The 57,671-nt window shown below is 44.5% G+C and carries 51 protein-coding genes, 1 tRNA gene and 1 riboswitch (1 of these 53 running past the window's edge); of the genes, 23 read left to right on the top strand and 29 right to left on the bottom strand.

All coding sequences use genetic code 11. From position 1 onward, the window contains the following. A protein-coding gene (locus R7041_RS09490) for a low molecular weight protein-tyrosine-phosphatase (RefSeq protein ID WP_064368645.1) crosses the window boundary here: on the bottom strand, nucleotides 1-5 show its beginning. Its footprint begins 445 nt before the window's first position; 5 of the gene's 450 nt are visible here — the first part of the coding sequence; it begins with the start codon at nucleotides 3-5; its stop codon lies off the left edge, out of view. Between the two features lie 117 nt (nucleotides 6-122). On the opposite strand from R7041_RS09490, the gene cobO reads away from it, so the two are divergent. Continuing rightward, entirely contained in the window at nucleotides 123-728 is a 606-nt protein-coding gene (gene cobO, locus R7041_RS09485; protein ID WP_005380837.1) for a cob(I)yrinic acid a,c-diamide adenosyltransferase, read from the top strand. Nucleotides 729-790: 62 nt separating this feature from the next. Here cobO and R7041_RS09480 read toward each other — a convergent pair whose 3' ends face one another. The 3 genes from R7041_RS09480 to apbC form a co-directional block, all read right to left on the bottom strand. Beyond that, complete coding sequence (locus R7041_RS09480) at nucleotides 791-2,878, bottom strand: AsmA family protein (RefSeq protein ID WP_064368646.1); 2,088 nt, start codon at nucleotides 2,876-2,878, stop codon at nucleotides 791-793. Nucleotides 2,879-3,066: 188 nt separating this feature from the next. Next, entirely contained in the window at nucleotides 3,067-3,708 is a 642-nt protein-coding gene (gene udk / locus R7041_RS09475) for a uridine kinase (RefSeq protein WP_005380833.1), read from the bottom strand. A gap of 180 nt (nucleotides 3,709-3,888) precedes the next feature. After that, complete coding sequence (gene apbC, locus R7041_RS09470; RefSeq protein ID WP_053349618.1) at nucleotides 3,889-4,965, bottom strand: iron-sulfur cluster carrier protein ApbC; 1,077 nt, start codon at nucleotides 4,963-4,965, stop codon at nucleotides 3,889-3,891. Nucleotides 4,966-5,127: 162 nt separating this feature from the next. Here apbC and metG point away from each other — a divergent pair, with 162 nt between their 5' ends. Both metG and R7041_RS09460 read left to right on the top strand, forming a co-directional pair. After that, nucleotides 5,128-7,203 (top strand): methionine--tRNA ligase, encoded by a 2,076-nt coding sequence (gene metG / locus R7041_RS09465; protein WP_005387290.1) that lies wholly within the window; start codon nucleotides 5,128-5,130, stop codon nucleotides 7,201-7,203. 209 nt (nucleotides 7,204-7,412) lie between these two features. Next, the gene (locus tag R7041_RS09460) at nucleotides 7,413-8,222 is read left to right on the top strand and encodes a hypothetical protein (protein WP_064368647.1); all 810 of its coding nucleotides are present in this window, start codon (nucleotides 7,413-7,415) and stop codon (nucleotides 8,220-8,222) included. 110 nt (nucleotides 8,223-8,332) lie between these two features. Here R7041_RS09460 and fadR read toward each other — a convergent pair whose 3' ends face one another. Next, entirely contained in the window at nucleotides 8,333-9,172 is an 840-nt protein-coding gene (fadR, locus tag R7041_RS09455) for a fatty acid metabolism transcriptional regulator FadR (RefSeq protein WP_005380824.1), read from the bottom strand. A 639-nt stretch (nucleotides 9,173-9,811) separates the two neighbouring features. On the opposite strand from fadR, the gene nhaB reads away from it, so the two are divergent. Beyond that, on the top strand, nucleotides 9,812-11,398 hold the full coding sequence (gene nhaB, locus R7041_RS09450) for a Na(+)/H(+) antiporter NhaB (protein WP_005380822.1): 1,587 nt from the start codon (nucleotides 9,812-9,814) through the stop codon (nucleotides 11,396-11,398). A gap of 83 nt (nucleotides 11,399-11,481) precedes the next feature. After that, nucleotides 11,482-12,018 carry a disulfide bond formation protein DsbB gene (gene dsbB / locus R7041_RS09445; RefSeq protein WP_017821379.1) on the top strand — a complete coding sequence of 179 codons (537 nt, stop codon included), beginning with the start codon at nucleotides 11,482-11,484 and terminating at the stop codon, nucleotides 12,016-12,018. A gap of 79 nt (nucleotides 12,019-12,097) precedes the next feature. On the opposite strand, the gene R7041_RS09440 is transcribed toward dsbB, so the two are convergent. Next, entirely contained in the window at nucleotides 12,098-12,715 is a 618-nt protein-coding gene (locus R7041_RS09440) for a YecA family protein (protein ID WP_064354183.1), read from the bottom strand. Nucleotides 12,716-12,885: 170 nt separating this feature from the next. Between R7041_RS09440 and dusC the strand changes: the two genes are divergently transcribed. Continuing rightward, complete coding sequence (dusC, locus tag R7041_RS09435; RefSeq protein WP_054576222.1) at nucleotides 12,886-13,845, top strand: tRNA dihydrouridine(16) synthase DusC; 960 nt, start codon at nucleotides 12,886-12,888, stop codon at nucleotides 13,843-13,845. A gap of 50 nt (nucleotides 13,846-13,895) precedes the next feature. Here dusC and R7041_RS09430 read toward each other — a convergent pair whose 3' ends face one another. From R7041_RS09430 to yfbV, 6 genes are all read right to left on the bottom strand, one after another. Then, the gene (locus tag R7041_RS09430; RefSeq protein WP_005387278.1) at nucleotides 13,896-15,356 is read right to left on the bottom strand and encodes a sensor domain-containing diguanylate cyclase; all 1,461 of its coding nucleotides are present in this window, start codon (nucleotides 15,354-15,356) and stop codon (nucleotides 13,896-13,898) included. Nucleotides 15,357-15,530: 174 nt separating this feature from the next. After that, nucleotides 15,531-17,357, bottom strand: coding sequence for a maltodextrin glucosidase (malZ, locus tag R7041_RS09425; protein ID WP_206949254.1), 1,827 nt, complete (start codon nucleotides 17,355-17,357; stop codon nucleotides 15,531-15,533). A gap of 141 nt (nucleotides 17,358-17,498) precedes the next feature. Then, the gene (locus tag R7041_RS09420; protein ID WP_005387275.1) at nucleotides 17,499-18,293 is read right to left on the bottom strand and encodes an ABC transporter ATP-binding protein; all 795 of its coding nucleotides are present in this window, start codon (nucleotides 18,291-18,293) and stop codon (nucleotides 17,499-17,501) included. Next, on the bottom strand, nucleotides 18,290-19,225 hold the full coding sequence (locus R7041_RS09415) for an ABC transporter permease (protein ID WP_206949255.1): 936 nt from the start codon (nucleotides 19,223-19,225) through the stop codon (nucleotides 18,290-18,292). Before R7041_RS09415 ends, R7041_RS09420 begins: the two co-directional genes overlap by 4 nt. Nucleotides 19,226-19,400: 175 nt before the next feature. Continuing rightward, on the bottom strand, nucleotides 19,401-20,366 hold the full coding sequence (locus R7041_RS09410) for an ABC transporter substrate-binding protein (RefSeq protein ID WP_017633858.1): 966 nt from the start codon (nucleotides 20,364-20,366) through the stop codon (nucleotides 19,401-19,403). 320 nt (nucleotides 20,367-20,686) lie between these two features. After that, on the bottom strand, nucleotides 20,687-21,139 hold the full coding sequence (gene yfbV / locus R7041_RS09405) for a terminus macrodomain insulation protein YfbV (RefSeq protein ID WP_005380809.1): 453 nt from the start codon (nucleotides 21,137-21,139) through the stop codon (nucleotides 20,687-20,689). A 346-nt stretch (nucleotides 21,140-21,485) separates the two neighbouring features. Here yfbV and R7041_RS09400 point away from each other — a divergent pair, with 346 nt between their 5' ends. The 3 genes from R7041_RS09400 (at nucleotide 21,486) to R7041_RS09390 (ending at nucleotide 25,727) form a co-directional block, all read left to right on the top strand. Beyond that, the gene (locus R7041_RS09400) at nucleotides 21,486-22,682 is read left to right on the top strand and encodes an acetate kinase (protein ID WP_005380807.1); all 1,197 of its coding nucleotides are present in this window, start codon (nucleotides 21,486-21,488) and stop codon (nucleotides 22,680-22,682) included. Between the two features lie 136 nt (nucleotides 22,683-22,818). Continuing rightward, nucleotides 22,819-24,963, top strand: a complete 2,145-nt coding sequence (gene pta, locus R7041_RS09395; RefSeq protein WP_005380805.1) for a phosphate acetyltransferase — start codon at nucleotides 22,819-22,821, stop codon at nucleotides 24,961-24,963. Nucleotides 24,964-25,304: 341 nt separating this feature from the next. Then, on the top strand, nucleotides 25,305-25,727 hold the full coding sequence (locus tag R7041_RS09390) for a hypothetical protein (RefSeq protein ID WP_005380804.1): 423 nt from the start codon (nucleotides 25,305-25,307) through the stop codon (nucleotides 25,725-25,727). 114 nt (nucleotides 25,728-25,841) lie between these two features. Here the strand turns inward: R7041_RS09390 and R7041_RS09385 are convergent, their stop codons facing one another. From R7041_RS09385 to moaA, 11 genes are all read right to left on the bottom strand, one after another. Beyond that, on the bottom strand, nucleotides 25,842-26,789 hold the full coding sequence (locus R7041_RS09385) for a glutathione S-transferase family protein (RefSeq protein WP_158156739.1): 948 nt from the start codon (nucleotides 26,787-26,789) through the stop codon (nucleotides 25,842-25,844). 167 nt (nucleotides 26,790-26,956) lie between these two features. Next, nucleotides 26,957-27,970 (bottom strand): murein tripeptide/oligopeptide ABC transporter ATP binding protein OppF, encoded by a 1,014-nt coding sequence (gene oppF / locus R7041_RS09380; protein ID WP_005387265.1) that lies wholly within the window; start codon nucleotides 27,968-27,970, stop codon nucleotides 26,957-26,959. Beyond that, nucleotides 27,949-28,920 (bottom strand): ABC transporter ATP-binding protein, encoded by a 972-nt coding sequence (locus R7041_RS09375; protein WP_005380792.1) that lies wholly within the window; start codon nucleotides 28,918-28,920, stop codon nucleotides 27,949-27,951. Before R7041_RS09375 ends, oppF begins: the two co-directional genes overlap by 22 nt. Nucleotides 28,921-28,947: 27 nt before the next feature. Beyond that, nucleotides 28,948-29,850, bottom strand: coding sequence for an oligopeptide ABC transporter permease OppC (oppC, locus tag R7041_RS09370; protein WP_017633861.1), 903 nt, complete (start codon nucleotides 29,848-29,850; stop codon nucleotides 28,948-28,950). A 15-nt stretch (nucleotides 29,851-29,865) separates the two neighbouring features. Beyond that, complete coding sequence (gene oppB / locus R7041_RS09365) at nucleotides 29,866-30,786, bottom strand: oligopeptide ABC transporter permease OppB (protein ID WP_005380786.1); 921 nt, start codon at nucleotides 30,784-30,786, stop codon at nucleotides 29,866-29,868. 128 nt (nucleotides 30,787-30,914) lie between these two features. Beyond that, complete coding sequence (locus R7041_RS09360) at nucleotides 30,915-32,591, bottom strand: ABC transporter substrate-binding protein (RefSeq protein WP_017633862.1); 1,677 nt, start codon at nucleotides 32,589-32,591, stop codon at nucleotides 30,915-30,917. Nucleotides 32,592-33,122: 531 nt separating this feature from the next. Continuing rightward, the gene (gene moaE, locus R7041_RS09355; RefSeq protein WP_017821374.1) at nucleotides 33,123-33,578 is read right to left on the bottom strand and encodes a molybdopterin synthase catalytic subunit MoaE; all 456 of its coding nucleotides are present in this window, start codon (nucleotides 33,576-33,578) and stop codon (nucleotides 33,123-33,125) included. A gap of 1 nt (nucleotide 33,579) precedes the next feature. Next, nucleotides 33,580-33,837, bottom strand: a complete 258-nt coding sequence (gene moaD, locus R7041_RS09350; protein WP_005380780.1) for a molybdopterin synthase sulfur carrier subunit — start codon at nucleotides 33,835-33,837, stop codon at nucleotides 33,580-33,582. Continuing rightward, nucleotides 33,834-34,313 (bottom strand): cyclic pyranopterin monophosphate synthase MoaC, encoded by a 480-nt coding sequence (moaC, locus tag R7041_RS09345; protein ID WP_005380779.1) that lies wholly within the window; start codon nucleotides 34,311-34,313, stop codon nucleotides 33,834-33,836. Before moaC ends, moaD begins: the two co-directional genes overlap by 4 nt. A gap of 26 nt (nucleotides 34,314-34,339) precedes the next feature. After that, a complete protein-coding gene (moaB, locus tag R7041_RS09340) occupies nucleotides 34,340-34,852 on the bottom strand; it encodes a molybdenum cofactor biosynthesis protein B (RefSeq protein WP_005388935.1) in 513 nt (170 codons plus the stop codon). A 101-nt stretch (nucleotides 34,853-34,953) separates the two neighbouring features. Then, nucleotides 34,954-35,943: a GTP 3',8-cyclase MoaA gene (gene moaA, locus R7041_RS09335; protein WP_005380776.1), complete on the bottom strand. Its 990-nt coding sequence runs from the start codon at nucleotides 35,941-35,943 to the stop codon at nucleotides 34,954-34,956. Beyond that, a riboswitch (molybdenum cofactor riboswitch) is annotated at nucleotides 35,932-36,066 on the bottom strand. Its footprint overlaps the gene before it by 12 nt. Nucleotides 36,067-36,241: 175 nt before the next feature. On the opposite strand from moaA, the gene R7041_RS09330 reads away from it, so the two are divergent. Further along, nucleotides 36,242-37,138: a YvcK family protein gene (locus R7041_RS09330; RefSeq protein ID WP_017821373.1), complete on the top strand. Its 897-nt coding sequence runs from the start codon at nucleotides 36,242-36,244 to the stop codon at nucleotides 37,136-37,138. Nucleotides 37,139-37,275: 137 nt separating this feature from the next. Here R7041_RS09330 and luxU read toward each other — a convergent pair whose 3' ends face one another. From luxU to uvrB, 3 genes are all read right to left on the bottom strand, one after another. Next, the gene (luxU, locus tag R7041_RS09325) at nucleotides 37,276-37,620 is read right to left on the bottom strand and encodes a quorum-sensing phosphorelay protein LuxU (protein ID WP_005380770.1); all 345 of its coding nucleotides are present in this window, start codon (nucleotides 37,618-37,620) and stop codon (nucleotides 37,276-37,278) included. Beyond that, complete coding sequence (gene luxO, locus R7041_RS09320) at nucleotides 37,617-39,023, bottom strand: quorum-sensing sigma-54 dependent transcriptional regulator LuxO (RefSeq protein WP_064368650.1); 1,407 nt, start codon at nucleotides 39,021-39,023, stop codon at nucleotides 37,617-37,619. Before luxO ends, luxU begins: the two co-directional genes overlap by 4 nt. Nucleotides 39,024-39,314: 291 nt before the next feature. Further along, nucleotides 39,315-41,345, bottom strand: a complete 2,031-nt coding sequence (gene uvrB / locus R7041_RS09315) for an excinuclease ABC subunit UvrB (protein WP_017636056.1) — start codon at nucleotides 41,343-41,345, stop codon at nucleotides 39,315-39,317. A 559-nt stretch (nucleotides 41,346-41,904) separates the two neighbouring features. On the opposite strand from uvrB, the gene R7041_RS09310 reads away from it, so the two are divergent. From R7041_RS09310 to R7041_RS09260, 11 genes are all read left to right on the top strand, one after another. Then, nucleotides 41,905-41,980 (top strand) — tRNA-Asn (locus R7041_RS09310). Nucleotides 41,981-42,331: 351 nt separating this feature from the next. Then, on the top strand, nucleotides 42,332-44,629 hold the full coding sequence (gene pflB, locus R7041_RS09305) for a formate C-acetyltransferase (RefSeq protein WP_054576231.1): 2,298 nt from the start codon (nucleotides 42,332-42,334) through the stop codon (nucleotides 44,627-44,629). 305 nt (nucleotides 44,630-44,934) lie between these two features. After that, nucleotides 44,935-45,513 carry an electron transport complex subunit RsxA gene (gene rsxA, locus R7041_RS09300; protein WP_005380762.1) on the top strand — a complete coding sequence of 193 codons (579 nt, stop codon included), beginning with the start codon at nucleotides 44,935-44,937 and terminating at the stop codon, nucleotides 45,511-45,513. Between the two features lie 3 nt (nucleotides 45,514-45,516). Then, a complete protein-coding gene (gene rsxB / locus R7041_RS09295; RefSeq protein WP_005380760.1) occupies nucleotides 45,517-46,113 on the top strand; it encodes an electron transport complex subunit RsxB in 597 nt (198 codons plus the stop codon). 8 nt (nucleotides 46,114-46,121) lie between these two features. Then, nucleotides 46,122-48,872, top strand: a complete 2,751-nt coding sequence (gene rsxC / locus R7041_RS09290) for an electron transport complex subunit RsxC (protein ID WP_064368651.1) — start codon at nucleotides 46,122-46,124, stop codon at nucleotides 48,870-48,872. Then, nucleotides 48,872-49,918, top strand: coding sequence for an electron transport complex subunit RsxD (gene rsxD, locus R7041_RS09285; RefSeq protein WP_005380749.1), 1,047 nt, complete (start codon nucleotides 48,872-48,874; stop codon nucleotides 49,916-49,918). Before rsxC ends, rsxD begins: the two co-directional genes overlap by 1 nt. 7 nt (nucleotides 49,919-49,925) lie before the next feature. Then, complete coding sequence (gene rsxG / locus R7041_RS09280) at nucleotides 49,926-50,558, top strand: electron transport complex subunit RsxG (RefSeq protein ID WP_047103464.1); 633 nt, start codon at nucleotides 49,926-49,928, stop codon at nucleotides 50,556-50,558. Next, nucleotides 50,558-51,250 (top strand): electron transport complex subunit E, encoded by a 693-nt coding sequence (locus R7041_RS09275; protein ID WP_054867993.1) that lies wholly within the window; start codon nucleotides 50,558-50,560, stop codon nucleotides 51,248-51,250. The genes rsxG and R7041_RS09275 overlap by 1 nt, the downstream gene beginning before the upstream one ends. Nucleotides 51,251-51,314: 64 nt before the next feature. Continuing rightward, nucleotides 51,315-51,956, top strand: a complete 642-nt coding sequence (gene nth / locus R7041_RS09270; RefSeq protein ID WP_005380743.1) for an endonuclease III — start codon at nucleotides 51,315-51,317, stop codon at nucleotides 51,954-51,956. Nucleotides 51,957-51,988: 32 nt separating this feature from the next. Further along, nucleotides 51,989-52,405, top strand: a complete 417-nt coding sequence (gene gloA / locus R7041_RS09265) for a lactoylglutathione lyase (protein WP_005380739.1) — start codon at nucleotides 51,989-51,991, stop codon at nucleotides 52,403-52,405. Between the two features lie 150 nt (nucleotides 52,406-52,555). Beyond that, nucleotides 52,556-52,990 carry a DUF2753 domain-containing protein gene (locus tag R7041_RS09260; protein ID WP_005384886.1) on the top strand — a complete coding sequence of 145 codons (435 nt, stop codon included), beginning with the start codon at nucleotides 52,556-52,558 and terminating at the stop codon, nucleotides 52,988-52,990. A 120-nt stretch (nucleotides 52,991-53,110) separates the two neighbouring features. On the opposite strand, the gene motY is transcribed toward R7041_RS09260, so the two are convergent. Further along, nucleotides 53,111-53,992, bottom strand: a complete 882-nt coding sequence (gene motY, locus R7041_RS09255; protein ID WP_005384887.1) for a flagellar protein MotY — start codon at nucleotides 53,990-53,992, stop codon at nucleotides 53,111-53,113. A 341-nt stretch (nucleotides 53,993-54,333) separates the two neighbouring features. Between motY and rnt the strand changes: the two genes are divergently transcribed. Both rnt and R7041_RS09245 read left to right on the top strand, forming a co-directional pair. Beyond that, the gene (rnt, locus tag R7041_RS09250) at nucleotides 54,334-54,978 is read left to right on the top strand and encodes a ribonuclease T (protein ID WP_005384888.1); all 645 of its coding nucleotides are present in this window, start codon (nucleotides 54,334-54,336) and stop codon (nucleotides 54,976-54,978) included. A 28-nt stretch (nucleotides 54,979-55,006) separates the two neighbouring features. Further along, on the top strand, nucleotides 55,007-56,332 hold the full coding sequence (locus tag R7041_RS09245) for a Na+/H+ antiporter family protein (RefSeq protein WP_206949257.1): 1,326 nt from the start codon (nucleotides 55,007-55,009) through the stop codon (nucleotides 56,330-56,332). Between the two features lie 78 nt (nucleotides 56,333-56,410). Here R7041_RS09245 and R7041_RS09240 read toward each other — a convergent pair whose 3' ends face one another. After that, nucleotides 56,411-57,040, bottom strand: a complete 630-nt coding sequence (locus R7041_RS09240; RefSeq protein WP_213915943.1) for a DsbA family protein — start codon at nucleotides 57,038-57,040, stop codon at nucleotides 56,411-56,413. A 74-nt stretch (nucleotides 57,041-57,114) separates the two neighbouring features. Next, nucleotides 57,115-57,450, bottom strand: a complete 336-nt coding sequence (locus tag R7041_RS09235) for a Grx4 family monothiol glutaredoxin (protein WP_017635833.1) — start codon at nucleotides 57,448-57,450, stop codon at nucleotides 57,115-57,117. Nucleotides 57,451-57,671: the final 221 nt, after the last annotated feature.

The raw sequence follows: 57,671 nt of genomic DNA, 5'->3' as shown, positions 1-57,671 counted from the left end.
TTCATTTTATTCCCTGAATTATCGGTGGTTTTTCTTCACGATATGTTGATCTATCATAGCGAGATAAATCAATGAACCCAAATTAGCTTGGGCACAGCACGAAAAGGAATTGAGGAAGTATTATGTCTATCGAAGAAAATAAAGAAGCACGCCATAAAGCTCGCCAACAAAAAGTCAAAGAACAGGTAGACGCAAAAATCGCTGCTGCTCAAGAGGAAAAAGGTCTGCTACTGATCATTACCGGAAATGGTAAAGGTAAATCGACATCAGGATTCGGTACGATCGCACGCGCAGTGGGTCATGGTTTGAATTGTGCTGTCGCGCAGTTTATTAAAGGTACTTGGGACAACGGTGAGCGCAACCTACTTGAGAAACTCGGCGTTGAATTCCAAGTAATGGCAACCGGCTTTACGTGGGAAACTCAAAACAAAGCCGCTGATACCGAAGCAGCGCAAGGCGTATGGCAAGAATGTAAGCGCATGCTGCAAGACGACTCTATCGATGTCATCTTGTTTGACGAGCTAACTTATATGGTGAGCTACGGCTACATCGACTTAGACGAAGTGGTCGAAGCGCTGAGCAACCGACCTAAAATGCAGTCGGTTATTATTACTGGGCGTGGCGCACATCGAACCCTGATTGAAATGGCCGATACCGTTTCTGAAGTGAAAAATGTAAAGCACGCATTTGAATCTGGCGTAAAAGCCCTCAAAGGCGTCGATTGGTAACACTCACAGAGTAATTTAAAAAGGGTTGGCAAAATGCCAACCCTTTTGGTTTTCACGCACGGTTAGTTGAAAAGATTCTTCAATAAACCATCGACCGCATCTTTGGTTTTCTCGTCTTTGATTTTGTCCGTTAGCTTCTCTACGCCACGATCGATTTCTTTCTGAGCTTTCTGCTTCAGAACATCATCGAATACGAGCTTGAATTTAGGATCTGCCCACTTACCAGACACATTGATTGGAATCGTGATGTCTTTCAGCTCATCTATATCTTTACCGCCCTGGCCTTCTAAGCTGCCTACAACTGACGTGCTGATAGTAAAGTCGACTGTTTCATTGATGTAGTTTGCGGTACCTTTACCGCGAACACGTAACAATGGAGACTGAGCTTGCATATTATCCGTTGATACAACACCTTTGTTGAGTTTCAATGTCGCCGTCATCGCACTGAAGTCTGTTTTCTTAGCTTCATTGGTGCCTTCAACTTTTTGCCCTTTAAATTTCGCATAGTTTTCACGAATCAACTGAGCAACGTTGATGCCATTCACCGCACCGTCAGCAAAATTGATAACAACCGTACCAGATAGATTCTTCTTGATACCGGTAGGCGTGAGACTCTTACCTGTAACATTCACATCAATGTTACCTGTCCCTTCAAGTTTGTCGTTTTCAGCAACGTCTATAAGTAGCGGTTGAACTTTCACGCCTTTGATTGACTTTTTAACACTGTAAGTCGCTGGTGATTGGCGTGCATCTAACTTCGCTGTCGCTGAGATTGAGCCTTGGTACAACTTCGAACTAAAAGATGTAAGCTCAAACACGCCACGATTTACAGTGAAGCTCGTTTTTACCGCTTCCATCTTCGCATTTGCCGCTTTGAATTTGTCGATGGTAATGTCACCCTTTACATCTAACGTTTTCAACGCAGACAAATCAGGCTCAACCTCAGGTCCGGCAGGAGCACTCTCGCCACCAGAAGCAGGCTTATTACCTTCGGCAGCTTGCTTATCTAACCCTAAGAACTCATCAAGATCGATATTGGGGCTATGGAGAGCAAAGCGTACTTTAGGAATATCACCGAGTGTCACATCTGCCTTACCATCTAGGGCGATAGCATTCGCTGTTAACTTCTCTAGAACAAAACTCAGATGGTTTTTCGTTAGGTCGAAAGACAGATCAGACACCATGTCGACTTTCATCGGGGACTGAGGTAAGGCATCACCCTCAAAAGTCGATTTAAGAGTTAACTTATCCAACTGTACTTTGCTGATAGCCTTGTCCACGCTAAGTTGACCAGCACCCTGCATATCTAACTTCATACCACCAGCGTCACCCTTAATGGCATAAGTCAGGTTATTTACTTTATCGAATTCAAACGTGTCTAAACCGATCGTTGCCGATTCAATTTTATTGGCAGGGTCAGAGTATGTCGCATCAAAGTTGATGTTCTTTAGCGCGTAGTTTGCCAAACCTTTTTCTAGCTTAAAGTCTGCCTGACCTTTCGCGGTGAACTTTTGGTCGTTCATTTCGCCCTTCACGCCAAAATCAGCCGTTGTCCAGTTGTCAAAAGCGAATTCGGAAAGGTTTAATGAAATATCATAAAGTTTGGTGTAACTACCGGCTTGCTTATCCTGCATTTCTAATGAACCGTTAGAAACCGTAACGCCAGCAAGATTAATACTCCACTCAGAACCAGAAGTTTGCGTTTCACCATTTTGCGTAGGCGCAGCATTGCTCTCTTGTTCTGCTTGTTGTGTTTGGGCTTTCGTCAATGCATCAATATTCTTGCTGCCATCTTTCTTGGTTTCAATGTAGAACTCAGCACCATCAAGCGTGACGTTTCCAATTTCAAGCTGTTGACTAAAAAGTGGCATAACAGAGATGTCTACACCAACGGTATCAACTTTGAATAAATTGGGTTTACTAAAGCCTTGTGGGTTTCGCAATTCTGTATGTCCCAACTCAAAGCCAATCGATGGGAAAAATTGCCAACTGATATCCCCTTCAATCACCAACTCTAATCCCGTTTGCTTTTGTGCTTGCTCAACAATAAGGGGTTTAAACTGATTCGGATTGACGAAGATGGTTAACGCTAAAATTGCGACCAAAATGACCACAATCGGTATTGCTAGAATTAAGAGCAGTTTCTTCATTTGTTTTTCCTTGCTCGAGTGTTTTTACAATTATAAGCGCAGACTCCATTTACCGCTGACAGTTCCACAAAAGCGTGAAAAGTGTCTGGTTTTAACCTGCAACTGACTAATTTAAAAACAAAAAAAGAAGTGGCACTTAAGGTGCCACTTCTTCTCCTAAAAATAAAGCGATATAGCCGTCTATAGGCTTAAGCTTTCAAAAGTCTTGCAATGTGAGCTTTTAATACATCAATTGCGATACGGTTTTTACCACCGCGAGGAACAATAATGTCCGCATATTGCTTAGAAGGTTCGATAAACTGCATGAACATCGGACGTACTGTTTGTTGGTATTGCTTAAGAACAGACTCCATAGTTCGGCCTCGTTCTTCCACATCACGCTTAACACGGCGAAGCAAGCAAATATCTAACGGTGTGTCCATAAATACTGTCGCATGCATCAAATCACGAAGACGAGGGTCTGTAAGAAGAAGGATACCTTCTAGAATGATCACCTTTTTAGGTGTCATTGTGGTGGTGTTAATTGTTCTTGTGTGCTCAGTGTAGCTGTACTCAGGCACTTCTACTGCTTCACCACGTACCAGTTTTTCTAGGTGCTCACACAGTAGGTCGTGGTCCAACGCACTCGGGTGATCGTAGTTCGTCTTTACTCGCTCTTCCATGCTTAGGTGGCTTTGGTCGTTGTAGTAGCAATCTTCCGTGATGACACCGATTTGATGATCGCCTACTTTCGCGCGAAGCTCATTATAAATAGTGCTCGCGATCAGACTTTTTCCAGAAGCAGAAGCGCCAGCAATACCTACGATGACGCATTGATTATTATCAGACATTAGTTTGCACCCGATGATGATTTCTAGTCACATAAAAAGATAAACTGTCTGATTATAGGGAGTTCACCCCATAGTTACTAGTTGGAATTAGGGTTTAGTCATAAGTTTCTGCCTGCTCAGAGGATTAACCTCCGAGCAAACGTTAAAATGTGCAATTATCAACCAACAGGCATAGTAAACTTAGTTCACCATTGTAAAGCTAATCGCATCTGGTTTTGCTTTGCCTTGCCAAAACATCGTGCTACATACGCGATCGGCAAGTTGCTTATAATACCCTGCATGCTCACTTTCTGGGCGTCTTGCTACCGTTGGCACGCCAGCGTCAATATCTTCTCGCATAGAGATATGAAGCGGAATTTGTCCTAACAATGCTAAGCCAAATTCTTGCGACATTTTTTCAGCTCCGCCCATACCAAAAATATGCTCTTTCGCGCCACATTGACTACAAATGTGATAACTCATGTTTTCCACAACACCAATAACCGGGACATGGACTTTGTTAAACATTGCCGCTCCCTTCCTTGCATCGGCAAGGGCTAAATCTTGCGGTGTTGTGACTAGCACGCTACCTGTTACCGGAATTTGTTGTGACAGAGTCAATTGAATATCCCCCGTACCTGGCGGCATATCAATCACCAAATAATCCAAATCTGGCCAATCTGTTTCAGTTAATAACTGCGACAACGCTTTTGAAGCCATTGGACCGCGCCATATCGCCGCTTCTGATTTATCCACCAAATAACCGATAGAATGAGTATAGATGCCGTGAGCAAAAATGGGTTCCATCCACTTGCCATCACGAACTTCTGGTTTAGAATCTTCTTGCCCCAACATCATAGGTACAGACGGACCATAGATATCTGCATCCAACAATCCCACTTTCGCCCCAGATTGAGCAATCGCCAACGCTAAGTTAACTGCGGTAGTAGATTTACCAACGCCACCTTTCGCAGAACTGACGGCAACGATGTTCTTAACACCCTTAACCGAGTTAGCCACTTGAGTTTCTAAAGCTTTAACTCCAAGGCGAATATTAAATGGGAATTCAGCCACTTTACCCGAGGCTTGCTGCTGTTTGATCCAGTCATGCAGTACGGTTTGAAGCTCATTACTTGCGAATGGCAACGTTATATCAATAGAACCCTGTGTCGTAATCGAAATTGCGCCATGAATATCTGCCCAGTTTTCCACCAACTGTGGATGTTGGAATTGGTTAAACCAGTGACAAAAATCTTGTTTTGAAGTGAACTGATGCATAAGCCCTCCTTTTAGATGTCATGCTACCACCGTCCAGGCTCAACCAGAACCCCAAAAAAACTAAGGCATTCCGCAGTTTGACACCTTGGAGTTAGTCAGTTCATGGGGTAGTATTATCCATCAAAATTTATTTATACCTATCAAGAAAAGCGAATATTAAGTATGGCAAACGATCCAAAAAACTTTCCGTCAAGGAAAATGCTGGTAACTTGTGCCCTTCCGTACGCTAACGGTTCGATCCACCTTGGTCATATGCTTGAGCATATCCAAGCGGACATTTGGGTTCGTTACCAACGCCTACGCGGCAACACTGTAAACTTCATCTGTGCTGACGATGCTCACGGCACGCCAATCATGCTTAAAGCGCAACAGATGGGTATTACTCCTGAAGAAATGATTGCCGCAGTTAGCGAAGAGCACCAAAAAGACTTCGCTGGATTTGATATCAGCTTTGATAACTACCACAGCACACACTCAGATGAGAACCGTGAGCTAGCGTCACACATTTATCTTGAGTTGAAGAAAAATGGCTTTATCTCTAGCCGCACTATCTCTCAGCTGTTCGATCCAGAAAAAGAGATGTTCTTACCGGACCGTTTCGTAAAAGGTACCTGTCCAAAATGTAAGTCTGAAGACCAGTACGGTGACAACTGTGACAACTGTGGTGAGACTTACAGCCCAACAGAACTGATCAATCCTAAATCTGCGGTTTCTGGTGCGACGCCAGTAATGAAAGATTCAGAGCACTTCTTCTTCGACCTGCCTCAGTTTGAAAGCATGCTAAAAGAGTGGACTCGCTCTGGCTCGCTACAAGCTGAAACAGCGAACAAAATGCAAGAATGGTTCGAGTCTGGTTTGCAGCAATGGGATATCTCACGTGATGCACCATACTTTGGCTTCGAGATCCCTGGTGAGAAGAACAAATTCTTCTACGTATGGCTAGACGCGCCTATCGGCTACATGGGTTCTTTCAAAAATCTATGTGACAAGCGCGACGACCTAGATTTCGACGAGTATTGGAAAAAAGACAGCTCAGCAGAGCTGTACCACTTCATCGGTAAAGACATCGTTTACTTCCACAGCCTATTTTGGCCAGCAATGCTAGAAGGTTCTGGCTTCCGCAAGCCTAACAACGTATTCGTACACGGTTACGTAACCGTAAACGGCGCGAAAATGTCGAAGTCTAAAGGTACGTTCGTAAAAGCAAGCACTTACCTAGAGCACCTAGACCCTGAGTGTCTACGTTACTACTACGCTGCGAAGCTAAACAGCCGTATCGACGATCTAGATCTTAACCTTGAAGACTTCACTCAGCGCGTAAACGCTGACGTTGTTAACAAGATCGTTAACCTGGCATCTCGTAACGCAGGTTTCATCGCGAAACGTTTTGAAGGCAAACTGTCTGACAACTTTGCAGAGCCTGAACTTTACAACGAATTTGTTGCTGCTGCTGACCGTATCGCTGAGCTTTACGAAACGCGTGAGTTTGGTCGTGCAATCCGTGAAATCACGGCATTGGCAGACAAAGCTAACCAATACGTTGATGAAAAAGCACCGTGGGTTGTAGCAAAAGAAGAAGGCAAAGATCAGGAACTACAAGACATCTGTTCTGTCGGTATCAACCTGTTCCGCGTACTGATGACTTACCTGAAACCAGTAATGCCATCGCTAGCTGCGCGTACTGAAGCGTTCCTAAACCAAGAGCTAACTTGGGAAAACATCGCTGCTCCACTAACAGGCCACGAGATCACTAAGTTCAAAGCACTGTTCAACCGTATCGATCCGAAGAATGTTGAAGCGATGATCGAAGCGTCTAAAGAAGATGCGGCGGCAGAAATGGCGGCGAAAGAGAAAGCTGAAGCGGAAAAGAACAAGGCTAGCCAAACCGAGCTAGACAAAGAACCAATCGCTGAAGAGATTGAGTTCGATGCTTTTGCTGCAGTAGATATGCGTATCGCTCGTATCATCTCTTGTGAAGAAGTACCAAAAGCCAACAAACTGCTTAAGTTCCAATTGGACATCGGTGGTGAAACTCGTCAGGTATTCTCTGGCATCAAGTCAGCTTACAAACCTGAAGAGCTAGAAGGCAAGCTAACGGTAATGGTAGCAAACCTAAAACCTCGTAAGATGAAGTTTGGTATGTCTGAAGGTATGATCCTAGCGGCAGGCCCTGGTGGTAGTGACCTGTGGATCCTTGAGCCACACGAAGGCGCTCAACCTGGCATGCGCGTAATGTAAGTTGTAGCTTTACAATCAAATTTAAAAAGTCCTCGCCAGTTCAGCGGGGACTTTTTTGACTGAATTCACACTTTTGGGGAATTTGTGCACCAAACTTGTACAGCACCTCTCCCATCACAATCCTAAATTACTGTTTTAATAGAATTTAATTAGTGGCATCAAAACTGCAATCTTCCTTGTTAGGTCCAAACACTAACAAGGAGTTGGTTATGTTTGTTTTGATTTCCACACTATTGTCCATCGCTATTTTAGCCGGAATATATCACTTGTCTTCTAAACGAGAGCAGCAACATGCGCGCAAATATCAGCTGTTAACATTGTTGCGGGATGTTGTTCACCTTCTGAGACACCACCGAGCTGCTACTCACTACTCGCTTCAATTCCAACAAAACGATCAACAAAAATTGGACGCTCTTCATGATGCTCTGACTAACAAGCTGCATCTTCTAGTCGAAACATCACGGTTTGAAAACAAACCCATGTATCGCGTATTACAGATTAAAGTAGGGAAACTACTTGAACAATGGAATGACCATAGTGTTGCAAGAAACCAGATGGAGCATGGTAAGTTAATTCGTCATTGCTTGTTTTTGATGGATGAAGTAACCATCGCATGGCTAGCGGTTGAGCAAAGAGATGACTTGCATAATGAGTATCACATGAACTGGCAAAACATTATGGATAGCTTGGAGACCCTGACTCAGTTACGAATCAGCATTCAAGATTTAGGAGAGCAAGGCGGAAATGAACGTTTCAAAAATTATGCATCGGTCATGATGCGTAAGCTAAACCAACTAGCGGTTATCGCTCCACTTAGCATTACCTCTCCTGCTTCCACGCGCTCAATACAGACGCTAAATGAATACGTGACAGAGAGTCATGTCGACTTAACAGAAGCAGAGCTTTATGGCGTCACATCGGACTTGTCATTGACCATCTTCAATACTTACGACCATGTCCTTTCAGATGTCGTAGAGTCATTATATCTACCGTTACCCAGACTCTCGCTAGCAGGATAAACGTTCCATGCCTTATTATTGGTGCTTGGTCCGTCGCCGACTTATAAATAAAAACAAAAAAACCGCAGGCCTAAGGCACTGCGGTTTTCGTTTATCCAACTTGTCAGCGCTTAGCTGTCGTCTTCCGTGAAGTTCGTTGGTAATTGCTTTTTCATTTCGTTCCAGATCAACGCACTTTCCATACCATAATGACGAATCACTACTGGTAGTTGTTCACGCTGGCCACTTTCACAAGTTTCGAGCAATTGATGGTAAAACTTCAGAGCTAGCTCACGAGAAGCTGGATTTGAGAAGTAGTAGCTACCGACACGATCGTAGAGCTTCTTCAAACCATTAAAGATCAAACCGTAAATTTGATTTCCTGAATGGAATGCTAGGCGCTGGAAAAGCATATAATCGTAAAAGTTGAACGTTTTAGCAATCAAGATTTCTTGACGCTTCGCTTCATCTTTCTCGTTATCTTCTTTCACATTCTGCAGAACTTTTTCAGCATACGGCGAAGAAGCGATGAATTCGTCCCAGGAAGCCGCATTCATTAAAGCTTCACAAGATTCGATTACGTTCTTAATTGTACGCTCAGAGCTCTCTTTGTTCGCTTTAAATGCATAGCGCATAAAGATAGGACTGATGTTAGTACGTGCCGCAAGCAGATCTTCTACAATGTTTGTCGCATTATCAACGTCTAGCGTCATTAAAGTATCCAAAATATGCAGACCAGAGGTCTCCATAAATTGGTTAACTTTCGTAGGTTTGCCGTGCTGGATAGTCAGCCATCCATCACGGGCTAGTCGTTGAAGAACCTCTCTTAAAGTCGTTCGAGTAACACCAATCAGTTCGGACAGCTCGCGCTCAGCAGGTAAAATTGAGCCTGGAGGAAAACGGCCGTTCCAAATGCTCTCGATAATATATTTTTCTGCGAATCCCGCAGGGCTTTTCGCCTTTATGACCATTCTACTTTTTATCCAATATTGATTTCTGAGGGTCGATACTACTCATCATACCACTACTTAGCGGTTTGAGAAAATTTACGATCAATAGTGGAAACGACTCCATAACATAGAGTTAATACTCTATATGTTGTGTCAATTTAAGAGGCTCTAACATGCGAGCGAAAGCAGTAAAATATGAATTTTCATTTAATTAAACAGCTCACAAATCTCGGAGAAATAAAGACAACCGTGTCACATTTTTATATTCAAAATATGAAAAATTACTTTGTATATCACAGTTAATATTCTTTCTTAATTTGCCTTTTCTCGTCACTGACCGTCATTTAAAATCCAAGAGGATTTTTTTAAGACTTTCATGGTATAGTAACGCCGTTTTGATCGCGTTATTACATTTAAAAAGTCATTTTAGTCGGTAGCATCACGTTTTGTTATTGACTAATAAATGCCTGAGTGTAGAGTTTGCGGTCGAAAGTGAGCGGTGCTTGAGTTCAGGGGAAGTAACTTGGCAAGACTACAATAAACAAAGGATTGTTGTTTTACTAAGTTATTGTTTTTAAAGACTAGTTAATAAGTCTAACAAACAGATACTTAAGCACTATTGTAGTGTCTATTCATAATTTTGTTATAAAGAGAATTATCATGCCGATATCGCTCGGAAACGCTTTTATCAAGAACTTCCTTGGTAAAGCGCCTGATTGGTACAAAGTTGCCATTATAGCCTTCTTAATAATTAACCCGATTGTATTCTTCCTAATAAACCCATTTGTAGCTGGATGGTTGTTGGTCGCTGAATTTATTTTCACGCTAGCAATGGCATTAAAATGCTACCCATTACAACCTGGCGGTTTACTTGCTATTGAAGCCATTGCTATCGGCATGACTAGCCCTGCGCAAGTTAAGCACGAATTAGTAGCAAATATCGAAGTACTGCTACTTCTGGTATTTATGGTTGCGGGCATCTACTTCATGAAGCAGCTATTGCTGTTCATTTTTACCAAAATTTTACTTGGCATTCGCTCTAAAACCCTACTATCACTCGCGTTCTGCTTTGCTGCGGCATTTTTGTCTGCATTTTTGGATGCCTTGACGGTTATCGCCGTTGTTATCAGCGTGGCGATCGGCTTTTACTCTATCTATCACAAAGTAGCGTCTGGTAACCCTATCGGTGACCATGACCATACACAAGATGACACGATCACTGAACTAACGCGTGATGACTTAGAAAACTATCGTGCCTTTTTGCGCTCTTTGTTGATGCATGCTGGTGTAGGTACTGCCTTAGGTGGCGTAACCACGATGGTTGGTGAACCTCAAAACTTAATTATTGCAGACCAAGCGGGTTGGTTATTTGGTGAATTCCTAATCCGTATGTCTCCAGTGACACTACCTGTATTTTTCTGTGGTCTCATCACTTGTGCTTTAGTTGAAAAGCTTAAAGTGTTTGGCTACGGCGCGAAGCTTCCTAATAACGTTCGTCAGATCCTCGTCGATTTTGACCGTGAAGAGCGTAAAACGCGAACAAATCAAGATGTCGCAAAACTCTGGGTTCAAGGTCTTATTGCGGTTTGGTTGATCGTTGCACTCGCTTTGCACTTAGCTGCTGTCGGCTTAATTGGCCTTTCTGTGATCATTTTAGCGACCGCATTTACTGGTGTCATTGAAGAGCACTCCATGGGGAAAGCGTTTGAAGAGGCCCTGCCCTTCACTGCACTGCTTGCAGTATTTTTCTCGATCGTTGCTGTAATCATTGACCAAGAGCTGTTTAAACCAGTCATCGATGCGGTGCTTGCCGTTGAAGATAAAGGTACTCAGCTAGCTCTGTTCTATGTGGCGAATGGCTTATTATCTATGGTGTCGGATAACGTGTTCGTTGGTACGGTTTACATCAATGAAGTAAAAACTGCACTCATTGAGGGCCTCATTACTCGTGATCAGTTCGACTTACTGGCGGTGGCAATCAATACTGGTACTAACCTGCCTTCTGTTGCAACGCCAAACGGTCAAGCGGCATTCCTATTCTTACTCACATCGGCTCTCGCTCCATTAATTCGTCTGTCTTACGGTCGAATGGTTATCATGGCGCTGCCTTACACCGTCGTTCTTGCGATTGTCGGTCTGATGGGAATCATGTTCTTCCTAGAGCCTGCAACAGCTTCTTTCTACGAAGCTGGTTGGATTTTACCTCATAGTGGTGATCTGACTCCCGTAGTATCCGGTGGTCACTAAAATTTGAGTTGATTAGGAAACTTATCCACGATAAAAAGCTCTGAGTATTCAGAGCTTTTTCTATTTCAGACAGGAACAAAAACGTGACTATTTTAAATTCACTTAACCAGTTTTCAAAGGGACGTTTATCGTGGCTACTGCTTCTGCTATTTGTCGTTTTCTTTGAAGCATGTGCCCTCTATTTTCAGCACGTCATGATGCTTGCACCATGTGTCATGTGTATTTATGAAAGAGTCGCGATGATGGGAGTGGGCGTCGCTGCAATGGTTGGTATATTGGCACCCAAGAACCCAATTTTCCGCTGGCTAGGTTTGATAGGCTGGGGATTAAGTGCTTACAAGGGTTTGTTACTTGCGATGCAGCACGTTGACTACCAGTTTAATCCATCACCATTCGCGACTTGCGATTTATTCGTCACATTCCCTAGCTGGGCTCCGCTCAATCAGTGGGTTCCTTGGATGTTTGAAGCATATGGTGATTGCTCTAAGGTTGTATGGCAGTTCCTTGATTTATCAATGCCACAATGGTTAGTCGTAATTTTTGCAGGCAATTTAATCGCTTTGGCATTAATTGTAATTGCACAATTCTTCCCTGCAAAACGCGTTAATCCAATTCGTTAATCCTACTGACGCGTAAAAATTAACAAAAAGCCGACCATCTGGTCGGCTTTTTGTTAAGTGGATAGCGCGGCGATTCGATTTAGCCGCGTGATTGACCACAGCACTGCTTGAATTTTTTTCCGCTCTCACAAGGACAGGGATCATTGCGCCCGATACCTTTGAATGGGTTTAGGCTTTGAGCTTTATTGCCTACCATCAACTCATCCGCGCCCAGCGCGACTTCACCGACCATTAAATCAAGCTGGTCGACTAAATCTGTCAGGGCCGGTGGCGTTTCAATACCTGCGTCGCGCATCTGTTGCTGCGTTGCTGGCTCATCGATAGCCAGCATCAAAGTGGTCAGTAATGCTTGCAGCATACGCTGTAATCCATCATTGAGCTCAACGTCTTGCCACTGTTCTTCAATCATTGACCAAACAGACATAAAGCCTTCGGCAAAATCAGCAAGTTGTTCAGGTTCTTTGCCTGTTAGCTCTAGCACGGAATATTCGTTTCGTTGAATTCGGTTATGCTGCTTGTGAATTTGCTCTTCCACAGCTGGTTGAATCGCTTTGAATCCCTCACCTAATAGCGGCTCTAACCACTTTTCAGGAGCGAGTGGTTTTGTCGTCAGATTCGCAGCTAACACTGCGCCTTCGATAAATAGGCAAGATTCATCGACGTGAACTTCACCTTTTTCAATCAATGTGTATTGCATGACATCTGGTTTCCCATAAATTTGGCGGCATTATACCTCAGAGCTCAAAAGCAAGTAACCTAACGTTGTGTGTTTGACTGCACTGGGCGCTTCGACTCTTTTAATGACAAACTTAACTTACATCGCTACAATCGCCCTCCTTTTTACCACCAAACTGTATTAGGCAAGCTATGCGAGTTGTACTAGGCCCAATGGAAGGCGTTTTAGATCATTTGATGCGCCAAATCCTGACCGAGATAAACGACTATGACCTGTGTGTTACGGAGTTTGTTCGCGTAATCGACCAGCTATTACCCGATCATGTATTTCACCGTTTATGCCCGGAGCTGTTGCAAGGTTCTCAGACTGCATCTGGTGTGCCAGTACATGTGCAATTGTTGGGACAAGAACCAAACTGGATGGCTGAGAACGCAATTAAAGCGGCAAATCTCGGCGCCAGAGGTATTGATATAAACTTTGGTTGCCCAGCCAAAATGGTCAACAAAAGTAAAGGTGGTGCAGCGCTACTCCAGCATCCAGAGCTCATTCACCGTGTTGTGAAAGCTTGTCGAGAAGCCGTTCCAGAAGCCATTCCCGTAACTGCAAAAATTCGTCTTGGCTGGGAGAACCCTGAAGATTGCTTTGAAATTGTCGATGCCATTCAGTCTGCTGGCGCAAATGAATTGACCGTACACGCACGTACTAAACAAGGTGGTTATAAAGCTTCTGAGATAAAATGGGATTACATCAACCAAATTCGCGAACGTTTCGATATCCCACTGATAGCGAATGGTGAAATTTGGAATTATGAAGACGGTCAACGTTGCATTGAAACGACTGGCGCTAACTCTTTGATGGTGTGCCGAGGCGCTTTCAACATCCCTAACTTAGGCAATATGGTAAAACATAACCACCAGCCAATGTCATGGCCCGAGGTGGTTGAGTTGCTCATCTACTACTCCAAGTTTGAGATGAAAGGCGATAAAGGCTTGTATTACCCAAACCGCGTAAAACAATGGTTCTCTTACTTACGTCAGGCTTATCCTGAAGCAAAAGACCTATTTAGAGAAATCAGAACGTTCAACAAAGCCGCACCAATTGTTGAGCATATTCAACGCTACCGCGATGACTTAAACTCTCAGGTTGCATAACTCCCGAACACAAAAAGGACGAATATCTCGTCCTTTTTAGTACCTAAATCCTAGTAACAGATCTTATTTTTGCCTGTACTTTTGGCTTGATATAACTTTTCATCCGCCGCTTTAAACAATTCATCAAAGTTTTCTACTCGGCTCTCTTTACTAAACACCACACCGCCAGAGATCGTAAAGCCTTCTTTCGTTACGCGTATCGAGCGCTCATCTATGGCTTTTTTTACTCTGTCTAAAATGAGTTTAATGCCTTCTGAATCTTCGTCATAAATCGCTAAAACGAATTCTTCGCCACCAAACCTTGAGGCAACATCGGTATGGCGAATATTTTCACGTATACATTTTGCAACAAGCTGAATTGCAGAATCACCGACATCATGACCATAGGTGTCGTTGATCTTCTTGAAGTTATCAATATCGAACACTGCCAAAGCAACCTGTTTTTTTGTCATCTTATTACGCCACACGGTTTGCATACCTCGACGATTCAATAAGCTGGTCATTGGGTCTCTTGCTGCCAGTTCTTTAAAGTAACGTCGCTCGCTATGCATATTCACATAGAACAAGACGACGGTACTCAGCACGTAAATAAATAGTGCGACAATAAGGCTGTATTTTTCAAAAACCGCTAGGTTCTTAGCTTCATCCCAAAGGTTGTACTCGTAGTACATGCTGTGATTCGCACTCAATCGCTCTAATTCGACTGGTTTGATTCGTGTACTGTTTGAAGGAATGGATTGTAAATTGGAAACCAAATGAAACTGACCTACAAGACCTAGCGACGAAGCCATAAGCGTATTGATGTCAAAATCAATAGACAAAACACCTTGGTGTTCTCCTTTCTCATAGACGGGTACCGTCATACTAATGACTTGACCTTCCATCGAGTCCAACACAGGCCCTGGTCCAGCCAAGGTAATGTTCACTTTATCTTGCGCGGTTTTTTGCCAAAAAGGTCGGGCTTTTAGCGTTGACAAAAGCTCTCTAGTGAAATTTTTTGCGTAGGTATCGGGTGAGGAGATAACGTAACCGCGCTTGTCAATGTAATGGATTCCAACAATGTGCGATTCAATATCGTGCAGAAATGACAATGACGGCGCAAAACCCGCCTTTTGTTCAGCTAACTGGTTAATCGTTGAACCTTGCTGACATAAGCTTTCGTCCCCTACGATCATATAATCAAGGTCAACCGCAGGTAACCCTTCACTATAAACACTTTCGAGTAACAACACATCTATAGGCCAAAGATAACAAAGCCCTTCTTTGACTAAAGAATTATGTTCTTCAAACAGTGGGTTAGCGTAATTGGTATAGTTGGTGAAGCTGTAATCTAAAGCCGTGAGTACTTTAATACCGCGAGACATTGCACGCTCGATACGCGAATACTCAGAATCGATATAGCGGTTAACCGCATCATAGTAATTTTTCGTTGTCACGAGTAAAACCACTACAAATAACGCCAGAGGAAAAAAGATGACAAATGAGAGGCTAAATCGCCTTTGGTTTACCATTGAGTACCATGCATATGAAAGGTCAATAGTCTCTTATGACTGCTATTAAATTGATACTCGTTATCTGGTGACGCATGCAATGCAGCACCAGATAACAAGAGACCAAACAAATGTGTGCGCGCTGTTTGAGACCGTTTATATATTAAAGGAGTTTAATCAATATAGAGTGTGGTGTCACTTTAGTCGCCATAATTTGCAGCTCTGTGCCGACATATTGACAGAGATATGACCTTTATAATCAACCTGTTCTGTGTCATCTAACAACGATATAACTTGGCTAACCTCCAAGCCCAGTTGCCACATAGGTAAATCGATTGAACATTCATTACCACTGAGATTAATCATAACAACGACTGCTTCACAACCTAGTACACGTGCGTACGCCAACTGGTTGTTAGTGCAATGCAGCCATTGAATACAGCCCGACTGTAAAGGCTTACATTGTTTACGTATCTTGATCCATTGTTGGTAAAACGATAGCCATTGTGAACTTTCGATTTCATTCCAAGGAAAACAGCGACGATTATCCGGGTCTAGACCTCCTTCTAGACCGACTTCACTCCCGTAGTAAAGACAAGGCGTGCCAACGTAAGTCATAAGCATTGCTAGCGCGATGTTCATTTTACGCTTATCACCATCAACCAGTGTGATAAACCGAGCAGTATCGTGACTATCGAGTTGATTTAGCTGCGATAGCTGATTAGAAAATGGGATTTTTGCTCTGGCTTCGTCCAACCATGCTTTAAACTCCAAACCATCAATGTTGATTGGATCGTACATAATGTCTTGTCGTGCGATAAAAGCTCGAACTGGATGAGCAAAACCGTAGTAGTTCATCGCCCCATCCTCTTGATCACCTTGCAACCACTGCGTTGCTTCAAAAAAGTGCTCACCTAACACATAAGCATTCGGATTTACTGACTTAGTCGCATTACGAAACGCTGCCACATAATGAGCATTGTTTTTCGCGCCGTCTCCTTCGCCAAGCATATGGATTACATCAAACCGCCAGCCATCAACCAAGTACGGTGGCTTCAGCCAATACTTGATGACAGACTCTTCACTTTGGTAGATGTAGTCGCGCACCTGTTCATTTTCAAAGTTCAGAACCGGTAAGTTACCAATGCCTTTCCAACCAATGTAGTGATTGGTTTCGCCTTCGAAAAAGTAGTAATCACGGAACTTTGACTGCGGATTGCCATACGCTCCTTCTCCTTTTTGTTCTATATCAAACCAAGGATGATGCACTGATGTGTGGTTAAACACCGCGTCTAAGACAATCTTCATATTCTTACCACGGATTTTCTCACACAGTTCAGCAAACTGATCATTGGTGCCGAACATAGGGTCAACAGTGAAGTAATCAGTGGTGTCGTATTTATGATTACTTGGTGAAGAAAAGATCGGATTGAAATAAAGCGCAGTAACGCCGAGCTGTTCAAGATAGTCCAACTTTTGTTCTACACCTTTGAGGTCGCCGCCAAAGAATTCACGTGCCCCGGTATTTTGGTGAGAGCCTACCGCGTCTCCCCACGGCTTGACGATCGATGCAGAATCATACTGAGCATAAGCGTGGCGAATATCAGACTCACTTTTACTAGCAGAAAAACGGTCAGGAAAGATTTGATAGAAAACTTGCTCTTGCACCCAGCTTGGTGGTTGATGGTTTACATTCAACTTAAAGTGGAACTCTTTGGGTGGAATACGCTTTTGTACGCCTCGTGCATCGAGCCAGTATTGTTGTCCGTCTTTGAGGAGCTTAAACACATAATGTGTGACATCTCGATCTTGATTTGGTCGAAACGATGCCTCCCATAGTAATAATTCACCAGCTTTTCCTACTTGAGCCATGTCGACCAGATATTCTTCATTGTCCGGCTCAATACGCACATAGACGGAATCAAAATCCAATGTCTCGGTTTTCAGTCTGACTGTAACTTGCTCGTCATTAAAAGCTAAACCATCAATAGTTTGACTATGAAAAATAAATGGCAGGTTCATTATGGGCACTCCTCGTCATCGGATATGCCACTATGTTATTGAAGAATTAGAGACAAGAAATCCTCCTTGCGAGTTGACATATCAGCCAATTTTCCCAAGGAGGATCACACTTAGTAGGCGTAGTGACTTGTCGGATACCGCTTAGTTCAACAAGAGACTGTCATCTGCCAGCTCTTCACCACGCACTTTGGAGAACATATCCAACAAGTCTGGTACTTGCATGTTAGCGCGCTGCTCTCCAGCCACATCAAGCACAATTTCACCTTGGTGAAGCATTACGGTCCTATCGCCACATGCTAATGCGTCTTTCATCGAATGCGTCACCATCATCACGGTTAAATCGAACTCATCGACAATACGTTTAGTTAAGTCGATAACAAACGCCGCCATACGAGGATCAAGCGCAGCCGTGTGTTCATCAAGCAACAACAACTTACTCTCCGATAACGTCGCCATCACAAGGCTAACGGCTTGTCGTTGTCCACCAGACAGCAACCCAATGCTATCGCCCAAGCGGTCTTCTAAACCAAGACCGAGGATGCTAATTCGCTCTTGGAACAGCTTGCGACGTTTGGTAGAGAGCGCCAACCCCCAGCTGCGTTTTTTACCACGCATGTGCGCTAGAGCCATGTTCTCTTCTATCGTCAGTTCACCACAAGTCCCGGCCAATGGATCTTGAAACACTCGGGCACATTGCGTCGCACGTTGGGCTACCGTCTGCTTGGTGACGTCTTTACCATCAATGATCACCTGACCACCTATCATCGGCGTCTCACCTGTCACCGCACCAAGCAACGTCGATTTTCCTGCGCCATTAGAACCAATCACGGTAAGAAATTGATGCTCTGGAACCTCTAAAGAGACGCCTTTCAATGCACGATTTTCCAAAATCGTCCCTGGGTTGAACGTGACCTGAATGTTATTTAGTTCGATCATAATGCCTCCCCAGAACCATTTTTTGATGCCGCTTGTTTAGCATCAGTAACGCGTTGTTTCGCTCTCATGCTCTGTTTTAGCTTTGGAGCAATAAGCGCCACAGCCACCAATACTGCGGTAACCAGGTTGAGGTCTGAAGCTTGTAAACCAAACATGCCAGAGCTCAAAGCGAAAGCCACTGCAAGACGATAAAGTACCGAACCGATGATGACCGCAAATACCGCAACCCAAATCTTGCGCCCGGGAACAAGGGTCTGCCCCAAAATCACAGCTGCCAAACCAACGACAATGGTGCCCACGCCAGAGGTCACATCCGCAAAGCTGTTCGTTTGTGCAAACAACGCGCCTGCGAATCCCACAAACCCGTTGGATAAAGCCAAGCCAAAGTAGGTATAAAAGCCAGTGCTCGCCCCTTGCGCAGAAACCATACGCGCATTCACACCCGTGGCTCGTAAACCAAGACCAAAGTCGCTGTTCAGCAGGCGAATGACAAAGAAAGCGGAAAGAAGAACTAAGACCCCAACAACCAGAGGGCGAATAAACATCGCATCGCCCAATGCTTCAAACGGAGTGAGAATCGTGTCCTCTCCAAGCAACGCCATATTAGGTTTGCCCATAATACGAATATTAATTGAAAATGCAGCGATCATGGTAAGAATGGAAGCTAACAGGTGTAAAATACCACACCGAACAGCCAGAAAAGCGGTTACCCACCCCGTCATACTACCAGCTATCATCGCCATTATTGTCGCAAGCCAAGGATTAATACCTGCGACAATCGCCGTTGCAGCCACCGCAGCTCCCATTGGAAAGCTGCCATCCACACTCAAATCGGGGAAGTCGAGAACACGGAACGTAAGATACACACCCAGAGCGACTAGGCCATAAATCAAGCCAATTTCGAGTGCACCAAAAAAAGCAAATGCAGACATAACTGCTCCTTTCTGCATGCTCAGGCTGGCTAATACCAACCTGAACGTAAGACTTCTAACGTATACTCCCCTTCTTCTCTAGCAGAATGCTCTACACGAGAAGTCTGGCGAGTATCAATTTTGGGGCAAGCCTCTACCAACCAGCGTGACGGTCTTTACCCCAAAAGAACGTTACTTATTGCATGCTTGTCGCACGTTCAACCACAGAACTTGGCAGCTTGATACCGAGCTTAGATGCTGCGCTTTCATTAATTACAAGGTCAGAACCCGTCGCGACTTTTACATCCAGCTTGCCTGGTTCTTGACCATCAAGAATCGCCGCCACATAATCCGCGGTTTGTACACCAACCTGGTAGTAGTCAAAACCTAAGCCTGCAATTGCACCCTTTTCGACATACGACGTCGCGCCACCAAATACAGGTTTCTTCGCTTGATTCGCTGCCACAATCATCCCTTCAATCGCACTTGCAACTGTATTGTCTGTTGGGGCGTAAAGAATGTCTGATTTCGCTGCAATCGCTTGAGTCGCAGACTGAACATCAGCACTTTTTAGTGCGGTCGCTTCAACCACTTGTATGCCTTTTGCTTTTGCGCTTTCTTTTAGTAATTCAACTAAAGTCACGGCATTAGCTTCACCGGGATTAAATACAACCCCGATGCTTTTCACCTGAGGAAGAATTTCTTGGATGAGATCGACATGCTGAGCAACGGGTGAAAGATCAGACAGGCCAGTTACGTTTTTACCTGGTTGTTCCATCGACTTAACCAATTTCGCACCAACCGGATCTGTTACCGCAGTAAAGACAACAGGAATAGAGCGAGTAGCCGACACCAAAGCTTGTGCCGAAGGTGTCGCGATGCCAACTAACACATCAGGATTTTCCCCGACGTACTGACGGGCAATTTGCACCGCAATCGCTGGATTACCCTGTGCGGTCTTATAATCAAATTCTAGATTTTTGCCTTCTTCGTAGCCTTTCGCTTTCAAACCATCAAGTAACCCTTGGCGCGTCGCGTCTAACGCCGGGTGTTCGACAATCTGTGAAACTGCGACAGTTGCAGTGGCGGCCAGTACATTGGTAGAAGAGAAAATAGCAGTAGCTGATAGAACGGCAGTGGCTAATAAACGTTTCGTTTTCATCATAACTCCTTGATGTGACTTCGTCCTTGTTTCACGAGCTTTCAATATGTGTATCGACTCGTGAATTCAAATGTTTGAAGGCGGTATTGTTGTGTTCGTATAACTGTGCACTTCTTGCGCATCTTGTTTTTATTATTACTACTAAGTCTTAGTAAAGAAAAGAAAGATTTAACACTAAAGCAACATTTGTGATCGGGGGGACTTCTTCATCCGGAAAGAATCTTTGGTGAACAAAGCTTCGCTCGCTTCGTCAAAGTAGGTAATAGAGGCAGGATCAAAAATGGAGCGGCCAGTGCACACTCCATTTCAAACAATTTAAATTAGAACCAACGCTCTAATGACGATTTATCGAGCTGACGAAACGCTCGGTTCAGTATTATCGCAAGCTCTTTGTAACGAGGGCGAGCTTTGACAGGCTCTAATGCAAAACCTGTTTCCACAATTTTTTGATGCAACTCCCGATACCAAGAGGCCAAAGAAGGCGGCAATTTCGTGTTGGATCGAGCACCAAGCCACCAAATGCCTTGAAGTGGCAAGCTAATCGCAAACAAGGCGACAACAATGGATTGAGGTAACGCGTGGTAATTGTTGAATGCCATTTGAGTGAGTACGCTGATCGCAGCAACGGCCGGCATGACTTTAATGCCAAAGCGAGTCGCCTTAATGATACGCTGTTCCGGAAATATGGCGCTTAGCTCTTTACGAACCGGCCAGATCTCCATGTAATTCTGGCCATCTTTCAGGCTATGGATCAATCCGACTTTATTACTCATACCGCTCTCTCACTAAAAAATAGTTGAACATTTCAACTGAAGGTACAAAAAATTGATGAAAGTTAATATTCTTTCAAATTTTTTTTGTTATCATTGCTTATTATCGCTATCCTTTGCAGACCCTCAATCTCATTGTTGCTGTTATTTACAATTTAAGCAACTCCGAGATATCTATCTGCACGGATCGCATCATAGTGATGGAAGGGTTCATCACTATTTCTTTATATGGAATTAGAACAATTTTTGACCAGGATTAGTACGCAGCCTTCTGGGTATCGGCTATTCTTGTGATTAATTTTTCATTCTTTAACTGATTTTTTATCAGACGAATAACAGGTAGTCATACATGTCTAAGCTAGTTTTAGTTTTAAACTGCGGTAGTTCTTCTCTTAAATTTGCCGTTGTTGATGCCGAGAACGGCGACGAGCACTTGTCAGGTCTTGCTGAGTGTCTTCACCTTCCTGAAGCTCGCATCAAGTGGAAACTTGATGGCAAGCACGAAGCTCAACTAGGCAATGGTGCAGCTCACGAAGAAGCACTAGCGTTTATGGTAGAAACTATTCTTGCTTCTAAGCCAGAGCTTAAAGCTAACCTAGGCGCAATCGGTCACCGTATCGTTCACGGCGGCGAGCAGTTCACTCAATCTGCACTAATTACTGATGAAGTTCTAAAAGGTATTCAAGACGCTGCAACATTTGCACCTCTTCATAACCCTGCTCACATCATCGGTATCGAAGCGGCTAAGAAAAACTTCCCAGAGCTGAAAAACGTTGCTGTATTTGACACTGCGTTCCACCAAACTATGCCTGAAGAGTCTTACCTATACGCTCTTCCATACAACCTATACAAAGAACACGGTATCCGTCGTTACGGCATGCACGGTACTTCTCACTTGTTCATCACTCGTGAAGTTGCAGGCCTACTAAACAAACCAGTTGAAGAAGTAAACATCATCAACTGTCACCTAGGTAACGGCGCATCTGTATGTGCGATCAAGAACGGTCAATCTGTAGACACTTCTATGGGTCTTACTCCACTTGAAGGTCTGGTAATGGGTACTCGCTGTGGCGACATCGACCCTGCTATCGTCTTCCACCTACACGACGCTCTAGGTTACTCTGTTGATCAAATCAACACGATGCTAACTAAAGAGTCTGGTCTTCAAGGTCTAACTGAAGTGACTTCTGACTGTCGTTTCGTTGAAGACAACTACGGTCAAAAAGAAGAAGCAACACGCGCAATGGACGTGTTCTGCCACCGTCTAGCTAAATACGTTGCTGGCTACACTGCTTCAATGGAAGGCCGTCTAGACGCAATCACTTTCACTGGCGGTATCGGCGAGAACTCTGGCCCTATCCGTGAAATGGTTCTAAACCGTCTTGGCATCTTCGGTATCGAAGTAGATAGCGAAGCTAACCTTAAAGCTCGCTTCGGCGGCGAAGGCGTTATCACGACTGAAAACAGCCGTATCCCTGCAATGGTTATCTCTACTAACGAAGAGCTAGTCATCGCTGAAGACACTGCTCGCCTGACAGGTCTTTAATTGAATTCCTGGCTAGCCACTCGGCTAGCCAGATTTTCATTCAAACGAATTTCTTAGGGGCTCAACTCCTATTCTTCGAGCTTCATGGAATAAGAGTTGAGCTTTTATCCCCCAAATAGCTAAAGGTACTCTACGAATGTCTCGTACTATTATGCTTATCCCTACTAGCGCAGGCGTTGGCCTAACAAGCGTTAGCATGGGTGTTCTTCGCGCTATGGAGCGTAAAGGCGTTAAAGTTTCTTTCTACAAGCCAATCTGTCAGCCACGTTCAGGTGGTGATCAGCCAGATCTGACTTCAACTATCGTTGGTCGTAACAGCGATATGAAGATCGGTGAACCAATGGCGATGTCTGTTGCTGAAAGCCTAATCGGTAACGACAACATGGACGAGCTGCTAGAAACCGTTGTTGAACGTTACAACCAAATCAACAAAGACGCAGACGTTACGCTAATCGAAGGTCTTGTACCTACTCGTAAGCACCCATTTGCAAACCAAGTAAACGCGGAAATCGCGGCAACACTTGGTGCAGAAATCGTGCTAGTTGCGACTCCAGGTACTGATAACCCTGCGCAACTGAAAGAGCGTATCGAAGTAGCATGTTCTAACTTCGGCGGCACTAAAAACAAAAACATCTCTGGTGTTATCATCAACAAGCTAAACGCTCCTGTTGACGAAGCTGGCCGTACTCGCCCTGACCTATCTGAAATCTTTGACGATGCAGACAGCGCAAAACAAAACGAATTGAAAGTGATGGAAATTTTCAACACTTCTCCAATTCGTGTACTAGGTTGTGTGCCATGGAGTATTGATCTGATTGCGACTCGCGCAATCGACATGGCTAAGCACCTGAAAGCAGATATCATCAACGAAGGTGACATCAACACTCGTCGCATCAAGAGCATCACTTTCTGTGCGCGTTCTCTGCCAAACATGATTGAGCACTTCAAACCGGGCTCTCTACTTGTTACTTCTGCAGACCGTCCTGATGTTATCGTTGCTGCTTCTCTTGCTGCAATGAACGGTGTGGATATTGGTGCAGTACTACTAACTGGCGGTTACGATATCCCTAGCGAAATCGAAGGCCTATGTAAACCAGCATTCGACACTGGTCTACCTATCTTCAAAGCACAAGGTAACACTTGGCAAACGTCTCTAAACCTACAGAGCTTCAGCATCGAAGTACCTGCAGACGATAAAGAGCGTATCGAGTTCATCAACGAACACGTTGCTGGCCACATCGACGGTAACTGGATCGAGTCTATGACTGAAGGCACTCAGAAGTCTCGTCGTCTAAGCCCACCAGCGTTCCGTTACCAGCTAACTGAACTTGCTCGTAAAGCAGGTAAGCGTATCGTTCTTCCAGAAGGTGACGAACCACGCACAGTTAAAGCAGCGGCAATCTGTGCTGAACGCGGCATTGCAGACTGTGTACTTCTAGGTAACCCAGATGAAATCCGTCGCGTAGCGGCTCAACAAGGCGTTGAGCTAGGTACTGGTGTAACCATCATCGATGCAGATGCTGTTCGTGAAAACTACGTTGCTCGCCTAGTTGAGTTGCGCGGTGCGAAAGGTATGACTGAAGTTGTGGCTCGTGAGAAGCTACAAGATTCAGTATTCCTAGGCACAATGATGCTTGAGAACGACGAAGTTGACGGCCTAGTTTCTGGTGCTGTTCACACTACGGCGAACACTATCGTTCCTCCGTTCCAAATCATCAAGACGGCACCAAATGCGTCTATCGTATCTTCAGTATTCTTCATGCTTCTGCCTGATCAAGTACTGGTTTACGGTGACTGTGCAATCAACCCAGATCCAACTGCTGAACAGCTTGCTGAAATCGCTATCCAATCTGCTGACTCTGCAGCAGCATTCGGTATCGAACCACGCGTTGCAATGATCTCTTACTCTACTGGTGAATCTGGTAAGGGTGCAGACGTTGATAAAGTACGTGAAGCAACAAAACTGGCTCAAGAGAAACGTCCTGATCTTATCATTGACGGTCCTCTACAATACGACGCTGCTATTATGGAAAACGTTGCTGCTTCTAAAGCACCAAACTCTCCAGTTGCAGGTAAAGCGACAGTATTTGTATTCCCAGACCTAAACACGGGTAACACGACTTACAAAGCGGTACAACGTTCAGCTGACCTAGTATCTATCGGTCCAATGCTGCAAGGTATGCGTAAGCCTGTAAACGACTTGTCTCGTGGCGCGCTAGTAGACGACATCGTGTACACCATCGCTCTAACAGCTATCCAAGCAGACCAAGAAGCTAAATAATCGCTTCTGACATCTAGTTGGATATAGATACAAAGCCCTCGATTCGTCGAGGGCTTTTTCTATTGCTGGCCAGAACACTTATTTGTTTTTTATACCAATCACTGCACAACCTATAATTACTGGTGCACAAAGCTTTTCTCCCTATCGCCCCCATACCTAATCGACATTGCTCGTGCTTGTTCTTACACCGATTGACCCACTCCCAAAAATGCATTGGCTCCAAACCAGCACGGTCCCTGTTCAATTTATCGGCATTATTTACGTTTTAGCTAAACTTTTTTGCTAGGAAATACGTAAAAGCTACTGCAATACACAAACTCATTGACTGCTAAGGAATATATATGAAGGATTTCATCAATACATCACTGATAAAGTTTGGTTTAGCTGCGTTTCTGATTAGTTTTTCTTCATTCAGCTTTTCCGCCCCGAGTATTAAAGGCGTCGATCAAGATATGTCCGGAGGAACGGTGACCGCTGAAATGGCTCATGCTGATGACAATGGGTGGATGGTTGTCCACCGAACAGACGAATCAATGAAGCCTGGTCCTGTTATCGGCTACGCTCCGTTAAAAATGGGAAAGAATGAAAACGTAAATGCAATTTTGATGGAACCAGTAGAATCAGGCGATATGCTGATGTTAATGGTCCACGGAGAGAAAGGTGGCATGAAGACTGGTGTGTTTGAGTATACGCTCGGCGCTAAAGAGGACGGTCCTGTAAAAGTGGACGGAAAGCTAGTGATGGACATCGTACGCGCTAAGTAAGGTGGCGATGAATGAAAAAGTAAACTTCCTACTCCCGGTATTTAGATGACACAAAAGTACTTAACGGCATTGCTAACCGTTAAGTACTTTTTCATTTGCGATGGAAGCAGCAAACTAGCCAATCCTTTCTCTTCCATGAGGAGTATTTAGGTCTAAATCAGGCCCTTTTGGTACAACTTGCGTCGGATTAATCCCAGTGTGGCTGAAGTAGTAGTGGCGTTTAATGTGATAGAAATCCGTCGTGTCTTCGACGCCTTCAACTTGATACAACTCTTTTAAGTAGCCTTGTATATTTTCGTAGTCTGCGATGCGCTGCTTGTTACACTTGAAATGCCCCACATACACCGCATCAAAACGAATAAGAGTCGTAAACAAACGCCAATCAGCCTCAGTAATTGTGTTCCCTGCTAAGTAACGATGCGTCGCTAAGTGAGCATCGATTTTATCTAACGCATTAAACAAAGAATCAAACGCTTCTTCATACGCCTCTTGTGTAGTCGCGAAGCCACAACGATACACTCCGTTGTTGACATTCGGATAAACAAAATCGTTCCACTCATCAATAACGTGTTTTAGATGATCTGGATAGTAGTCGTCGTGATTCCCTGTTAACGCATTGAATTCCGAATTGAACATGCGAATGATCTCTGACGACTCGTTTGACACAATAGTATTGGTCTTTTTATCCCAAAGTACAGGCACGGTTACGCGGCCCGTGTAATCGGGTTTGGCCTGCGTGTAAATTTGATACATGCGCGTGTGACCAAACAATGGCTCAGGAAGCCCCATTTGCCAACCTTGGCTGAGCATATCAGGGCAAACGACCGTGACATCAATATGTGGTTCTAAACCTTTCAGCTTGCGGAAAATGAGGGTTCGATGTGCCCACGGACAAGCAAGAGAGACATACAAATGGTATCGACCGGACTCTGGTGTAAACTCCGCATCAGGGTCGCTTTTAACCCAGTTACGGAATCCGGCATCTTCGCGCACAAATTTGCCACCATTTGATTTTGTGTCATACCAGACATCTTGCCAAACACCTTCAACCAACTTACCCATGATTGCTCTCCTCTCGTTCTGTTTGTGTCTATATTAGCGTTTCCTATCAAACAGAGAATCATCGAACTTAGGACATCATGTTCAAGAAATTCGAATGTATAAATCAGACACATAAAAAAAGCGCGACCCGATGAAGGTGTCGCGCTTAAGCCCGTCACAGGCTGAATTTATACACTAACGTGTAAACAAGATACCGCGTGAACGTCATTACCTAAAATGGTTGGCTTCGTCTTCGCACACTCTTCGGTTGCTTGTGGGCAACGAGTGCGGAATACACAACCCGACGGTGGGTTGATAGGTGAAGGAAGATCACCCTCTAGCATTTGGATTTTCTTGTTGCGCTCAATATCCGGGTCCGGGATCGGAACCGCAGACATCAGCGCACGCGTATATGGGTGCTTAGGATCAGCAAACAGAGCCTCGGCCTCGCCAAGTTCCACGGCATTACCTAAATACATAACTAAAACGCGATCTGAAATGTGTTTAACGACAGACAAGTCATGCGCAATGAATACCAGAGAAAGCCCTAACTCTTTTTGAATCTCTTTAAGCAGGTTAACAACCTGAGCTTGAATAGATACATCAAGCGCCGATACTGGCTCGTCACAAATGATCATCTTAGGCTTAAGGATAAGCGCACGCGCTATCCCGATACGCTGACACTGACCACCCGAGAACTCGTGTGGGTAACGGTTAATCACGTTAGGTAATAGGCCAACTTTCGCCATCATCTCTTTAACGCGATCTTTCACTTCCTGCTTAGACAGTTCTGGATAGAATGTCTCAAGAGGTTCAGCAATGATATCACCAACAGTCATACGCGGATTCAGCGATGCCAATGGGTCTTGGAAAATCATCTGAATTTCTTTCCGCGTCTCACGGCGCTGAACGCTTTTCATTTTAGTAAGGTCTTGACCCAACCAAACTACTTGGCCGTCAGTAGCTTCAACCAGACCAATGATGGCACGAGCAAACGTCGATTTACCACAACCTGATTCACCTACTACACCAAGCGTTTCCCCTTCGTATAGTCGAACGTTCACGCCATCTACCGCTTTCAGGCTCGAAGGCTTTGACCACGGCCATGCCGACTTTGAGGCAATGCTGAAGTGAACTTTCAGCTCAGAAATGTCCAGAATTAGTTTTTTGTCTACTGCGTTCATTTGTTCCAAGCCTCCCATTCAGAAAAACATGCACGCTGACGACCATCACCAAATGGTGTCAGAATTGGCGCCTCGCGCTTACAACGATCCATCACACGGTGACAGCGCTCTTGATAAGGGCAGCCCGGCGGTAGACGAAGCAAGTTTGGTGGATTACCAGGAATGGTCGGCAGAATTTCACCCTCAGTATCGAGGCGAGGAATCGCCTTCAGCAGCCCCTCCGCATAAGGATGGCTTGGATTGTAGAAAATTTCGTTTACGTTGCCGTACTCCATAGTACGGCCTGCATACATCACCAGCACCTTGTCACACGAACCTGCAACCACACCAAGGTCGTGCGTGATCATGATGATCGCTGTGTTGAACTCAGATTTCAGCTCATTCAACAAGTCCATGATCTGTGCTTGTACCGTCACATCAAGTGCTGTTGTTGGCTCATCGGCAATAAGCAGTTTAGGACGACATAACAACGCCATCGCGATCATTACACGCTGACGCATACCGCCTGAAAACTCATGCGGGTACATCGTGATACGCTTACGCGCTTCAGGGATTTTTACCGCTTCCAGCATGCGTACTGATTCTTCAAATGCTTCCGCTTTGCCCATGCCTTTGTGCAGCATAAGCACTTCCATCAACTGATCACTCACTTTCATGTAAGGGTTCAGTGATGTCATTGGGTCTTGGAAGATCATTGCGATCTGTTCCGCACGCACTTTGTTCAGTTCTTTTTCTGGTAAGTTTAGGATTTCTTTGCCTTCAAACTTTGCGCTACCAGAAATAATACCATTCTTAGCCAAAAGGCCCATGATTGCGAATACGGTTTGAGATTTACCTGATCCCGACTCTCCAACGATACCTAAGGTTTCGCCTTGGTTGAGAGAGAAGTTCAAATCGTTTACTGCGGTTACGATACCATCTTGCGTGGTGAATTCGACGCGCAGATCTTTGACATCTAATAAGCTCATCATTGCTTCCTTAATCTTATCTTTTAATTATCTGTCTTTTGGATCCAGCGCATCGCGCAGGCCGTCACCAACGTAGTTGAAGCAGAATAGCGTCACAACCATGAACACTGCTGGGAATGCCAGCTGCCAGATTGCTACTTCCATTGTCTGTGCACCTTCTTGTAGAAGAGCGCCCCAACTTGTCATTGGTTCCTGAACACCAAGACCAAGGAATGATAGGAATGATTCCGTTAGAATCATACTTGGGATAAGCAGCGTAGAGTATACTGCTACAATACCCAGTACGTTCGGTACGATATGACGAGTAATGATTTTCCAGTTGCTTACACCACACACATGTGCCGCTTCGATAAACTCCTTGCTACGTAGACTAAGAGTCTGACCACGTACGATACGCGCCATATCTAGCCATGCGATAGCACCAATCGCAACAAAGATCAGCATGATGTTACGACCGAAGAATGTTACCAGTACAATCACCAGGAACATAAACGGTACCGCGTATAAAATTTCTAGAATACGCATCATTACGCGGTCAACTTTACCGCCGATGAAACCAGATGCTGCGCCGTAGAGCGTACCAATCAGTACCGCTACAAATGCACCCATAACACCTACCATCAACGAAATACGACCTCCAATTAGCGTACGCACGTATAAATCACGGCCTAAGCTGTCAGTACCAAACCAATGGTCAGCATTCGGTGCAACGTGCATCGCGTACCAGTCAGTATCATCAAATGTGTACGGTGCGATCATTGGCAGGATAATAACCGCCAACGTCATTAGAACAAGAAGGAATAAGCTCACCATCGCCGCTTTGTTGCGCATGAAACGGATACGAGCATCTTGCCAAAGACTGCGACCTTCAATCTCCAAGTTTTCGGAGAATTTCTCAATCGCTTCTAGGTTTTCTTTTTTCGTTAACATAACCAAACGTCCCTGTTAGTAGCGAATTTTCGGGTCAATCATTGCAAGTAAAATATCTACAATCGCGTTGAATAGAATGAATAGGAAACCAATCAGAATGGTTACCCCCATTACTAGCGAGTAGTCACGGTTAAACGCAGCGTTAACGAATAGTTTACCAATACCAGGCAGACCAAAAATGGTTTCGATAACAACGGAACCGGTGATGATACCTACGAAAGCTGGGCCCATGTAAGAAACAACAGGGAGAAGTGCCGGTTTAAGAGCGTGTTTGATAATGATGTAACGGTAACTTAGACCTTTAGCACGTGCCGTACGAATAAAGTTACTGTTTAGGGTTTCGATCATCGAACCACGCGTGATACGAGCAAAGGTAGCAACATACAGTAGCGACATACCAATAACAGGAAGCACTAAATACTGCCAGCTACCATCTTGCCAACCGCCCGCAGGGAAGATATTCCAATGAAGCGAGAATATGTAGATAAGCGCAGGCGCTAATACAAAGGATGGCATTACGACACCAAGCATCGCAGTCGACATAATGGTGTAATCAATCCAAGTATTTTGCTTGAGCGCAGCAATGGTACCGACGGTAACCCCCATTATCAAAGTAAAGATAAAGGCGATGAAGCCCACTTTAGCCGAAACAGGTAAGGCAACCGCGATCAGCTCGTTTACTGAGTAATCAAGGTATTTAAATGACGGTCCGAAATCACCTTGGATAACATTGGTCAAATACGTGGTGTATTGTTCAAATACAGGTTTATCCAAGCCATATTTAGCTTCGATATTTGCCATTACTTCGGGTGGCAATGGACGCTCTGTCGAGAACGGGTTTCCCGGTGCAAAGCGCATAAGAAAGAAAGATACGGTGATCAAAACCAACATTGTTGGGATCGCCTCAAATATCCTTTTTGCGATGAATTTAAGCATAAACTCACTCTTTCAGTCTGTGACAGTTAAATTAAAGAAGTCGTCCAATTCTTTTGGACTAAAGATAGGCGCTACATGCAATTTCTCACATGTAGGGCCTCATTTTTATAGTTCTATCGAGTTACGAATTACTCTGTGATGTAGAGATCTTTAGAGTAAATCTTGTCTTCCGCGTTATTTACTGGGAAGCCACCAACTTTCGGTGATAGTAGACGTGATTTCACGTACTGGTAGATAGGTGCGATTGGCATATCTTTTGCCATCAACTTCTCTGCTTCTAGGTAAAGTGCTTGGCGCTCTTCGTCAGAAGTTGAAGCAAATGCTTTGTTCATGATCGCATCGTACTCTTTGCTGTCGTAGTGAATACCACCAGTAGTGTTATTACTCATCATCAGCGTTAGGAAAGATGAAGCTTCGTTGTAGTCGCCACACCAACCTGCACGAGCAACCTCAAAGTTGCCAGAATCTTTGGTAGATAGGTAAGTTTTCCACTCTTGGTTTTCTAGCGTAACGTCTAGACCAAGTGTCTTCTTCCACATTGAACCCAGTGCAACCGCAAGTTTCTTGTGGTTCTCTGATGTATTGTATAGAAGGTTAAATTCAAGAGGGTTGTCTGCGCCGTAACCCGCTTCTTCCAATAGACGCGCAGCTTCTGCGTTACGCTCTTCTTGCGTCATTTTGCCGTATGCAGGAATTTCTGGGTTGAAACCTGCCGTAATTTCAGGTGTTAGGAAGTAAGCTGGCTTTTGACCTTGACCTAAAATCGCATCGGTCACAATGTTACGGTCAATCGCATAAGAAATCGCTTTACGCACACGAACATCATCAAACGGCTTTTTCTTCGTATTGAAGATGTAGTAGTAAGTACATAAGTTACCGGTTACAGACACTTCTTGTGGGTGCTCTTTCTTCAGACGCTTGAAGTGCTCTGTAGGCAGCTCGTTCGTGAAGTCGATTTCACCCGCTAGGAAGCGGTTCATTTCCGCTACTTGGTTCTCGATTGGTAGGAAAGTAACTTGGTCAAGCGTCGTGTTTTCGTTGTCCCAGTACTGTTCGTTACGTTTTAGAACCAAACGCTCGTTTACAACCCAGTTGTCAACAACATAAGCACCGTTACCTACAAAGTTCTCTGGCTTCGTCCATTGATCGCCGAACTTTTCAACAGTTGCTTGATGAACAGGTTTCACTGTCGTGTGGCCCATCATCATTACAAAATATGGTACTGCAGTATCTAACTCAACCACTAACGTGTGATCGTCAACCGCTTTAACACCTAACTCGCTCTTATCTTTTTTACCCGCAACAATGTCTTTTGCGTTCTTCATCTTGGTGTATTCCATGTACCAAGCATATGGAGAGGCGGTTGCTGGATCGACTGCGCGTTGGAAGCTGTAAACGAAATCACCTGCAGTGACAGGATCACCGTTTGACCATTTTGCGTCTTCACGTAAGTGGAAAGTGTATGTTTTGTTGTCTTCAGTTTCCCAAGATTCTGCAACACCAGGGATAGTGTTACCGTCCGCATCTTGGTTTACAAGGCCTTCAAGAAGATCGCGAATCACGTGGGATTCTGGAACACCTTGAGATTTATGAGGGTCTATTGTCGCAACTTCTGTACCGTTACCACGCACCAATTCTTGAACAGCAGCAAGTTTTGGCTCTTTAGAATCAGATTTAGCTTCAGGGGCTGGAGCCGGAGCAGGCTCAGCAGCTTGTTTCTCCGCAGGCTTTTCACCACAACCAGCTAGAGCGAGAGAAAGACCAGCACCAATAAATAAAGCGCGCGTGATTTTATTCTTATACATGCGTAAAACTCCAAATTTTTTCGTTAGCATCCATGACTTCTTTGTAAGGGCCTGGAACGGTCAGAGTTTTAGATTTTTTTAGTGCACTTTCTGAGCACAAAAGTCTAAAACCTTACAAAGACTGCGGCACACATTAGCAATCATTGAAGTAATTTGCCATAAAAATGTAGCAAAAAAACCAATAATGCTGACTAAACCACACATATCTAGCAGTAAACTCTAACCCCAAAGCATTCACCAGCCAAATAAAGACCAGAAGCGACATTTAACAGGCGAAACTTTCGATTAATCTGAGTTTAAACCATTTACTAGCATCTTATGCTAGATATTTACACATCATTTAACATTTATGACAAATCAAGTCTAACAAATAATTGTTTATATATTGAGCAAAAAACTTTTATTGTGAAGAATATCACCAGACAAAAGATAGGAAATATTGAAACAAAGTGAGCAATACAATGAAGATAAATACAAAAAAAGCTAAGTACCATTAGCACTTAGCTTTTTTCACTAGAATGCGGGTTAGTTCTATTTTTCCCAACGCTGTGCAGCTTGATGATCGGTGTCGCGCGACTCAACCCAACGATCTTCATTCGTCGTACGCTCTTTTTTCCAAAATGGAGCTTGGGTTTTCAGATAATCCATGATGAACTCGCACGCATCAAATGCCGCGCCGCGGTGCGCACTGGAAACGCCCACAAATACAATTTGATCACCGCTATCCATGTCTCCGACGCGATGAATCACGCGTACACCTAATAGTGGCCAGCGAGACTCAGCTTGATCGCAAATGTCGCTCAAGCTCTTCTCTGTCATCCCCGGATAGTGCTCTAGATGTAAACCAATCACATTATCCCCAAGGTTCATATCTCGAACTTTACCAACGAATGTAACGACAGCGCCGGCAGCCGTCCCTTCAGATAGACGTTGATATTCTTGCTCAACCGAAAAGTCTTCAATTTGTACAGAAACACGAGAATCCATCTTAACCCCCAGTTACCGGCGGGAAAAACGCAACTTCATCACCTGCTTTTACTTGTGTATCCAGAGGGACGATAGATTGGTTCACTGCAGCAAGTAGCTTTCCTGACTCGAGTGCTAAATCCCACTTGCCATCTTTCTCAGTGCCTTCTTCCACTAGATGTGCACGAATTGATTCAACCGTTTCAAACGGCCCGTCTAACTCAACACTGTCGATGCCAATCAGCTCGCGAGTTTGAGCAAAGAAAAGTACTTTAATCATGATTCCACCTTAAAGTGACCAGATTTACCACCCGTTTTCTCTAATAGACGAACTTGACCAATGACCATGTCTTTTTGTACTGCTTTACACATATCGTAAATCGTTAGAGCAGCAACGGAAGCTGCCGTGAGCGCTTCCATTTCCACACCAGTTTTACCCGCAAGTTTACATACTGATTCGATGCGAACTTTGTTCTCTGCTTCGATAGCTTCCAGTTGAACTTCAACTTTAGAGAGTAGTAGCGGATGACAAAGTGGAATCAAATCCCAGGTTTTCTTCGCAGCTTGAATACCAGCAATACGAGCCGTCGCAAATACATCACCTTTATGGTGCTGGCCAGAGACAATCAGTTGAAGTGTTTCTGGGGCCATGTGAACAAATGCTTCAGCACGAGCTTCACGAACCGTCTCCGTTTTTGCTGACACGTCAACCATGTTTGCTTCGCCAGAAGCATTGATATGTGTAAATTGGGTCATTGTTTTTCCTTCGCTTTTAGGAAAGGTTATACAGATAGGTGTGGCATGAAGTTACAAGGGCGATGACTTGCATCCAACTGCTGTTTAATAATTTTTGTCCAGCCTGTGCGGCACGCACCAGTTGAACCTGGCATTGCGAAGATCACGGTGTGGTTAGCAAAACCAGCAATCGCACGAGACTGAATCGTAGACGTACCGATCTCTTCGTACGACACCATACGGAACAACTCACCAAAACCTTCAACTTCTTTATCAAATAGAGGCTTAAGTGCTTCTGGCGTGCTATCACGTGAGGTGAAACCTGTACCGCCAGTAATCATGATCGCTTGTACGCTTTCATCAGCAATCCATTGAGAAACAATCGCGCGGATCTTGTACATGTCATCAATAACAATTTGCTTGTCTACTACGTTGTGACCCGCTTCTTGAGCATGCTCAGCTAGGTAACGACCAGAGGTATCGTTTTCTTCAGTACGAGTGTCAGATACCGTTAGAACGGCAATATTTGCAGGTTGGAATTTGCTTTCAGCGTGACCCATTTGTTCACCTATTCTCTTAATTAGCTTTGATACGCTTGGTATCGATTCGGAAAAAGTTAGAGCCAGCTTATCACTAAGCTCGCTCTAAAAGTTGAATGAAGTTAGCCGCCGATAGACGCGAGGTGTGGCGTCATACCAGTATTGCCATCATGCAAGAAATGGCTTACCGACTTGGTTTGTAACTGCGCCTGGATACGTTCAATAAGCTCACTCTCTTGCTCATCACGTTCCAAAAGATCACGCAATTCTACACCGTAGTCTCCAAACAGACATAGGTGCAGCTTACCCATCGCAGAAACGCGCAGTCGGTTGCAGCTTTCACAAAAGTCTTTTTCATAAGGCATGATAAGACCTATTTCACCCTTGTAATCAGGATGAACAAATACTTGCGCAGGACCATCATTATGCGAGCGTACTTTCAGCAACCAACCATTTGCAATTAGCTGGTTACGAATTGCCACTCCGGATACATGGTGCTTATTAAATAGCTCATCCATCTCACCCGTTTGCATCAACTCAATGAAACGCAGTTGGATTGGACGATCTTTTATCCAGTTAAGAAACGCTGGCAGCTCGTGATGGTTCAGATCTTTCATCAACACCACATTAACTTTTACTTGCTCATAACCGACCTCGAACGCACGTTCGATACCATTCATGACTTCAGTAAACTTATTTTCACCTGTGATTTGATGAAACATACGCGGGTCAAGGCTATCCACACTGACATTAATGTGGGTTAAACCCGCTTCACGCCAATCTGCGACTTGTTTTGCCATGCGATAGCCATTGGTTGTCGTTGCAACTTTTTGAATGCCAGGCGTCGCCGCTACTGAATGGATAATGTCGGTAAAATCTTTGCGTAAGCTAGGCTCACCACCAGTGATGCGCACTTTTGACGTGCCACAATCAGCGAATGCTTTTACGACCCGTTTGATTTCAGGGAGAGATAAAAAAGACGAGTTTTTATTGCCCGAAGGCTTATAGCCATCAGGAAGGCAATAGGTACATTTGAAATTACATACGTCGGTCACAGACAGACGCAAGTAATAAAACTTACGATGAAATTTGTCTTCGAATTGTTGCGCCACGGAACACCTTTCCAAACACGGGAGGCATGGCCATTTCCAATCATGCCCTTGTGACAGTATGCCACTGGCTCAAAACGCTTATCCAAGGACTTAGCAATAGTGAGCTCGGAGTTATGGCAACCAGAGATATGAAATCTCTGATAGCTTTGCGGTGTAAAATACTTAATATTTGTAATGGAATCCAGACTTGAGTGATAAAAAACTCTCTAGAGACACAATTTACCGCTAAGTGAGTACCTTTAAGACACTCCTTAAGATAAATTGTAGCCGTTTTTTATTAGATTATTAGAAGAACATAATGAATATCTACACAGATAAAAAAGTGGTCGCTGTTGGCGGTGGTCATGGCTTAGGTCGAATGCTGGCCGCATTACGAGATTTTGGCAGCAATGCAACTGGGATTGTTGCCACGACTGACAATGGTGGTTCAACAGGAAGAATTCGTCACTGCCAAGGAGGAATCGCTTGGGGAGACACACGTAACTGTATTAATCAGCTCATTACAGAGCCTTCGATCAGTTCTATGATGTTTGAATATCGCTTCAAAGGCACTGGCGAACTTGATGGTCATAATCTTGGTAATTTGATGCTTACTGCACTCGATAACTTATCGGTCAGACCTTTAGATGCCATTAATCTGATTCGCAATATGTTAAAAGTCGACGTTAACATCCTTCCTATGTCCGAACACCCTTCGGATCTTTCCGCGTTATCCGTAGATGGGAAGTGGGTTACGGGAGAAACAAATGTCGACGAAATGAAAGCAGACTTGCGACGTTTGGATCTTTCACCAGAAGTGCCTGCTACCAAAGAAGCCATCACAGCTTTGGCGGAAGCGGACGCGATTATTCTTGGCCCTGGCAGTTTTTTAACTAGTATCATGCCTCCTTTATTGCTGCCTGAACTCGGCAAAGCGATTGCAGCAAACACAAAAGCAAAAGTCATTTTTGTTGCTAACCTGAGTCCAGAATACGGCCCAGCAGGAAGAATGACGATGGCTCAAAAATTAGAATGGTGTGAACGTGCCTGCCAAGGAAGAAAAATAGACGTGGTTCTAACAGAGAAAACCGAGCAAGACGTCTTAAGTCAATGGAATGTAGTGACGGAGTCACTCGCCTCCTCTAACCGAGACTGGCGTCACGATAGAAACAAGCTCAAACTAGCGATTGAAAATCAGCTACAACTTTCTATCTAGGAGCACGTTACCTGACTAGCGCCCTCTTTTAAGTTGTTTATTGATAATGAAAACCCCTCTGTCATCGAAGGGTTTTAGTTCAGGCATCCAGTAAGAACAGATGTTTACTAAGAAAAATGGTTAATAGGAATAAATAGCTACTGTCGCCAAGAGCGATAAGCATCTCGAGTTTCGTGCAAAAGATCGAACATAACCTCTAACACCTCAGACTCCGCAGTTAACTCACCGGCTTTCGCTTTTTTGTCTATGGACATCGCCAGTTCACAAAGGCGATCTGCCCCAAAGCTCGCAGCACTACTTTTCAACGCGTGGCTGATTTCTTTTGAGTAAGCTAATCGCTCTGCCCCCTGTAGTTGGGATAAGTTCTCGATATAGGTATCCATTTCTCCTAGGAAGATATCGAACAGTACAGGTACGTTGTCACTGCCAATTTCCATCGACAGTTCATCTATTTTTTGCTGATTTAATACATTTACACTCATACTTTTTGCCGCTCTTCCTTGCCGTTCCATGCCTGTAACTTGCGGTAAATCGTCGACGGACTGACATCAAGGTATCCCGCCGCTCGAGGAATATTGCCATCACATGCTTCAATCGCTTGCTCGATTGCCATTTTTTCCGTCATCCATAATGGCATAATCTCAGATGCGGTCATCGCTTTCGGCTCAATTAATTTAGCCACAGACAACGGACGGTCAAGCGGTTGATTCAACGGTGGCGGTAACATGTCCAACGTAATCTCTTTACCGTTGTTTAGAACAACGATATTGCGTAGCACGTTTTGTAACTGACGAACGTTACCCGGCCACTCATAGCTGTTGAATCGCTCGATGACATCAGGCGCAAAACGTATGAAGCTTTTTCCTTCTTCGTGTGACATGTAACCTAACAGTGAGTATGCAATTTCAATAACATCTTCGCCTCGTTCGCGTAAAGGCGGTAAATGCAAAGGAATGACATACAAACGATAGTACAAATCTTCACGGAATCGACCTTCTTGTACCTCTTTCCAAGGATCACGGTTAGTGGCACAAACAAAGCGCACATCCACGCTCTTCATTTTTGAGGAACCCACTTTTTGGAATGTGCCCGTTTGAATAAATCGTAGCAACTTGGTTTGTAAATCCAAGTCCATCTCACAAAGCTCATCTAGAAAAAGTGTGCCGCCATCCGCTAACTCAGCTGCCCCTTGACGATCATTCGCAGCGCCAGTAAAGGCCCCTTTTACGTGACCAAACAGTTCACTCTCAATCAAATCTTTTGGAATTGCAGCACAGTTAATTGCAATAAAAGGTTTGTCACCACGTTTACTTGCTGCGTGGATTGCCTCGGCACATACCTCTTTACCAGTACCACTTTCACCAGTGATAAAAATACTCGCTTTACTGCTCGCCGCGGAATCTATCGTACGGTAAACCTGCTGCATGGTTTGGCTACTGCCGATAAACCCCTGATAGCTCTGATTGCCTGGATTATCGGCTTCATTTTTTAGCTTGGTCGCTTTACGAATTGCATTGTTAACCGTGACACGTAAACGGTCTGCTTCACACGGTTTAATTAGAAAGTCTTGTGAGCCATGACGCATGGCCTCGACAGCGGTATCGATAGAACCGTGAGCGGTCATAAAGATTATAGGTACGTCGGGATGACTCTTTTTAACGGCATGTAAAACGTCCATCCCCGTCATATCTGGCAGACGGAGATCGAGTAAAATAAGATCTGGAATTCGATGATTTAGGCTCTCAATGGCATCCCTACCTGTGCCGACAATATTGATATCTATGCCAAGCGGTGTCAGGTATGAGCGGTACAGAGCCGCAACAGATGCGGTGTCCTCGACCATTAAAAGGTAACGAGACTTTGGGCCTTCGGGTTTTTGTTGCATAACCTAGCTATTATTTTGTTGTGTTTTAAACAATAATCGCATTACGCTTTGCATTTTGCAAATAACATTAGCTAAATTATGGGCAAAGGAAAAAATTCAAAAATAATATCAATTATTTAAAAAGTGGCACAAACCATGCTGTATCGATAGTGACCCCTCGGGTCACCTAGCCAACTGACGTTGTTAGTGAACGATATGTTCACAAAACAAGCCAATAGACCCGACTGCCTATTGGCTTCTTTTTTTTACAAGCGACCTAAAATGCTTGGATAGCTAAATCGGTAAGTTTGTTCAACTATTTGCGATGAACTGCGCTCGTAGTTTTTCAATCTCGTCACGCTTTTGTGCCGCTAACTCAAATTCTAAATCTTGCGCATGCTGATACATCGCCGCCTCCAGTCGACTGATTTCTTTTTCTAGCTGCTGAGGGGACAGTGCCTCGTAAGTTTGCGAAGGCTCCGCCACTTTCGATAATGGTACCTGTTTAGTGTTACGCTGGCGTTTAGACTTAGTGATATCGCCAAGTTCCATGATGTCTTTGATATTTCGTTTGAGCGCTTGTGGCGAAATACCCATTTCTTCGTTGTACGCTTCCTGCTTCTCGCGACGACGGTTAGTTTCATCCATCGCCTTTTTCATTGAGTTGGTGATTCGGTCAGCGTATAGAATCGCCTTACCTTCGATGTTTCGCGCAGCACGACCAATGGTCTGAATGAGTGAGCGTTCAGACCGCAAGAAGCCCTCTTTATCCGCATCCAAAATTGCAACTAACGAGACCTCTGGCATATCCAGGCCCTCTCTCAATAAGTTGATTCCCACCAGCACGTCAAATTCTCCAAGGCGAAGGTCACGAATAATTTCCACACGCTCAACAGTATCAATGTCTGAGTGTAAATAACGTACCTTAACATCATGTTCGTGAAGGTATTCGGTGAGATCTTCAGCCATTCGTTTGGTCAGTGTTGTAACCAGAACTCGCTCATCTTTAGCAGCGCGAATACGGATCTCAGACAATAGGTCGTCGACTTGGGTCGCTACTGGGCGAACCTCCAACTCAGGGTCAAGCAAGCCTGTTGGACGAACGACTTGATCCGCCACATCACCCGCCGATTTTTCTAGTTCGTAATTTCCGGGCGTAGCAGAGACGAAAATCGTTTGTGGCGCTAGTGCTTCAAACTCCTCAAACTTCAGTGGACGATTATCCAAAGCTGAAGGTAACCGGAAACCAAACTCCACCAGCGTTTCTTTACGCGAACGGTCACCTTTATACATGGCACCTATCTGCGGTACTGTCACGTGAGATTCATCGATGATCAACAAGCCATCATGAGGTAAGTAGTCAAACAGGGTTGGTGGCGGCTCACCTTCCGAGCGTCCACTGAGATAACGAGAATAGTTTTCGATACCGGAGCAAAAGCCCAACTCATTCATCATTTCGATATCGAATTGAGTGCGCTGGCTAATTCGCTGCTCTTCCAGTAGCTTGTTGTTATCTAGAAGCTGCTTTTTGCGCACTTCTAGTTCGACTTTAATATTTTCAATCGCTTCAAGAATGCGATCTCTTGGCGTCACATAGTGCGTCTTGGGATAGATGGTATAGCGCGGCAAGTCTCGTTGTTTGACCACGCCTGTCAATGGATCGAACACACTGATGCAATCCACCTCATCGTCAAACATCTCAACGCGCACAGCGTCTTGGTCTGATTCAGCAGGGAATATATCAATCACCTCGCCACGGACACGGAACTGCCCTCGCTCAAATGCAACGTCATTGCGTGAGTATTGCAGCTCTGCAAGACGGCGTAGCATATCGCGCTGGTCAATCACATCACCGCGACGTAGGTGCAGCATCATTTGTAGATACGATTCAGGATCACCCAAGCCATAGATAGCTGAAACCGATGCAACAATAATGGCATCTTTACGTTCTAGTAGTGCTTTTGTAGCAGACAAACGCATTTGTTCTATATGCGCGTTAACTGAAGCGTCTTTCTCTATAAAGGTATCCGTGGTCGGAACGTACGCTTCAGGTTGGTAGTAATCGTAGTAAGAAACAAAATACTCAACCGCATTATTAGGAAAGAATGACTTCATCTCACCATATAACTGAGCAGCAAGCGTTTTGTTTGGCGCAAGTAATATTGCAGGTCGTTGGGCTTGAGCAATCACATTCGCTAGTGTGAAGGTTTTACCTGAGCCTGTGACCCCCAACAAGGTTTGATGTGCTAGCCCAGCATCGAGCCCCTCAAGCAACTGATTGATCGCTCCTGGTTGATCGCCCGACGGCTGATAATCGGAGACCAATTCATAGACTTTACTCATACCCTTCCTCAATTTTACTGCGCTTTGGCTGTATATATATACACCTTAGCTAATGAAATCTACGTCTATCGAGAATTTAACCATCATTGTTAATAAATTTTCTTGTTTGTCTAGAATGCTATAGCCATACAAAAGTGACTCTGATATAGTACTTCGCCCTAGTTGAAGAGCTACACACATTCTTCACATTATAGTTTCCACAACTTTTCCCCAAAAATTAGCTTAAAACTTTCTTATCCCCAAAAGATTGATTTTTATCCACTTTGAATACCTTTTGATTAACATCGATAAATCTTTGTTTTATTTGCTTATTTTACGCATAACTCCGACTAAAAATTCATTAAATAAAAACTTAGTTGCATATCAACTTTCTTTACCCAGATCTCATCAACATACTTATCCACAAATTTAGTGGATAACTAACCTCGAGCCTTTACTGACAAGCCATACAGAAAAGTAAAGCCCTTAACTCAATATTTTTTGCTAAAAATGTATTTTTTTACTGTTGACAGTAGTTTGAGTGCTCGGTAAGATTCGTCCCGCTTTCAAGCAAAGCAATTCCTCCTTAGCTCAGTTGGTAGAGCGACGGACTGTTAATCCGCAGGTCGCTGGTTCGAGCCCAGCAGGAGGAGCCAGATTATAGAAAAGCCGTGTCGCAAGACACGGCTTTTTTTGTATCTTAATCGCCATGAAATCTAAGCCAATCTAGGCGTCATAAAATCACACCGAAATAAGTTCAAATTACAGAACTCATAACATTGTCATAGATAGTGTTCTCACAGCACCACACGTTTAATTCTGTCTCTTTTCTAGTAAAAAATAATCATAACCAATTGAATGTATTATTAATGCAATTTAATCATTGAAAAAATGAAAAGCATTCATTTTACTCATACCAAATAAATCCATACGATTAAAAGGGTTAAGAATGGTTCCGTCCTACTCGTCGCCTCCATTCTAATTATCAATAACTTAGGGATTTACTTATGACTATTCCGACAACTGACATGCTAGATGCATGGGCTGGATTTACTGCTGGTGAATGGCAAAACTCTGTCAACACTCGTGACTTCATCCAAAAAAACTATACACCCTATGAGGGAGACGAGACTTTCTTAGCTGAAGTTAGCGAATCCACTTCAGCATTATGGAACCAAGTGCTTGAAGGCATAAAACAAGAAAGCCGCACACACGCCCCTATTGATTTTGACACAGACTTGCCCTCAACAATCACTTCCCACGATGCAGGCTACATCAACAAAGATCTGGAAAAGATCGTTGGCTTACAAACTGATCAACCGCTAAAACGTGCAATCATCGCCAATGGCGGGATTCGCATGGTCAAAAACTCTTGCGAAGTTTATGGCCGAGAGCTGGATCCAACGGTTGAAAAAATCTTCACTGAATACCGTAAAACTCACAACAAAGCGTGTTTCGACCTTTACACCAAAGAAATCCTAGCGTGTCGTAAATCCGGCATCATTACGGGTCTTCCTGATGCCTATGGCCGTGGTCGTATTATTGGTGACTATCGCCGTCTCGCCCTATACGGTATCGACTTCTTAAAAGCAGACAAAAAAGAACAATACAATTCAACACAAACATTCTTAGAACAAGGCAACGATCTTGAGAAAACACTTCGTCTTCGCGAAGAAATAGCCGATCAAGTTCAAGCACTTGAAGACATTCGTCAAATGGGTCTGAAATACGGTATTGATATGTCGCTACCTGCAAAAACAGCACAAGAAGCGATCCAATTTACCTACTTTGGCTACCTAGCGGCGGTTAAATCGCAAAACGGCGCAGCAATGTCACTGGGCCGTACTTCGACTTTCCTAGACGTCTATCTAGAACGCGATATCGCAAACGGTTTGATTGATGAATCACAAGCGCAAGAAATGATTGACCACTTCATCATGAAGCTACGCATGGTTCGCTTCCTACGCACACCAGAATACGATTCATTGTTCTCTGGCGACCCAATCTGGGCAACCGAAGCCATGGCTGGTATGGGCGTTGATGGCCGTACGCTAGTATCTAAAACGACATTCCGGTACTTACATACACTACATACTATGGGCCCTGCTCCTGAGCCAAACATGACGATTCTTTGGTCAGAGCAATTACCTGAAGCGTTCAAGCAATACGCTGCAAAAGTGTCGATTGATACCTCTTCGGTTCAATACGAAAACGACGATCTAATGCGTCCTGATTTCAACAATGACGACTACGCGATTGCATGTTGTGTGAGCCCGCAAATTGTTGGTCAGCACATGCAATTCTTTGGTGCACGTGCCAACCTTGCAAAAGCGCTGCTTTACACCATCAATGGTGGTATCGATGAAAAATCGAAAGCGCAAGTGGGTCCGGTAGTGGACAAAGTTCAAGATGAAATTCTCGACTTTGACGCTTTGATGCCTCGTTTCGACAATATGTTGGAGTGGCTAGCAACGCAATACGTCACAGCGTTGAACATCATCCATTACTCACATGACCGTTACAGCTACGAAGCATCACTGATGGCATTGATGGATCGCGACGTGCACCGCACCATGGCGTGTGGTATTGCAGGTCTGTCTGTTGTCGCTGACTCTTTGGCGGCAATTAAATACGCGACCGTGAAACCTGTTCGTGATGAAGATGGCATCGCCGTTGATTTTGAAATCGAAGGTGATTATCCAAAATTTGGTAACAATGATGCCCGTGTTGATGACATCGCTTGTGATCTGGTTGAGCGCTTCATGAAGAAAATTCAGAAGATGCACACCTACCGCGAAGCAGTGCCAACTCAATCGATCCTAACGATCACATCTAACGTGGTTTACGGCAAAAAAACGGGTAATACACCAGATGGCCGTCGCGCAGGTATGCCTTTTGGCCCGGGTGCAAACCCAATGCACGGTCGTGATGAAAAAGGGGCGGTTGCGTCTTTGGCATCGGTATCTAAACTGCCGTTTGCTTACGCGAAAGATGGTATTTCTTACACCTTCTCAATTGTGCCTAACGCACTGGGTAAAGATGAATTAAGTCAGAAGAAGAACCTAGCTGCGCTAATGGATGGTTACTTCCATCACGAAGCAAGCAACGAGGGCATTGCGATTGAAGGTGGTCAACACCTTAACGTCAACGTTCTAGACCGAGAGATGTTATTGGATGCGGTTGAACATCCAGAGAAATACCCTCAGTTGACGATTCGAGTGTCTGGTTATGCGGTACGTTTTAACTCTCTAACGACAGAGCAACAGCAAGACGTCATCACTCGTACTTTCACAAGTAAGATATAAACACAGTCCATCAAGCACTCAGAAAGTTTAAATAATTAGCTTGTAAATATGCATTGCCCGCCTCTCTTTTCTACCTGAGAGAGGCGGGCTTTTTTTAAAATCACACATTAGATGAAAATTAATAGGTAGTATCCTTTCGCTAACAATACATTCAGCAAACGATTCAATTTCTTATTGATTCATCAAAATAGATCAAATAGACGACTATTTTTCCATCGTGTATGTAAAACCACATCGTTCACTGGTTGTTATTGGTGTCACAAAACACGATAATATCAAGATCGGATTTTAAGAACGTAATAACTATGACCGAATATGTTTTGTTGTTGGTCGGCACTGTGCTGGTGAACAACTTTGTACTGGTGAAGTTTTTGGGCCTATGTCCTTTTATGGGTGTGTCCAAAAAACTGGAAACAGCAATAGGTATGGGCTTAGCGACAACTTTTGTGCTAACGCTCGCGTCAGTGTGTGCGTATTTAGTGGAAAGCTACATCCTTCGTCCACTGGGTATTGAGTACCTTCGAACCATGAGTTTTATTTTGGTGATAGCCGTTGTGGTGCAGTTCACCGAAATGGTTGTGCACAAAACCAGCCCGACGCTTTATCGCTTGCTTGGCATTTTCTTACCGCTGATCACAACAAACTGCGCAGTATTGGGCGTGGCACTTCTTAACATTAATGAAAACCATAACTTTATTGAATCGATCATCTACGGCTTCGGCGCCGCTGTTGGTTTCTCATTGGTGTTGATACTTTTTGCATCCATGCGAGAGCGCATAGCCGCCGCCGACGTTCCTGTACCTTTTAAAGGTGCATCAATAGCAATGATTACAGCAGGTTTAATGTCACTCGCCTTTATGGGCTTTACAGGTTTGGTGAAGTAAGCGATGAGTACGATTTTAATTGCGATTATCGCGTTAGCGGTTCTGGCTGCGATTTTCGGCGCGATACTTGGTTTTGCTTCTATTCGCTTTAAAGTTGAAGCGGACCCTATTGTGGATCAAATCGACGCCATTTTACCGCAAACTCAATGCGGTCAATGTGGCTACCCTGGTTGCCGCCCTTATGCTGAAGCAATTGCAAATGGCGACCACATCAACAAATGTCCACCTGGTGGTCAGGCAACAATCGAAAAGCTCGCCGACTTAATGGGTGTTGAGCCAGAAGAATCTGCGCACGATCTTGACAGCAAAATTCCAACCGTTGCGTTTATTCATGAAGACATGTGTATTGGCTGCACTAAGTGTATTCAGGCGTGTCCGGTGGATGCAATTGTAGGCGGAACAAAGGCGGTCCATACCGTAATCAAAGACGAATGTACGGGCTGTGACTTGTGTGTTGCCCCATGTCCGACTGATTGTATTGAAATGATTCCTGTGGCAACGACCACAGAAAGTTGGAAGTGGCAACTTCACTCCATTCCGGTACTTAACATTACGGATGCTGCCGACAATGCAGCGAACGTGAAAGATTCAATTAAGTAAGGTTTCACATGTTGTCTTTGATTGAACAAATTCGTACAGGCGCGCTTTGGGATTTCCCAGGTGGTGTGCATCCGGCAGAAAATAAAAAGCAGTCCAACAAAACTGAACTCGCTCATGCGGCTATCCCGTCAGAAATTGTATTGCCGCTAAAACAGCACATTGGTAAAGCGGGTAACCTACTGGTTGCCGAAGGTGACTACGTATTAAAAGGTCAGCCATTAACACAATCGGAGACCGGCTTTACGGTTCCAGTGCATGCTCCAACATCAGGTACGCTCACCGCGATTGAGCCACGAACTGTCGCGCACCCTTCTGGGTTAAGTGAGTTGTGCGCAGTCATCACGCCTGATGGGAAAGATGCATGGTGTGAAAGAAACCCCGTCGCAGATTACCAACAAGAAACCCCTGACGCACTGATTGATATTATTCGTCTCGCTGGTATTTCTGGTATGGGTGGCGCAGGCTTCCCTACTGCAAAAAAAATCCAATCAGGTTTTGCTCGTACCGAGATTCTTATCGTTAATGCAGCAGAGTGCGAGCCATACATCACGTCTGATGACAAGCTCATGCAAGAACATGCCGAAGAGCTTATTCAAGGTATCGAAATTGTCGAACATATCCTGACACCAAAGCTCACGATTATTGGCATTGAAGACAACAAGCCAGAAGCAATCAAAGCGCTAGAAGCTGCGGCTATAAACAAAGATATCGTTATTCGCGTTATCCCGACTAAATACCCTTCTGGCGGTGAAAAACAACTGATCAAAATTTTAACCAATAAAGAAGTACCAAGTGGCGCGATTCCAGCCGATATTGGTATTTTGGTTCAGAATGTTGGTTCTCTTTACGCTATAAAACGCGCAGTCATCGACGGTGAACCGATGATAAAGCGCATCGTGACTCTCACTGGTAAAACCTTCAAACAACCACGCAACGTTTGGGCATTGTTAGGGACACCAGTACAAGCACTGTTGGATGAGTTTGGCTATAAAGCAGATAAGAAGTTACAGCGTTTAATTATGGGTGGGCCAATGATGGGCTTTACCCTTCCTCACTCCCAAGTGCCGATTACCAAGACAGCAAACTGTATCCTTGCTCCGACTCGTCGTGAGATCTCTCCGCACCAGTATGAGATGGAATGTATTCGCTGTAGCCAATGTGCAGAAGCGTGCCCTGCTTCGCTGCTGCCTCAACAACTGCAATGGCATGCAAAAGCTGAAGAGTATGACAAACTCGAAGAATTAAACTTAAAGGATTGTATCGAGTGCGGCGCTTGTGCGTTTGTATGCCCAAGTGAAATTCCGCTCGTACAGTACTACCGCCAAGCGAAAGCAGAAATTAGAACTAGAACACAAGAAGCGGAAGCTGCAGAGCGAGCAAAACTGCGTTTTGAAGAGAAAAAAGCGCGTATGGAACGCGAAAAAGCAGAACGTGAAAATCGCTTCAAGAAAGCTGCCGATCAGCGCCGTAAAGAGATGAAGTCTTCTGGCGGCGATGATGCGATAGCAGCAGCAATCGCACGCGTGAAAGCTCAAAAGACAGAAACCACAGAAAAAACAGAGCCAGCAGTAAAACCAGCCGTAGCGGCAGCCATTGCCAAAGCGAAGGCGAAACAAGCGGCAGCAGCTAAAGCAGGCTCTAGTGAACCTGATAACTCAGAAATGGCAAAACTGCGCGAAGAGCGCAAACGTCTTGCTCGCGAACGGAAAGCGCAAAAAGAACAAGGCGAAACGCCAGACAATAACGCTGATGATAAAAAGTCGGCAGTTGCGGCCGCCATCGCCCGAGCTAAAGCGAAAAAAGCACAACAAGAAGATTCAACTGAATCTGTAGAATCGGAAACGTCTGCACAGCAAGACAGCGATCCGAAGAAAGCCGCGGTTGCTGCTGCCATTGCTCGAGCCAAAGCGCGCAAAGCTAAGCAAGCAGACTCAACTGAAGCGGAAGAAGCTGACGCACCTGCTGAGCAAACCGACGATCCGAAAAAAGCCGCAGTTGCCGCTGCAATTGCTCGAGCCAAAGCGCGCAAAGCTAAGCAAGCAGACTCAATTGAAGCGGAAGAAGCCGAAGCACCTGCCGAGCAAACCGAAGATCCGAAAAAAGCCGCCGTGGCTGCCGCGATTGCACGTGCCAAAGCACGTAAAGCGAAACAAGCAGACTCAACTGAGGCGGAAGAAGCTGAAGCACCTGCTGAGCAAACCGACGATCCGAAGAAAGCCGCGGTGGCTGCTGCCATTGCACGTGCCAAAGCGCGTAAAGCGAAACAAGCAGACTCAACTGAAGCGGAAGAAGCTGACGCACCTGCCGAGCAAACCGAAGATCCGAAGAAAGCCGCCGTGGCTGCTGCCATCGCTCGAGCCAAAGCGCGCAAAGCGAAGCAAGAAACGCAAACTGAGCCTGTTGAAGACGCAACTTCTGAAGAACCAGAAGTGGATCCGAAAAAAGCCGCGGTTGCCGCAGCAATTGCGCGCGCGAAGGCTCGTAAAGCGAAACAAGCAGACTCAACTGAAGCGGAAGAAGCTGAAGCACCTGCCGAGCAAACCGAAGATCCGAAAAAAGCCGCCGTGGCTGCTGCCATTGCACGTGCCAAAGCGCGTAAAGCTAAGCAAGAAACGCAAACTGAGCCTGTTGAAGAAGCAACTTCTGAAGAACCAGAAGTGGATCCGAAAAAAGCCGCGGTTGCCGCAGCAATTGCGCGCGCGAAGGCCCGCAAAGCGCAACAAGAAGCTAATAAAAATAATACTGAGGAGAACGAGTAGTGTCGTTTTTTATTGCCAGTTCACCGCATACCCACAGTCGTCGTAGTACGCCAGACTTAATGAAATGGGTGGCACTTTGCGCACTTCCAGGTTTAGTAGCTCAAACCTACTTCTTTGGCTGGGGAACGCTTATTCAGCTGATTTTTGCCATTGCAGTCGCTGTATCCCTTGAAGCCTTAGTCATGATCTGTCGTAAACGCTCACCAATGAGAGCGCTACGTGATAACAGTGCAATAGTTACCGCTTGGTTGTTAGCCGTTGCTATACCACCATGGTCTCCGTGGTGGATTATGGTGATCGGGCTTATTTTTGCGATAGTAATCGCTAAACACCTCTATGGTGGCCTTGGACAAAACTTATTCAACCCTGCAATGGTCGCTTATGTGGTCTTGTTGATCTCTTTCCCAGTACAAATGACGAGTTGGAGTGCACCGACATCACTCATACCTGATCATGTAAATTTTGCAGATACACTCTCTTTAATTTTTACGGGCTATGATTACGACGGCTTATCACTTCAGCAAGTTCGCTCAGGTGTTGACGGTGTGACAATGGCGACACCACTTGATGCATTTAAGACTGGCATTCTTACAGGTGCCACTCCAAGCGAAGTAATGTCGCAGCCGATATTTGATGGCTTAGGTGGTATTGGTTGGCAATGGGTAAACCTTGCTTACCTTCTTGGCGGCATAGTCATGATCAAAAAGCGTATCATCCAATGGTATATTCCAGCAGGTTTCCTTGCGAGTCTGACTCTGTTTAGCCTAGTGTTCACGTTGCTGACGCCAGGGGAAACTGCGTCGCCAATTTTACACTTGTTATCTGGTGCAACCATGCTTGGCGCATTCTTTATTGCAACCGATCCCGTTTCGGCGTCTACCACCGTCAAAGGACGTTTAATCTTCGGTGCGCTTATTGGTGCTTTGGTTTTTATCATTCGCAGTTGGGGCGGTTTCCCAGATGGTGTTGCATTTGCAGTGTTGCTTGCAAATATGTGTGTGCCACTGATCGATTACTACACCAAACCTAGAACTTACGGTCACTGAGGTAAACATGTTAACCGCTATTAGAAAAAATGGTCTGACACTCGCGATATTTGCATGTGCAACAACCGGATTAGTCGCCCTTACTCAGTACCTAACAAAAGACCAAATCAAGGTACAAGAGCAAAAACAATTACTTTCTGTTTTGAATCAAGTCATTCCAGAAAACATGCATGACAACGCACTCACGCAAGCTTGTACAATGGTCACGTCTCCAGATCTGGGGACATTACGTGCGATGCCAGCCTACCTCGCCACGAAGAATGGTGAACCAACAGCAATCGCAATAGAATCTATCGCGCCAGATGGCTACAATGGTGAGATAAAAGTGATTACTGGGATTGATAATCAGGGCAATATTTTGGGGACACGCGTCCTAAACCACCAAGAAACCCCTGGTCTGGGCGATAAAATCGATCTTCGTGTCACCGACTGGATCCTGAGCTTTACAGGAAAACAAGTCACGGAAAACAATTGGAATTCGTGGAAAGTTCGTAAAGATGGCGGCGATTTCGATCAATTTACTGGTGCAACGATCACGCCAAGAGCCGTCGTAAAAGTGGTGCGAAATACCGTTAACTACGTAAACCAATCTCGTGAAGACATTCTTAACCAGCCGTTAGGCTGTGAAGGAGAGCAGTAATGAATGAGAATAAATTACTGATGAAAAACGGTATGTGGAGTAACAACCCCGCTCTCGTACAACTGCTGGGCTTATGTCCACTGCTAGCGGTTTCTTCCACGATAACCAATGCATTAGGTCTTGGTATTGCAACCTTACTCGTGCTAGTTGGATCCAACGTAACAGTTTCTCTTATTCGTAACTATGTGCCAAAAGAGATCCGTATACCTGTATTCGTTATGATCATTGCCTCACTCGTTACCTGCGTTCAGTTGTTAATGAATGCCTATGCGTACGGTTTGTACCTGTCTCTAGGTATCTTTATTCCTCTGATTGTAACGAACTGCATTATTATTGGCCGAGCTGAAGCATACGCTTCAAAAAATGATGTTGCACCCGCTGCGCTAGATGGTTTGTGGATGGGCCTTGGTATGACGAGCGTCTTGGTTGTTTTAGGTGCCATGCGCGAATTGATTGGTAATGGCACACTATTCGACGGAGCAGACCTTCTCCTAGGAGACTGGGCTTCAGCTCTACGGATTCAAGTTTTCCAATTTGACAATAGCTTCCTGTTAGCGCTTCTCCCACCCGGTGCATTTATCGGTGTTGGTCTGTTGATAGCGCTTAAAAATGTCATCGATAATTCAGTCCAGGCACGTCAACCTAAAGAAGAAAAACCAACCATAGAACGTGCTCGCGTCACCAACGCATAACAAGATAAGGCTCTGTCATAGGAGCCTTTTTCATAAACCGCAGAGACGGTATTGGAAGTCAGCAATGAACAAAATAAAAAGAATCGAAATTCTTGAGCGATTACGAGAAAACAATCCGAATCCTCAAACTGAGCTTAACTGGAGCTCCCCTTTTGAACTGCTAATCGCTGTATTACTATCAGCTCAAGCAACCGATGTAAGCGTCAATAAAGCCACCGACAAGCTTTTCCCTGTAGCGAATACACCTCAAAGCATTCTTGATTTGGGAGTCGATGGCTTAAAAGAATACATAAAGACCATCGGTTTGTTTAACTCAAAGGCAGAAAACACAATCAAGACTTGTAAGATCTTGTTGGAAAAACACAATGGTGAAGTTCCTGAAGATCGTGCAGCGTTAGAAGCGCTGCCAGGCGTAGGTCGCAAGACCGCAAACGTCGTGCTCAACACCGCTTTTGGTTGGCCAACTATTGCCGTCGATACGCACATTTATCGCGTGTCGAATCGCACTAAATTTGCGATGGGAAAAACGGTTGATGATGTCGAGCAGAAGCTATTAAAAGTTGTGCCAAAAGAGTTCAAACTCGATGTGCACCACTGGCTCATTCTTCATGGTCGTTATACGTGCGTAGCAAGAAAGCCTCGCTGCGGTAGCTGCATTATCGAAGATTTGTGCGAATATAAAGAGAAAGTATACCCAGATAGCTAACGCTATTTGTAAATCAAAGCTAGGAGCAAAAAATGTCAAACGGTCGAATTCTCCACACTATGCTTCGCGTAGGTGATCTAGACAAATCCATCAAGTTTTACACTGAAGTTATGGGCATGCAGCTGCTTCGTACTAACGAAAATAAAGAGTACGAATACACGCTAGCGTTTCTTGGTTATGGTGACGAATCCCAAGGTGCAGTGATCGAACTGACTTACAACTGGGGTAAAACTGAGTATGACTTAGGTACCGCTTTTGGTCATATCGCCATTGGTGTTGATGATATCTACACAACTTGCGACGCTATCAAAGCGGCGGGCGGTAATGTGACGCGTGAGCCAGGTCCAGTAAAAGGCGGAAGCACGCACATTGCATTCGTAAAAGACCCAGATGGTTATATGATTGAGCTTATTCAAAACAAGCAAGCTTCAGCAGGTCTTGAAGGCTAAGCGGCACTTCTAATAATCACTTGTACTGCAAGTTGAACTCCGATTACAGGCAGGTCTGCGATCTGCCTGTCCTTTTATAAACAAAACCCTTTACTTGATAATAGTTATCGTTTAGATTTATCCGCAACTTCGATATGCGGGATTACGATAATGATCAGTGAATGGGAAAAACACACACTTCTAGCCGATACGGCACTTCAACTAGATGACCCTGTTCGCAGCATTCTTCATTACCAGCAAGCCCTAAGCCTGAGTGAAGATATCAGCGAATGTGTGGAAATTGAGGCGGACGAGCGATTATTAATTTCTGTGATTTCTTGTCATAACTTAGCTCAGTTCTGGCGTTGGGCTGGAGATACTGACTATGAACTCAAATACCTTCAACTGGCCTCTGAGAAGGTCTTAACACTTATCCCACAATGCCCAAATAAAGAGTGTGCAAGCTTTATCGACTCGATAGGATGCTGTACTAAGGCGTTGATAGACTTTATGAAGCGTCACCCTAATCCAGCTATTGCCAAACAGGTTGAAAAAATAGATACCGCAACCAATTGCGAAGTCATTGCCAAATTCCGCTTAAACTAACATTCAAATTATACAGCAGGAATCACCGAAAGGTGCTTGGCAAAATACCACTAAAATATTATTAACAACGTCAGTAAATCAAAAACGCCGAAGCTTTCAGCTTCGGCGTTTTTATAAGCATCACACTTGGGTTCGCCCTAGAGATATCACAACTCGGCGGTTTTTGTCTTTTCCTATTGGCGAACCGTTATCTGCAATAGGACGACGCTTGCCGTACCCTTGCACTTGAATTCGATCTTCCGGTAGCCCTAGAGACTGAAAGTAATCACGAAGTGACTCTGCACGTCGCTCTGATAAACTTTGACTCGCACTTTTACCATCGGTTGAATCTGTGTACGTCGCCACCAGCACGAGATCGATATCTTGATTATGTCGGATATAATCTGCAATTTGTGATAAACGCTTTTTAGAAGCCTTGGTTAACTGATCACCTTGTCTTTCGTAGTGCAAAATCGTAAAAGCAATGTCCTCAAAACTATATTTCAATAAGTTGGAAATACAGTCGCTAAACGCGTTGTACTTGTTTTGAAATAGTACTGATGACAATGCGACTTCAATTCTCTGATCTCGGCTCTGCCAATCTTGGTAACTAAAAGTCGGATAACGGCCTTTTTCCAGCTCAGACAAAATGCCCCATGCTGTTTGCCCTCCGACATAACCATCAAACTGTTTAAAAAACTTTAGGTTTGTAATTCGATCGGCGTGTTCACCTGGCCGCCAAGGTGGCGGCATAGAAATGAGACTGACGTTACGTGTTTCTCCCATCGGACGACGCATTTTTAACTCAAAGTCTAAATTAATTTTTTTATTCGCACGAGATGAAAATACCGCATCTCCAAAGCTTGGAATGGGGTGTACAAGCTGACATTCTAATGGTGTATTGACCACCATTTCCCATTGAGATTGCTGTGGAGTTGCAGCATAACGTTTGCCCATCAAAGCGAAGCTGCTTGTGCTAAACAACGAAAATACAACACCACTGGTAATCAGCCATTTCTTCATCTAATACTGTCTCTTAAACGGCAGTCTGTTGCCGTCAAATTGCATCAATAAAAACACTTCAACGGGCATGCAAAAATCTCGCCAATATCGGAATATCTGTCACACTGCCATTAATGTGAGCCATAGTGTTCCAATCACCTTAACCGCCACTTAGCGTTTTACTTCCTCATGTTTTATCGGTTTACATGATGCAAAGTATGGCGAATAAACGTCTACATAATATGCAATACAAACTTATTGATTGGATGCAAAATAGAATTCCGGTTTTCTCTTAAATTGCGGTTTTTCTCATCGGTATAATCTGCAATAATGCAGCCTTCGTCACACAAAAATAAGCCAACATGACACTAGAAAATGAAGCTCTAACCTTGAAAAAACGCTTTCGTGGTTATTTCCCTGTGGTAGTAGACGTTGAGACCGCTGGTTTCAACGCTCAAACTGATGCACTTTTAGAAATCTGTGCCGTTACGTTGAAAATGGACGAACATGGCGTGTTGCATCCGGCCTCCACCATTCATTTTCATGTGGAACCATTTGAAGGCGCTAACTTAGAAAAAGAAGCGCTTGAATTCAACGGTATTCGTGACCCTTTCAGCCCTCTTCGAGGTGCTGTTTCTGAGCAAGAGGCGCTAAAGGAAATTTATAAGCTTATTCGCAAAGAACAAAAAGCCGCAGATTGCTCACGTGCAATTATGGTTGCTCATAACGCTGCATTCGACTTGGGTTTTGTAAACGCAGCAAATGAACGCTGTAAACTAAAAAGAGTCCCTTTTCATCCCTTTGCTACTTTTGATACGGCTACATTAAGTGGCCTTGCTTATGGCCAAACAGTTCTCGCTAAAGCATGCAAAACAGCCGGGATGGAATTTGATAACCGTGAAGCACACTCTGCGCTTTACGATACACAAAAAACAGCAGAATTATTCTGCGGTATTGTCAACAAATGGAAGGCCCTCGGCGGTTGGCCGCTTGTCGACGAAGAATAATAAGTAAACACAACATATTAGGAAAAGTATGAATCCTGTCGTTATATCAGTGTGCGTCATGCTCGTGTTAGCATTGATGCGCGTAAACGTGGTGGTTGCCCTCACGTTTAGTGCCATCGTAGGCGGCCTAGTCGCAGGCATGAGCCTTGGGGATACGGTTGCCGCATTTGAAAGTGGTCTAGGTGGCGGTGCAACTATTGCGCTAAGCTACGCCATGTTAGGTACTTTCGCTGTTGCCATCTCGAAATCAGGCATCACGGATCTACTGGCCAAAAGTGTTATCAAGCGCTTAAATGGTAAAGAAAACTCGGCGTCAACTACCGGGTTAAAGTACGCGGTGTTAGTCGCGCTCGTTCTCGTCACTATGTCATCTCAGAACGTAATTCCGGTCCATATCGCCTTTATTCCAATTTTGATTCCACCTCTTTTGGGCGTATTTGCGAAACTTAAGCTCGATCGACGTTTGGTCGCGTGTGTTCTTACCTTCGGTTTGATCACACCTTACATGATCTTGCCTGTTGGTTTCGGCGGTATTTTCTTAAACAACATTCTGTTAAAGAACCTACATGACAACGGTTTGGAGAATGTGGTTGCAAGCCAAGTCCCAACCGCCATGTTACTGCCTGGTGCAGGTATGCTGTTTGGTCTATTACTGGCTATCTTTGTTAGCTATCGTAAACCGCGTGTCTACAAAGAAACTGAGTTGACTGTCGTTGACGAAACCGATCATGTCATCAATAAAAAGCACATCTTGGTTGCGGCACTTGGTATTGTCGCTGCATTGGGTGTTCAGCTTTACACGGGTTCAATGATTATCGGTGCTCTAGCTGGCTTTATGGTGTTTACTTTCGGCGGCGTTATTGCATGGAAAGAGACGCACGACGTGTTCACTAAAGGTGTACACATGATGGCAATGATTGGCTTCATCATGATTGCAGCGGCAGGTTTTGCAGCAGTAATGAAGCAAACTGGCGGTGTTGAAACACTAGTACAATCGCTATCAACCAGCATCGGTGACAATAAGGCTTTAGCTGCACTACTGATGCTGATCGTTGGTCTGTTGGTAACAATGGGCATTGGTTCATCGTTCTCTACGATTCCAATCCTTGCAACTATCTATGTGCCTCTTGCGCTAGCATTTGGCTTCTCGCCGATGGCAACGATTGCACTGGTAGGTACTGCGGCTGCGTTAGGTGATGCAGGCTCTCCAGCTTCTGACTCTACATTAGGCCCAACATCTGGTCTAAATGCCGACGGCCAACATGAGCACATTTGGGAAACAGTCGTTCCAACCTTTATCCATTACAATATCCCTCTAATCATCTTTGGTTGGATTGCAGCAATGGTGCTTTAATACTATTGTTTGGATGGATATACATTTAGTTACGAAAAAGCCGCTCAATGAGCGGCTTTTTGTTATTCATAACTGTGGTTATTGCGCTGGCATATTGTCAATAATACGCTCACGAATCAGCTTCAAGGTTGGTTCTGTCGACAGGTAATCGATGGCAATCGGAAAATAAGCGTCGTTAATTTTAAGAACCAAGCTAGGGTAAGAGTTCACACCTAGGCTCTTTGCAAGGCTCAATTGATCTTCGAACACACCCTCTAAGAAAGAGCCATCCATGTCATTCTTGAATTGCTGAACATTCAAGCCAATTTCTCTCGCTAGTTGCAAGTGAGTGGCTTCTTCATGAGGAGGCATCGCACGTAAGTAATACGCATGCTGAATCGCTTCTAGCATCTGCTCATAAGAGTCTTGAAAGCCCGCTGCAATAACCGTACGACAAGATTGGTAAGTGCTTCTAACTGGCGTACAAAGCTTCCAGAAATCGTAGTTAAACTTAGTGCCTAACTGGCGCTCAATCTGCTTCCAAATACCTTCGAGTTTTTGTTGCATCTCGGGCGGCATCGGTAAATTAGTATCTGGCGCAAGACCACCAACCACATACTCAAATTGAATCACACCTGGCAGTTGCTGTTTTAGTTTATCCAGCGTTGGTTTGTAACCCCAACACCAACTGCACATTGGGTCATGCACGTAGTAAAGCTTTATGTTCATTCCACTAACCTAAAAAGAAAAAGGAGCCAGTACGGCTCCTTCGTATTCTATCGCTAAATGTGAGTATTTACGAATTACTCAGCTTGATCTTCAGCGCGCGCTGCTGCTTCTTTGATTAGAGGCTGCAGTTCACCTTTTTGGAACATTTCTAGAATAATGTCACAACCGCCGATAAGCTCACCTTCAACCCATAGTTGAGGGAAAGTTGGCCATTGCGCGTACTTTGGTAACTCAGCACGGATATCTGGGTTTTGCAGAATGTCTACGTAAGCGAACTTCTCACCACATGCCATTAGTGCCTGTGACGCTTGAGAAGAGAAACCACAGCTAGGTAGTTTCGGTGATCCTTTCATGTACAGCAGGATTGAGTTTTCAGAGATCTGCTGTTTGATTTTGTCGATAGTTTCCATCGCTTCCTCATTCATGGGTTTGAACTTTATTTATTTGCCACATTCTACTCAATAACGACAGAATAAAAACCATATAATTAATAAGGCTTAATTTTAGGTTGCTCATTGGCGAGCAATGCAGCACTTCACCACTGCTAACCTCTTAAAATATTTTCATATCGGGGTTTTAATAAAGTAAAAACTTGCTAAAATACTTAGCAAGTCAGCCTTAAAGGCGACAT

Origin of the sequence: Vibrio sp. 1751, from assembly GCF_033339895.1 — a bacterium.
GTDB classification, from domain to species: Bacteria; Pseudomonadota; Gammaproteobacteria; order Enterobacterales; family Vibrionaceae; genus Vibrio; species Vibrio alginolyticus.
Note: the sequence above shows the minus strand (reverse complement) of the source record. Positions and strands in the feature narration are given on the sequence as shown.

What these genes read in the sequence shown, in the direction of transcription:
- cobO (WP_005380837.1), top strand. Translation starts at nt 123, where the DNA reads ATGTCTATCGAAGAAAATAAAGAAGCACGCCATAAAGCTCGCCAACAA.
- R7041_RS09480 (WP_064368646.1), bottom strand. Translation starts at nt 2,878, where the DNA reads ATGAAGAAACTGCTCTTAATTCTAGCAATACCGATTGTGGTCATTTTG.
- udk (WP_005380833.1), bottom strand. Translation starts at nt 3,708, where the DNA reads ATGTCTGATAATAATCAATGCGTCATCGTAGGTATTGCTGGCGCTTCT.
- apbC (WP_053349618.1), bottom strand. Translation starts at nt 4,965, where the DNA reads ATGCATCAGTTCACTTCAAAACAAGATTTTTGTCACTGGTTTAACCAA.
- metG (WP_005387290.1), top strand. Translation starts at nt 5,128, where the DNA reads ATGGCAAACGATCCAAAAAACTTTCCGTCAAGGAAAATGCTGGTAACT.
- R7041_RS09460 (WP_064368647.1), top strand. Translation starts at nt 7,413, where the DNA reads ATGTTTGTTTTGATTTCCACACTATTGTCCATCGCTATTTTAGCCGGA.
- fadR (WP_005380824.1), bottom strand. Translation starts at nt 9,172, where the DNA reads ATGGTCATAAAGGCGAAAAGCCCTGCGGGATTCGCAGAAAAATATATT.
- nhaB (WP_005380822.1), top strand. Translation starts at nt 9,812, where the DNA reads ATGCCGATATCGCTCGGAAACGCTTTTATCAAGAACTTCCTTGGTAAA.
- R7041_RS09440 (WP_064354183.1), bottom strand. Translation starts at nt 12,715, where the DNA reads ATGCAATACACATTGATTGAAAAAGGTGAAGTTCACGTCGATGAATCT.
- dusC (WP_054576222.1), top strand. Translation starts at nt 12,886, where the DNA reads ATGCGAGTTGTACTAGGCCCAATGGAAGGCGTTTTAGATCATTTGATG.
- R7041_RS09430 (WP_005387278.1), bottom strand. Translation starts at nt 15,356, where the DNA reads ATGGTAAACCAAAGGCGATTTAGCCTCTCATTTGTCATCTTTTTTCCT.
- malZ (WP_206949254.1), bottom strand. Translation starts at nt 17,357, where the DNA reads ATGAACCTGCCATTTATTTTTCATAGTCAAACTATTGATGGTTTAGCT.
- R7041_RS09420 (WP_005387275.1), bottom strand. Translation starts at nt 18,293, where the DNA reads ATGATCGAACTAAATAACATTCAGGTCACGTTCAACCCAGGGACGATT.
- R7041_RS09415 (WP_206949255.1), bottom strand. Translation starts at nt 19,225, where the DNA reads ATGTCTGCATTTGCTTTTTTTGGTGCACTCGAAATTGGCTTGATTTAT.
- R7041_RS09410 (WP_017633858.1), bottom strand. Translation starts at nt 20,366, where the DNA reads ATGAAAACGAAACGTTTATTAGCCACTGCCGTTCTATCAGCTACTGCT.
- yfbV (WP_005380809.1), bottom strand. Translation starts at nt 21,139, where the DNA reads ATGAGTAATAAAGTCGGATTGATCCATAGCCTGAAAGATGGCCAGAAT.
- R7041_RS09400 (WP_005380807.1), top strand. Translation starts at nt 21,486, where the DNA reads ATGTCTAAGCTAGTTTTAGTTTTAAACTGCGGTAGTTCTTCTCTTAAA.
- pta (WP_005380805.1), top strand. Translation starts at nt 22,819, where the DNA reads ATGTCTCGTACTATTATGCTTATCCCTACTAGCGCAGGCGTTGGCCTA.
- R7041_RS09390 (WP_005380804.1), top strand. Translation starts at nt 25,305, where the DNA reads ATGAAGGATTTCATCAATACATCACTGATAAAGTTTGGTTTAGCTGCG.
- R7041_RS09385 (WP_158156739.1), bottom strand. Translation starts at nt 26,789, where the DNA reads ATGGGTAAGTTGGTTGAAGGTGTTTGGCAAGATGTCTGGTATGACACA.
- oppF (WP_005387265.1), bottom strand. Translation starts at nt 27,970, where the DNA reads ATGGGAGGCTTGGAACAAATGAACGCAGTAGACAAAAAACTAATTCTG.
- R7041_RS09375 (WP_005380792.1), bottom strand. Translation starts at nt 28,920, where the DNA reads ATGAGCTTATTAGATGTCAAAGATCTGCGCGTCGAATTCACCACGCAA.
- oppC (WP_017633861.1), bottom strand. Translation starts at nt 29,850, where the DNA reads ATGTTAACGAAAAAAGAAAACCTAGAAGCGATTGAGAAATTCTCCGAA.
- oppB (WP_005380786.1), bottom strand. Translation starts at nt 30,786, where the DNA reads ATGCTTAAATTCATCGCAAAAAGGATATTTGAGGCGATCCCAACAATG.
- R7041_RS09360 (WP_017633862.1), bottom strand. Translation starts at nt 32,591, where the DNA reads ATGTATAAGAATAAAATCACGCGCGCTTTATTTATTGGTGCTGGTCTT.
- moaE (WP_017821374.1), bottom strand. Translation starts at nt 33,578, where the DNA reads ATGGATTCTCGTGTTTCTGTACAAATTGAAGACTTTTCGGTTGAGCAA.
- moaD (WP_005380780.1), bottom strand. Translation starts at nt 33,837, where the DNA reads ATGATTAAAGTACTTTTCTTTGCTCAAACTCGCGAGCTGATTGGCATC.
- moaC (WP_005380779.1), bottom strand. Translation starts at nt 34,313, where the DNA reads ATGACCCAATTTACACATATCAATGCTTCTGGCGAAGCAAACATGGTT.
- moaB (WP_005388935.1), bottom strand. Translation starts at nt 34,852, where the DNA reads ATGGGTCACGCTGAAAGCAAATTCCAACCTGCAAATATTGCCGTTCTA.
- R7041_RS09330 (WP_017821373.1), top strand. Translation starts at nt 36,242, where the DNA reads ATGAATATCTACACAGATAAAAAAGTGGTCGCTGTTGGCGGTGGTCAT.
- luxU (WP_005380770.1), bottom strand. Translation starts at nt 37,620, where the DNA reads ATGAGTGTAAATGTATTAAATCAGCAAAAAATAGATGAACTGTCGATG.
- luxO (WP_064368650.1), bottom strand. Translation starts at nt 39,023, where the DNA reads ATGCAACAAAAACCCGAAGGCCCAAAGTCTCGTTACCTTTTAATGGTC.
- uvrB (WP_017636056.1), bottom strand. Translation starts at nt 41,345, where the DNA reads ATGAGTAAAGTCTATGAATTGGTCTCCGATTATCAGCCGTCGGGCGAT.
- pflB (WP_054576231.1), top strand. Translation starts at nt 42,332, where the DNA reads ATGACTATTCCGACAACTGACATGCTAGATGCATGGGCTGGATTTACT.
- rsxA (WP_005380762.1), top strand. Translation starts at nt 44,935, where the DNA reads ATGACCGAATATGTTTTGTTGTTGGTCGGCACTGTGCTGGTGAACAAC.
- rsxB (WP_005380760.1), top strand. Translation starts at nt 45,517, where the DNA reads ATGAGTACGATTTTAATTGCGATTATCGCGTTAGCGGTTCTGGCTGCG.
- rsxC (WP_064368651.1), top strand. Translation starts at nt 46,122, where the DNA reads ATGTTGTCTTTGATTGAACAAATTCGTACAGGCGCGCTTTGGGATTTC.
- rsxG (WP_047103464.1), top strand. Translation starts at nt 49,926, where the DNA reads ATGTTAACCGCTATTAGAAAAAATGGTCTGACACTCGCGATATTTGCA.
- R7041_RS09275 (WP_054867993.1), top strand. Translation starts at nt 50,558, where the DNA reads ATGAATGAGAATAAATTACTGATGAAAAACGGTATGTGGAGTAACAAC.
- nth (WP_005380743.1), top strand. Translation starts at nt 51,315, where the DNA reads ATGAACAAAATAAAAAGAATCGAAATTCTTGAGCGATTACGAGAAAAC.
- gloA (WP_005380739.1), top strand. Translation starts at nt 51,989, where the DNA reads ATGTCAAACGGTCGAATTCTCCACACTATGCTTCGCGTAGGTGATCTA.
- R7041_RS09260 (WP_005384886.1), top strand. Translation starts at nt 52,556, where the DNA reads ATGATCAGTGAATGGGAAAAACACACACTTCTAGCCGATACGGCACTT.
- motY (WP_005384887.1), bottom strand. Translation starts at nt 53,992, where the DNA reads ATGAAGAAATGGCTGATTACCAGTGGTGTTGTATTTTCGTTGTTTAGC.
- rnt (WP_005384888.1), top strand. Translation starts at nt 54,334, where the DNA reads ATGACACTAGAAAATGAAGCTCTAACCTTGAAAAAACGCTTTCGTGGT.
- R7041_RS09245 (WP_206949257.1), top strand. Translation starts at nt 55,007, where the DNA reads ATGAATCCTGTCGTTATATCAGTGTGCGTCATGCTCGTGTTAGCATTG.
- R7041_RS09240 (WP_213915943.1), bottom strand. Translation starts at nt 57,040, where the DNA reads ATGAACATAAAGCTTTACTACGTGCATGACCCAATGTGCAGTTGGTGT.
- R7041_RS09235 (WP_017635833.1), bottom strand. Translation starts at nt 57,450, where the DNA reads ATGGAAACTATCGACAAAATCAAACAGCAGATCTCTGAAAACTCAATC.